Annotated in this window: 51 protein-coding genes (1 of these 51 running past the window's edge); 33 read left to right on the top strand and 18 right to left on the bottom strand. The window is 60.2% G+C overall.

Features of this window, described 5'->3' with window-relative positions:
- Positions 1-750: 750 nt before the first annotated feature.
- Positions 751-1,791, bottom strand: coding sequence for an oxidoreductase (locus EXY20_RS30525; protein WP_328592608.1), 1,041 nt, complete (start codon positions 1,789-1,791; stop codon positions 751-753).
- A gap of 155 nt (positions 1,792-1,946) precedes the next feature.
- On the opposite strand from EXY20_RS30525, the gene EXY20_RS30520 reads away from it, so the two are divergent.
- The 3 genes from EXY20_RS30520 (at position 1,947) to EXY20_RS30510 (ending at position 5,030) form a co-directional block, all read left to right on the top strand.
- A complete protein-coding gene (locus EXY20_RS30520) occupies positions 1,947-2,867 on the top strand; it encodes a helix-turn-helix transcriptional regulator (RefSeq protein ID WP_135556212.1) in 921 nt (306 codons plus the stop codon).
- Between the two features lie 156 nt (positions 2,868-3,023).
- Positions 3,024-4,310: a DUF455 family protein gene (locus tag EXY20_RS30515; RefSeq protein ID WP_135556211.1), complete on the top strand. Its 1,287-nt coding sequence runs from the start codon at positions 3,024-3,026 to the stop codon at positions 4,308-4,310.
- A gap of 96 nt (positions 4,311-4,406) precedes the next feature.
- Positions 4,407-5,030, top strand: a complete 624-nt coding sequence (locus EXY20_RS30510; RefSeq protein WP_167859646.1) for an SGNH/GDSL hydrolase family protein — start codon at positions 4,407-4,409, stop codon at positions 5,028-5,030.
- Here EXY20_RS30510 and EXY20_RS30505 read toward each other — a convergent pair whose 3' ends face one another.
- Positions 5,031-5,912 carry an NAD-dependent epimerase/dehydratase family protein gene (locus EXY20_RS30505; protein WP_135556209.1) on the bottom strand — a complete coding sequence of 294 codons (882 nt, stop codon included), beginning with the start codon at positions 5,910-5,912 and terminating at the stop codon, positions 5,031-5,033.
- A gap of 54 nt (positions 5,913-5,966) precedes the next feature.
- Complete coding sequence (locus tag EXY20_RS30500) at positions 5,967-6,929, bottom strand: zinc-dependent alcohol dehydrogenase (protein WP_167859645.1); 963 nt, start codon at positions 6,927-6,929, stop codon at positions 5,967-5,969.
- Positions 6,930-7,163: 234 nt separating this feature from the next.
- Between EXY20_RS30500 and EXY20_RS30495 the strand changes: the two genes are divergently transcribed.
- A complete protein-coding gene (locus EXY20_RS30495; RefSeq protein ID WP_135556207.1) occupies positions 7,164-8,045 on the top strand; it encodes an AraC family transcriptional regulator in 882 nt (293 codons plus the stop codon).
- A 26-nt stretch (positions 8,046-8,071) separates the two neighbouring features.
- On the opposite strand, the gene EXY20_RS30490 is transcribed toward EXY20_RS30495, so the two are convergent.
- Entirely contained in the window at positions 8,072-8,905 is an 834-nt protein-coding gene (locus tag EXY20_RS30490; protein ID WP_135556206.1) for an amidohydrolase family protein, read from the bottom strand.
- 23 nt (positions 8,906-8,928) lie between these two features.
- On the bottom strand, positions 8,929-9,837 hold the full coding sequence (locus EXY20_RS30485; protein ID WP_135556205.1) for an AraC family transcriptional regulator: 909 nt from the start codon (positions 9,835-9,837) through the stop codon (positions 8,929-8,931).
- 261 nt (positions 9,838-10,098) lie between these two features.
- On the opposite strand from EXY20_RS30485, the gene EXY20_RS30480 reads away from it, so the two are divergent.
- From EXY20_RS30480 to EXY20_RS30465, 4 genes are all read left to right on the top strand, one after another.
- Positions 10,099-11,841 carry an exo-alpha-sialidase gene (locus EXY20_RS30480; protein WP_135556204.1) on the top strand — a complete coding sequence of 581 codons (1,743 nt, stop codon included), beginning with the start codon at positions 10,099-10,101 and terminating at the stop codon, positions 11,839-11,841.
- A 4-nt stretch (positions 11,842-11,845) separates the two neighbouring features.
- Positions 11,846-12,778 carry a sugar phosphate isomerase/epimerase family protein gene (locus tag EXY20_RS30475; RefSeq protein WP_135556203.1) on the top strand — a complete coding sequence of 311 codons (933 nt, stop codon included), beginning with the start codon at positions 11,846-11,848 and terminating at the stop codon, positions 12,776-12,778.
- Positions 12,779-12,830: 52 nt separating this feature from the next.
- Positions 12,831-13,634, top strand: a complete 804-nt coding sequence (locus EXY20_RS30470) for a M55 family metallopeptidase (protein WP_135556202.1) — start codon at positions 12,831-12,833, stop codon at positions 13,632-13,634.
- A gap of 160 nt (positions 13,635-13,794) precedes the next feature.
- A complete protein-coding gene (locus EXY20_RS30465; protein ID WP_135556201.1) occupies positions 13,795-13,983 on the top strand; it encodes a hypothetical protein in 189 nt (62 codons plus the stop codon).
- On the opposite strand, the gene EXY20_RS30460 is transcribed toward EXY20_RS30465, so the two are convergent.
- Positions 13,967-14,485, bottom strand: a complete 519-nt coding sequence (locus EXY20_RS30460) for a YncE family protein (RefSeq protein ID WP_135556200.1) — start codon at positions 14,483-14,485, stop codon at positions 13,967-13,969. The genes EXY20_RS30465 and EXY20_RS30460 overlap by 17 nt on opposite strands.
- Complete coding sequence (locus EXY20_RS40735) at positions 14,482-14,598, bottom strand: hypothetical protein (protein ID WP_407944943.1); 117 nt, start codon at positions 14,596-14,598, stop codon at positions 14,482-14,484. Before EXY20_RS40735 ends, EXY20_RS30460 begins: the two co-directional genes overlap by 4 nt.
- On the opposite strand from EXY20_RS40735, the gene EXY20_RS40140 reads away from it, so the two are divergent.
- The 9 genes from EXY20_RS40140 to EXY20_RS30415 all read left to right on the top strand — a co-directional run bounded on the left by EXY20_RS40140 (position 14,558) and on the right by EXY20_RS30415 (position 29,852).
- The gene (locus EXY20_RS40140) at positions 14,558-14,788 is read left to right on the top strand and encodes a hypothetical protein (protein WP_235886275.1); all 231 of its coding nucleotides are present in this window, start codon (positions 14,558-14,560) and stop codon (positions 14,786-14,788) included. The two genes, EXY20_RS40735 and EXY20_RS40140, sit on opposite strands and share 41 nt — an antisense overlap.
- Positions 14,789-15,084: 296 nt before the next feature.
- Positions 15,085-18,555, top strand: a complete 3,471-nt coding sequence (locus tag EXY20_RS30450) for a fibronectin type III domain-containing protein (RefSeq protein WP_167859644.1) — start codon at positions 15,085-15,087, stop codon at positions 18,553-18,555.
- Between the two features lie 346 nt (positions 18,556-18,901).
- Positions 18,902-19,582: a hypothetical protein gene (locus tag EXY20_RS30445; protein ID WP_135556197.1), complete on the top strand. Its 681-nt coding sequence runs from the start codon at positions 18,902-18,904 to the stop codon at positions 19,580-19,582.
- Positions 19,583-20,204: 622 nt separating this feature from the next.
- Positions 20,205-21,281, top strand: a complete 1,077-nt coding sequence (locus EXY20_RS30440; RefSeq protein WP_135556196.1) for a lactonase family protein — start codon at positions 20,205-20,207, stop codon at positions 21,279-21,281.
- 54 nt (positions 21,282-21,335) lie between these two features.
- Positions 21,336-22,010 carry a Uma2 family endonuclease gene (locus EXY20_RS30435; RefSeq protein WP_135556195.1) on the top strand — a complete coding sequence of 225 codons (675 nt, stop codon included), beginning with the start codon at positions 21,336-21,338 and terminating at the stop codon, positions 22,008-22,010.
- A 79-nt stretch (positions 22,011-22,089) separates the two neighbouring features.
- Entirely contained in the window at positions 22,090-23,937 is a 1,848-nt protein-coding gene (gene recQ, locus EXY20_RS30430; RefSeq protein WP_135556194.1) for a DNA helicase RecQ, read from the top strand.
- 33 nt (positions 23,938-23,970) lie between these two features.
- Positions 23,971-25,140, top strand: a complete 1,170-nt coding sequence (locus EXY20_RS30425) for a SpoIIE family protein phosphatase (protein WP_135556193.1) — start codon at positions 23,971-23,973, stop codon at positions 25,138-25,140.
- A complete protein-coding gene (locus tag EXY20_RS30420; RefSeq protein ID WP_135556192.1) occupies positions 25,124-28,033 on the top strand; it encodes an ATP-binding protein in 2,910 nt (969 codons plus the stop codon). The genes EXY20_RS30425 and EXY20_RS30420 overlap by 17 nt, the downstream gene beginning before the upstream one ends.
- Before the next feature lie 199 nt (positions 28,034-28,232).
- Positions 28,233-29,852, top strand: a complete 1,620-nt coding sequence (locus tag EXY20_RS30415) for an ATP-binding protein (protein WP_135556191.1) — start codon at positions 28,233-28,235, stop codon at positions 29,850-29,852.
- Positions 29,853-29,857: 5 nt separating this feature from the next.
- On the opposite strand, the gene EXY20_RS30410 is transcribed toward EXY20_RS30415, so the two are convergent.
- From EXY20_RS30410 to EXY20_RS39280, 4 genes are all read right to left on the bottom strand, one after another.
- Positions 29,858-31,087 carry a Ger(x)C family spore germination protein gene (locus EXY20_RS30410; protein ID WP_135556190.1) on the bottom strand — a complete coding sequence of 410 codons (1,230 nt, stop codon included), beginning with the start codon at positions 31,085-31,087 and terminating at the stop codon, positions 29,858-29,860.
- Between the two features lie 19 nt (positions 31,088-31,106).
- On the bottom strand, positions 31,107-32,594 hold the full coding sequence (locus EXY20_RS30405) for a spore germination protein (protein ID WP_135556218.1): 1,488 nt from the start codon (positions 32,592-32,594) through the stop codon (positions 31,107-31,109).
- A gap of 42 nt (positions 32,595-32,636) precedes the next feature.
- Positions 32,637-33,725 carry a GerAB/ArcD/ProY family transporter gene (locus EXY20_RS30400; protein WP_167859643.1) on the bottom strand — a complete coding sequence of 363 codons (1,089 nt, stop codon included), beginning with the start codon at positions 33,723-33,725 and terminating at the stop codon, positions 32,637-32,639.
- A 68-nt stretch (positions 33,726-33,793) separates the two neighbouring features.
- The gene (locus EXY20_RS39280) at positions 33,794-34,027 is read right to left on the bottom strand and encodes a hypothetical protein (RefSeq protein WP_167859642.1); all 234 of its coding nucleotides are present in this window, start codon (positions 34,025-34,027) and stop codon (positions 33,794-33,796) included.
- 233 nt (positions 34,028-34,260) lie between these two features.
- Between EXY20_RS39280 and EXY20_RS30395 the strand changes: the two genes are divergently transcribed.
- The 3 genes from EXY20_RS30395 to rsbW (EXY20_RS30385) all read left to right on the top strand — a co-directional run bounded on the left by EXY20_RS30395 (position 34,261) and on the right by rsbW (EXY20_RS30385) (position 36,412).
- Positions 34,261-35,475, top strand: a complete 1,215-nt coding sequence (locus EXY20_RS30395) for a glucose-1-phosphate adenylyltransferase (protein ID WP_135556188.1) — start codon at positions 34,261-34,263, stop codon at positions 35,473-35,475.
- 106 nt (positions 35,476-35,581) lie between these two features.
- On the top strand, positions 35,582-35,971 hold the full coding sequence (locus EXY20_RS30390) for an STAS domain-containing protein (RefSeq protein ID WP_235886273.1): 390 nt from the start codon (positions 35,582-35,584) through the stop codon (positions 35,969-35,971).
- A 6-nt stretch (positions 35,972-35,977) separates the two neighbouring features.
- Positions 35,978-36,412, top strand: coding sequence for an anti-sigma B factor RsbW (gene rsbW, locus EXY20_RS30385; RefSeq protein WP_135556187.1), 435 nt, complete (start codon positions 35,978-35,980; stop codon positions 36,410-36,412).
- 87 nt (positions 36,413-36,499) lie between these two features.
- Here the strand turns inward: rsbW (EXY20_RS30385) and EXY20_RS30380 are convergent, their stop codons facing one another.
- On the bottom strand, positions 36,500-36,970 hold the full coding sequence (locus EXY20_RS30380) for a Dps family protein (RefSeq protein WP_135556186.1): 471 nt from the start codon (positions 36,968-36,970) through the stop codon (positions 36,500-36,502).
- Between the two features lie 168 nt (positions 36,971-37,138).
- On the opposite strand from EXY20_RS30380, the gene EXY20_RS30375 reads away from it, so the two are divergent.
- The 4 genes from EXY20_RS30375 to EXY20_RS30360 all read left to right on the top strand — a co-directional run bounded on the left by EXY20_RS30375 (position 37,139) and on the right by EXY20_RS30360 (position 39,160).
- Entirely contained in the window at positions 37,139-37,555 is a 417-nt protein-coding gene (locus EXY20_RS30375) for a DUF948 domain-containing protein (RefSeq protein ID WP_167859641.1), read from the top strand.
- Positions 37,556-37,617: 62 nt separating this feature from the next.
- Entirely contained in the window at positions 37,618-37,950 is a 333-nt protein-coding gene (locus EXY20_RS30370) for an STAS domain-containing protein (protein WP_135556184.1), read from the top strand.
- A complete protein-coding gene (gene rsbW / locus EXY20_RS30365) occupies positions 37,947-38,399 on the top strand; it encodes an anti-sigma B factor RsbW (RefSeq protein ID WP_135556183.1) in 453 nt (150 codons plus the stop codon). The genes EXY20_RS30370 and rsbW (EXY20_RS30365) overlap by 4 nt, the downstream gene beginning before the upstream one ends.
- Positions 38,396-39,160: a sigma-70 family RNA polymerase sigma factor gene (locus EXY20_RS30360; protein ID WP_135556182.1), complete on the top strand. Its 765-nt coding sequence runs from the start codon at positions 38,396-38,398 to the stop codon at positions 39,158-39,160. The genes rsbW (EXY20_RS30365) and EXY20_RS30360 overlap by 4 nt, the downstream gene beginning before the upstream one ends.
- 213 nt (positions 39,161-39,373) lie before the next feature.
- Here EXY20_RS30360 and EXY20_RS30355 read toward each other — a convergent pair whose 3' ends face one another.
- On the bottom strand, positions 39,374-39,679 hold the full coding sequence (locus EXY20_RS30355) for a hypothetical protein (protein WP_135556181.1): 306 nt from the start codon (positions 39,677-39,679) through the stop codon (positions 39,374-39,376).
- 217 nt (positions 39,680-39,896) lie between these two features.
- Between EXY20_RS30355 and EXY20_RS30350 the strand changes: the two genes are divergently transcribed.
- The gene (locus EXY20_RS30350; protein ID WP_135556180.1) at positions 39,897-40,214 is read left to right on the top strand and encodes a hypothetical protein; all 318 of its coding nucleotides are present in this window, start codon (positions 39,897-39,899) and stop codon (positions 40,212-40,214) included.
- 1,411 nt (positions 40,215-41,625) lie between these two features.
- Here EXY20_RS30350 and EXY20_RS30345 read toward each other — a convergent pair.
- The 4 genes from EXY20_RS30345 to EXY20_RS30335 all read right to left on the bottom strand — a co-directional run bounded on the left by EXY20_RS30345 (position 41,626) and on the right by EXY20_RS30335 (position 44,110).
- The gene (locus tag EXY20_RS30345; protein WP_135556179.1) at positions 41,626-42,093 is read right to left on the bottom strand and encodes a hypothetical protein; all 468 of its coding nucleotides are present in this window, start codon (positions 42,091-42,093) and stop codon (positions 41,626-41,628) included.
- A gap of 68 nt (positions 42,094-42,161) precedes the next feature.
- A complete protein-coding gene (locus tag EXY20_RS39275; RefSeq protein WP_167859640.1) occupies positions 42,162-42,596 on the bottom strand; it encodes a YtxH domain-containing protein in 435 nt (144 codons plus the stop codon).
- 101 nt (positions 42,597-42,697) lie between these two features.
- Positions 42,698-43,216: a hypothetical protein gene (locus EXY20_RS39270; RefSeq protein WP_167859639.1), complete on the bottom strand. Its 519-nt coding sequence runs from the start codon at positions 43,214-43,216 to the stop codon at positions 42,698-42,700.
- Between the two features lie 27 nt (positions 43,217-43,243).
- Entirely contained in the window at positions 43,244-44,110 is an 867-nt protein-coding gene (locus EXY20_RS30335; protein WP_135556177.1) for a helix-turn-helix domain-containing protein, read from the bottom strand.
- A gap of 229 nt (positions 44,111-44,339) precedes the next feature.
- Here EXY20_RS30335 and mutY point away from each other — a divergent pair, with 229 nt between their 5' ends.
- Together mutY and EXY20_RS30325 are read left to right on the top strand one after the other, a co-directional pair.
- The gene (mutY, locus tag EXY20_RS30330) at positions 44,340-45,533 is read left to right on the top strand and encodes an A/G-specific adenine glycosylase (protein WP_135556176.1); all 1,194 of its coding nucleotides are present in this window, start codon (positions 44,340-44,342) and stop codon (positions 45,531-45,533) included.
- 685 nt (positions 45,534-46,218) lie between these two features.
- Complete coding sequence (locus EXY20_RS30325; RefSeq protein ID WP_135556175.1) at positions 46,219-47,103, top strand: hypothetical protein; 885 nt, start codon at positions 46,219-46,221, stop codon at positions 47,101-47,103.
- Between the two features lie 72 nt (positions 47,104-47,175).
- Here the strand turns inward: EXY20_RS30325 and EXY20_RS30320 are convergent, their stop codons facing one another.
- Positions 47,176-47,784 (bottom strand): superoxide dismutase, encoded by a 609-nt coding sequence (locus tag EXY20_RS30320; RefSeq protein WP_135556174.1) that lies wholly within the window; start codon positions 47,782-47,784, stop codon positions 47,176-47,178.
- Positions 47,785-48,193: 409 nt separating this feature from the next.
- Here EXY20_RS30320 and EXY20_RS30315 point away from each other — a divergent pair, with 409 nt between their 5' ends.
- From EXY20_RS30315 to EXY20_RS30290, 6 genes are all read left to right on the top strand, one after another.
- Positions 48,194-48,619, top strand: coding sequence for a GNAT family N-acetyltransferase (locus tag EXY20_RS30315; protein WP_135556173.1), 426 nt, complete (start codon positions 48,194-48,196; stop codon positions 48,617-48,619).
- 253 nt (positions 48,620-48,872) lie between these two features.
- On the top strand, positions 48,873-49,436 hold the full coding sequence (locus EXY20_RS30310; RefSeq protein WP_135556172.1) for a DUF402 domain-containing protein: 564 nt from the start codon (positions 48,873-48,875) through the stop codon (positions 49,434-49,436).
- A gap of 24 nt (positions 49,437-49,460) precedes the next feature.
- Positions 49,461-50,714, top strand: coding sequence for a tRNA epoxyqueuosine(34) reductase QueG (gene queG, locus EXY20_RS30305; RefSeq protein WP_135556171.1), 1,254 nt, complete (start codon positions 49,461-49,463; stop codon positions 50,712-50,714).
- On the top strand, positions 50,711-51,235 hold the full coding sequence (locus EXY20_RS30300) for a methylated-DNA--[protein]-cysteine S-methyltransferase (RefSeq protein WP_135556170.1): 525 nt from the start codon (positions 50,711-50,713) through the stop codon (positions 51,233-51,235). The genes queG and EXY20_RS30300 overlap by 4 nt, the downstream gene beginning before the upstream one ends.
- A gap of 91 nt (positions 51,236-51,326) precedes the next feature.
- Positions 51,327-52,358 carry an HD-GYP domain-containing protein gene (locus EXY20_RS30295; RefSeq protein ID WP_135556169.1) on the top strand — a complete coding sequence of 344 codons (1,032 nt, stop codon included), beginning with the start codon at positions 51,327-51,329 and terminating at the stop codon, positions 52,356-52,358.
- Positions 52,359-52,640: 282 nt separating this feature from the next.
- Positions 52,641-53,014 carry the 5' portion of a helix-turn-helix domain-containing protein gene (locus EXY20_RS30290; RefSeq protein ID WP_135556168.1) on the top strand. Its footprint extends 1,984 nt past the window's final position, so only the first 374 of its 2,358 coding nucleotides appear in the window; the start codon lies at positions 52,641-52,643; its stop codon lies off the right edge, out of view.

The following is a 53,014-nucleotide window of genomic DNA, read 5'->3' as shown; positions in this document are numbered from 1 at the left end:
TTGATTACAATCGCACTCGCATCCATTCGTCAATTGGTTACCTCACCCCGCATTTATGCGAAAAAAGGTACTACGAGCAACAGCAGATCGCTTAAATTGTGTGTCTACTTTCTTGACAAAGGTACATGATCCGCGAAATTACCTGCATTTTTACGCTTAAATTGTTCAAACCCGCTTGTTTGGCAGTCTTTAAGCGCATTTTTGCGCATAAACTACTCAACCCGCCAGTTGATCCTCAAACCGGTATGTCGAGCAGCAGTCGCTTAATCTGAAACCATTGACTCGCCCCCGTTCCCCTATGCCTGCTTTCTTAAGCGTCTGCTTCTCCTGCCCGCTATCCCCTTCGCTCAGACGGAACGGGGTTTGTTCGCTCCGCACTTCCTTTCTGCCCGTTATCCCCTTGACTCAATCGCAAACATCCACAACTTTTATCCCCGTTCAAGAAAAGTCTCCCTACGATGCAGGGACACCATTCGGGTACACGTCAAACTCAATACATCCAAACGCCAACTTGAGCCAATGGGATAACCAGCAGAAGCGAACTACTGCCGACTATAGGCACACTCGCCGCCGCGCCAGCCAGCTTGAGCCAATGGGATAACCGGCAAACACGTCCTTCAATTGACCACTTGAGCACGACCTGGCATGGCATATCAGCGAACGAAGGCCGGTTCAGCCTTGTAATATCGATCGGGGCAGCTGCCGTCGCTTAACCTGACCACAGTGCCGCCGCCCCCTCGTCCGCCTCGATTACTCCGCGTCTCCACCGACGCGCACGACTGTGCGGCCGGTCGCTTCGCCTTGCAGCAGCCGCGCGGAAGCGTCGGCCGCTTCCGCCAGCGGCACTTCGCCGCTGACGATCGCGCCGAGCCGCTGCGGCTTCCATTCGCCGCCAAGCTTGCCCCAGAGCCGCTCGCGCACCGCCTTCGGGCAATAGACCGAGTCAATGCCCAGCAGATTGACGCCGCGCAGGATAAACGGCAGCACCGTCGTCTGAAGCTCCGCGCCGCCGGCCAGGCCGCAAGCGGCGACGCTTCCGCCGTACTTCGTCGCGGCAAGGATGCCGGCGAGCGTCCCGCCGCCGACCGAGTCGACCGCGCCGGCCCACAGCTGCCGCTCCAGCGGCTTGCGCTTCGCGCCGCCGTCTGCGGCCGGCTCGGCGCGGCCGACAATCCGCGCGGCGCCAAGCTGGCGCAAGTACGGGTGCGCCGCCGGTTTGCCGGACATGGCGACGACCGTGTAGCCGCGCTCCGCCAGCAGCGCCACCGCGAAGCTGCCGACGCCGCCGGTCGCGCCGGTGACGAGCACGTCGCCGCTGTCCGGGCGCAGGCCGGCCTGCTCGAGCCGCTCGATGGCGAGCGCCGCCGTGAAGCCGGCGGTGCCGATGCCCATCGCTTCGCGCAGCGACAACCCGTCCGGCAGCGGCACGAGCCAGTCGGCCGGCAAGCGGCAGTACGCGGCGAAGCCGCCGTAGTGGGCGGTGCCGAGGTCGTAGCCGGTGGCGAGCACGCGGTCGCCTTCGCGGAAGCGCGGATCGCCGGAGCGGGCGACGACGCCGGACAAGTCGATGCCCGGCACCATCGGCAGCTTGCGCAGCACGCCGCCGCCGCCCGGCGTCAACGCAAGCGCGTCTTTGTAGTTGATGCTGGAATAGGCGACGCGGACGAGCACGTCGCCGGCCGGCAAAGCGTCCTCGGCCAGCGTCGTCAAGCCGGCATCGCTGCCGTCGTTCGTTTCGCGGTGCACCCAGGCCGGAAAAACCATGCCCCGGGCCGATTCATTTTGGTCCATTTCGCTGTCTGCCTCCTTGTGAACGCGGATTTCTTCTATTGTGGCGATTCGGTTATCGCCATTATACCGCACATTGCCGCCCCCCGTTGAACCTCCGCCGCACATCGACTATCATCGAAGTAACAGGCCAGTTGGCGCCAAAGGGGACGAGCGGGATGGAACGCGAACCGTACGAGCGGGAACGCACGGTCAAAATCGGAGCCAAAACGACACGTACGGTCAGCCGTTTGCCGGAGGAGATCCGCTACGATTTGCCGTACCCGCACCGCTTCGAGCAACTGCTGTATCTCAGCAAATTTTGGAACGAGCGTTGGACGACGCCAACGCAGTACCACGATTTTTTTGAAATTTGTTATGTCTGCTCGGGCAGCGGCTGGTTCATTCTCGAAGGAAACCTGTTTCCGGTCGGGCCGGGCGACATCTTTTTCACCAAGCCGGGGGAGGTGCACAGCGGAGGGGCCGGTACGGACGGCACGTTCACCGTGTTTGCGGCCGGGTTCCGCCCGAACCGGATGAGCGAATTGGAGAACGGGCTGTACCGGATCGGCGGCAGCCGCGTCCGCCGCGACGCGGACGGCGCCGTGCGGGAGCAGTTCGAGCGACTGCTGGCGGAGCTCGAGGCGGACGAGCCGTATGGGTACGCGATCGCCGAGTCGTGCCTGCTGGCCATCGTTGCGCACATGCTGCGCTGCTACGAGAAAGGAGACGGCGTCGCCCGGGAAACGAGCCGCCTGTCGGCCGTCATCATCCAGGCGCTGACGCTGCTTCATGCCGAAGCCGGTTATGCGGGGCGCATCGACGAGCTTGCGCGGGCGGTCAATGTCAGCCGGGTGCACCTCGACCGCCAGTTTCGGCGGCAGATGGGCGTGTCGACCGGCGAATACGCACGCGGCGTCCTGCTGGAGCGGGCCAAAATGCGGCTGCGCCAAACCGACGAGCCGATCGCGGCGATCGCGAACCGGCTGTTGTTCGATTCGCCGCAGGCGTTCTGCCTGTTCGTTCGCCGGCATACCGGGCTGACGCCTTCGGCATTCCGCAGAAAGTTCGGTACGGAAGCAGGCCGGGCCGCAGACTGACGGACTGACTGACGGACGAACGAACGGGCCCCAACGATCGATGAGGATCAAAAATGTAACCTTTCGCATCAATTCGGCTACTGAATCGCCGGCTGCGCTTCCCTATAATGAGGGCAAACACGTTTTGCCACTTTACCGGAAGCGAGGTCGTTCGTCATGCCGCACTATTTCAGCTCCGAAGAAGCGCTGCGCAAGCTGAAGCTGTTTTATTCGCTCGAATTCGATTTGCTCCGCCATACGATCGGCTATTGTCCGCTGCTGCCGCGATATGCCGACAAGTGCCAGTTCGTTCGCCACGTCTACGAAGATTTGAAACGCACGCGCGCGCTGCGCGAGCGCATCCAGGATTTCGGCATCGCCCAGCCTGAGAAGCAGCTGCATGCCGGGTGGACCAATTTTGTACGACGACTGATGGGGGCGCAAGGCGCCGACCGCTTCATTCCGGCGCTGTACCGCGTCGTCAAAGCGGAGCAGGCCGCCGCGTACCGGCTGTATGCGCAGAGCACGCTGCGCCTGAACGACGCGCCTTCCGTCGAAGTGTTCGAGGATCATTTGTCGGCATTGGAGCGGCAGATCGCCTGGGGCAAACAATTTATCGAATGCGGTTCGATATCGGCCGAACGGGAGCGCGAAACGGAAGCGTTCGAGGAGGAATTGCGGGCGCATATGGCGCTGCTTGGCGGATTGTACGACGGAGCGGCGACGGAGGAGGCGCAGGAAACGATCGCCGAATATCCGGCTTATGCCGTGCCGGCCGAAATGCTGCTCGAGCCTGCCTTCGTCTGGCGCAGCGCGGAGCGTATCTACGATGTGGTCGCCGCAGCCGAAGAGGAGCACCCGGCGCATCACTCGTATGCCCATTTTACGGAACTGCCGATTATCGATCTGGTGGCGACGATCGTTTACGACGGCCGGCATATGCCGTTCGACTATATCGCCGATTTTGTCCGCCAGGCGTGGGACGAGGTGCGGCATTCGCAGATGGGCTTTTCGCGGCTGCGCTCGATGGGGATCGACCCGTACGCCGTGCCGATTCCGCTCGGCCACTACTCGTCCTACCTGGCGCAGCCGCTGCTGGAGCGGATTGCGGCGCTGACGCAGGTGGGCGAGGCGTGCTCCTTCGTGCCGAAGAAGAAATGGCAGCAGATGGCCCGCGACCACAACGACTTGCTGACCGCGCTCGAGCACGACTTCGACGTCGTCGACGAAAAAAATCACGTCAAATTCGGCACGAAATGGATGAAAGAACTGATGGCGAAACAAGCGGAAACGCGGCCGTTCGCCCAGGTCGTGCAGGATGCGGAGTGGGCGGTGCGGGACGCCGTCAACGAGCTGAAGAAGGAGAAAGGCGAGAAGTGGCAAGCCGACCTCGGCCCCAAATTTACCGGCTGCCAGGGCAGCGATACGCCGCTCAACCTGGCGCCGCCGATTATGTTCGCCTGACCGGCGGCAAATCGAAGCTTGTCCGGTTCGCGCGGGATATGCGACAATAGAGCGTGGAACGCGATAACCGGAATGGGGAACGGGAGCGGCAAAACGATGAAACGAGCGGTTTTTGTAATCGGGGACAGCATTTCCATTCAATACGGCCCGCATTTGCAGCGCATGCTGGAGGGCTTCTGCGACTACGACCGGAAGAGCGGCGAGGAAGAGGCGCTGCGCAATCTCGACAATCCGCTCGGCGCGAACGGCGGCGACAGCTCGATGGTGCTGGCGTATTTGCAGGCGCTGGAGGCGGGCGGCCGCAAGTTTGACGTGCTGATGGTCAATTGCGGTCTGCACGATATCAAAAAGCTGAGCGAATCCGACTCGGCGGAGCAACAAGTCCCGCCGGATCGTTACGCGGCGAATCTGCGCGAAATTGCGGCCATTGCCGGCCGCATCGCAAAGCGGCTTGTCTGGGTCAACACGACGCCGGTGGATTTTGAGCAGCATCGCAAACGGACGCAGCAGTTTTACCGCCGCAACGAGGATGTGCTGCGCTGCAACGAGACGGCCGAGGCGATTATGGCCGAACACGGCGCGCGCGTGTTCGATTTGTACCGCTTCACCGCCAATGTCGGCGGCGAACTGTATTGCGACCACGTGCACTTCCATGAGCGCGTGCGCGAGCTGCAGGCCGCTTTCCTGGCGGGCGCGTTGATCGCGGACCTGCAGCGGTAGCTACTGCTGCGGCCGCGTCGAGCGCAGCGGGACGAAGCCGAACTCCTCGCGCATGCGCCCACCCGCGTAAACCGGCTTCGTTTCGTTGCCGGGCTTCGCATAGTACGACAAGTCGTATTCGCCTGCCCGGTCGCCGAGCACGGCGGCGAGCATGTCCGCCGTCGGCGCGGCGCAGCAGGCATCCGGCCCGACGACGTTGCATATGCGCACGCCCGGCTTGTGCGGAGCCGCCAGTACGGCGGCAATCGCGCGCACGATGTCGGACACGTACACGCGGGCCAGCAGCACGAACGGGATCGACAGCGCCGTCCCCGGCACGATGACGGGCGGCGTCCAATCGTCGGCGACCACGGCGCCGAAGCGCAGGTTGACGAAGCTGGCGTCCGCGTGGACGCGGTGCAAATAACGCGTCAGCTCTTCCGCCTGCGCTTTGCTGAAGCCGTAGGCGTCGCGCGCGAGGCACGGATGGTCGTCCGCTATCGGCAGCGACAGCGGCGCAAACTCGCGCGACAAGCTGCCGACGGCGGCGATCGAGCTGGCGGCGACGAAGGTGCGGCAGCCGCGGTCGAGCAAGTAGCGGTATAGCCGCCGTGTGCCGATCACGTTCGTCGCGAGGCCGTCCTCTTCGCTGCAGCCGCCGGTGACGGCGGCCAGATGGACGACGGCGTCGATGTCATAGGCGTCGAGCTGCCGCAAATCCTCGAACCGGTCGAACGCGCCGCGCACCCATATGACTCCTTCGCTTCCGCTCTCCATAGCCGTCGACATCGCCCGCTCGGGCGCGGCGCTGCGCGCCAGGGCAACGACCCGATGACGCGTTTGCAGTTCCTCCGTCAGCTTCCTGCCGATAAAGCCGCTTGCTCCGGTAATCAAAATCGTCATGCCGGTTGCTCTCCTTTTTTTCTCGACAAGTCAATCAGTCGCTTTATCTGCATCTCACGACCAGCGGATCGCGATCCCGTTGTATTCGTTCCGCGCCGGCGTAAACAGCCGGCTGTACAGCGCCGCCGACTCCTGCCAGCCGACTTCGTGCGAGATGAGCGCAGCCATGTTCAGATCGCCGCGTTCAATCAGGCGGATGACGCCTTCGCGCACCGGCCTGTCGCCGATGAAGCACGGGAACACCGCGCGCAGCTGCTTGCCGTGCGGCGTCTGGTAGTGGAAGCTGGCGCGGTCCGGGTACCAGCCGAGGAACACGAACGTGCCTTTGCTCCGCGCCGCCGACATGGCGTCGTCCAGCAGCGCGCCGAAGCCGGTCGACTCGGCGACGATGTCGGCGCCGTCCGGGAACCGCCGCTTCAGCGCTTCCAGCGCCGATTCCGCCGCGCCGTCGATCGCCCAGTCGGCGCAGTAGGCGCTCGAACGCGCCAGCCGGTCGGCGGCGATATCCGAGGCAACCACGTAGGCGCCGCGCAGCCGGGCAAGCATCGCCGCGCATTGGCCGATCAGCCCTTGCCCGACGACGTACACGACGTCGCCGGCATTGACGCCGGCCAGGTTCCAGGCGTTGGCCGCCACGCTCGGCTGCACGAAGAACGAGCAGTCGCGCAGCGCGGTTTCGCCTGACAGCTTGTGAACGAGGTGGGCTTTGGTTTTGACGTACTCCGCATGCGCCCCGTTGCAGAAGACGGCGACAAAGTCGCCGGCCGCGAACCGATCGGCGGCGTTGCGGCCGACTTCCACAACCGTGCCCGTCGCCTGATAGCCGTTGACGAACGGCACGGGGCCGTAATCGTTGCGTTTGCCTTCCGCGATCCACATTTCGGTGCCGATGCTGACCCCCGAAAAGGCCGTGCGAATCACAATCGAGTCGTCGTCAGCGGTCGGCTTCGGCAATTCAATCAGCTCCGCCCGTTCCCCCAATTTCGTTACGGCGAGCGCATTCATTTTGTCGGACATATCGTTCCCGTTCCTTTCCTTCCCAAAGTAGCGGCCGGAACGCCTCATGCAGGCCGGTCGCGAGTTGCCTTCATCATAGCCTGCGGCAGCGGCGGCGGCGATGGCGATTGTTCCGGCCTTGATGGCAAAAGCAACGGAAGCGGGTGGTTTTCAGACACGCCCAAGCCTCGCGGATGTATGGTAAAATGATGGCGAACGCGCACACGGACAACACAAAGAAAGGATTCGCAAGCCATGACCGTATACCGGGGCGCAACGTTTTTTGGCGGGGCGGAGCCGTTCGCCATCATCCGCTTCGCCGAACCGGCCGAGCCGGACTGCGTGTACCATACGCACGATTTTGTGGAAATTTGTTACGTCGTCGAAGGAAGCGGCTACCACCTGGTGGAGGGCAATCGGTATCGCGTCGGCAAGGGAGATTTGTTCCTGATCAATTACGACATGCGCCATGCGTTTTATCGCGGGGAAGAGGACGGGGAGCTCGTGACAGTCAATGTGCTGTTCGAGCCGGGTTTTCTGGACGCGAGCCTGCTGGCGTTTCACGATTTCTCCAGCCTGGCGATGTCTTATTTGTTCCGCGGCGTATGGGACGACGAGCCGTTTCGCGCCGATCTGCATTTGAGCGGGAGCGAACGGCGCGATTTCGAAACGCTGCTGGATCGCATAATGCGGGAACACACGCTCCGTCCCCCGGGCTACCAGGCGGTTCTCCGGGCGCATCTGATCGAGCTGATCGTCAGCATCATGCGCGGTTTTCACGGCAGGAGCGCGGCGGAGCCCGAGCAGCGGCGCAAGGCGTCGGTCATCGATGCGGCGCTGCGGTATCTGGACGAGCATTACGGCGAGCCGATCCGGCTCGGCGAACTGGCGCAGAAGGCGTTTCTGAGCAAAAATTATTTTGCCGGCCTGTTCAAGGAAACGACGGGCATTTCCGTCTATCAATACGGCCAGCAGGTGCGGATCGAGCAGTCGTGCCGGCTGATGCGCGAAACGGACATGCCGCTGGCCGGCATCGCGCTTGAAGTCGGTTTCGCCGATTACAAGTCGTTCTACACGGCGTTCCGCAAGCAGAAAGGCGTGTCGCCGCAGGCGTACCGGGACGGCGAACGTCCCTGATGCAGGCCGCTCGACCATGGGAACCGCTATCCCTCCAACTTGTAAAAAGCTGCCGCATTGCCGCCGTACAAGGCGGCTTTTTCTTCGTCGCTCCAGCCGTCCAAGGTGCAGCTTTCGAGCAGCGCGACCACGTCGTCGTACGTGGCGGAGAACAGGCACACCGGCCAGTCGCTGCCGAACATGACGCGTCCCCGGCCGAACGTTTCGATAACCGCCCGCGCGTAAGGCGCGATGACGTCCGCCGACCACGGCGCGTCCAGTTGCTCCGGCACCATGCCCGACAGTTTGGCCATGACGTTCGGATACGCGGCGATCTCCTCCATGTGCGACCGCCACGGCTCCAGTTCGCCGGTCATTGCCGGCTTCGCCAAGTGGTTGACGACGGCGCGCAGGTTCGGCACTTGCCGCAGCAGCTCGACGATGTACGGCAGATGGCGCGGATTCGCCTGCAGATCGACCGGAAAGCCGGCATCGGCGAGCGCGGCGAGATGGCGCACGACTGCAGGAGCCAGCAGCCAGTCGGACGGCAAATCCTGGATCATCGGCCGCAGGCCGACGAGCTTCGGGTAGCGGCGCCGGCGCTCGCCCCACTTCGCGAGAAAATCGTCCGCCGTCAAATCGAGCCAGCCGACGACGCCGGCAACCGTTTCGTCCGCTGCGGCAATGCCGAGCATAAACTCGCTTTCCTCCCACGTCGGTGCCGCCTGAACGAGAACCGTGCGGTTAATACCGTGCCGGGCCAGATGGGGCTTCAGTTGCGCCGGCATGTAATCGGCGTAGATGCGGCCCAGCTCCGGCCGCAGCCAGCCGTAGTCGGTGCGCGAGGTGAGCCAGTAATGCTGGTGCGAATCGATTCGCATGGTGGGAAACCCTCCTCACAGGATTAAAGACTTGCGGGCTGTTGTTTGGCCGCTGCGGCGGCGCGAAACGCCTGCGGCGTGCAGCCGTACGCGCTGCGGAACACGCGGATGAAATGCGACGCGTCGTTGTAGCCGCATTCCGCGGCGACGATGTGCACCGGCAGCGCGGTGTCGCGCAGCAGGTTGCGGCCATGGTGCATGCGTTTCATCGCCACGAACTGGCGCAGCGTGTAGCCGGTATGGCGGTGGAACAACTGGCTGACGTAGTTCGGGTTCATGTGCACCTTGTGCGCCAGATCGGACAGCGACAGCGGCGATTGAAAGCCGGAGCCGACGTGCTGCAGCAGGTACACCACTTCCGGCGGCAAATGCGGCGACGCCGCAGGCTCGGCATGCCCGTCCGCGTTGGCGGCGGCGAAGCGGCGAAACAACGCCAGCAGCGCTTTCACATAACCGGAAACGGCGTGCTCGAAGCCGAGCGGCTTGCGCTCCAGCTCCTCATGGATGCTGCGATATAGGAAATCGGCGGTATCCCGTTCCGCCTTGGGCGCGATCATCGGCGCGCCGAAGCGGAAGCCGCCCTCCTCCTCCGGCAGCACGGCGGCTAGTCCCTCGCGGCGGAACCAGTCTTCGCGCAACAGCAGCACGTGGCGGCAAACCGGGTGCGCCGCGTCCGTCTGCAGCACCTTGTGCAGCATGCGCGGGCGGATCGGCATCAGCGTGCCGGCTTCGAGCGCGCACGCGTCGTTGCCGGCGATGTAGGTGCCGCAACCTTGCCACACGTAGTAAAATTCGTAGCCGTCGTGGGACTGAAAGTCGGGAAACGGCGCGACCGTATCCAGGCCGTAGTACAAGGCGACCGGAAATTCGGCGAACAGGCCGTCGATGGCTGCGCTCAGTTCGGCCGCAGTTTGAAAGGCGGTGCGTTGCATACGGCGTTACCTCCGTTTGCGGATGGGTGAATGATTGGATGGATGCGCGGGTGCGCCATGACAAACGAGGGCGGCTGCGCCCGTTCCCATTTTACCACATAAGGATGGATAAGTTCCCTTGCGAAGCTCCGACAAGAAATAAGCCATATTTGATGGCCAACAGCTGAAAATAATTCGATCAACTACCGAATAAACGACCATTTTGCGCCGATGTTCGCGATTACAATAGAATCATTCTCATGATCTGGTGGAGGGATTACCGTGGCGCAACGCAGGAGCGACTGGAGAAACATCGCAAACGGCTGGGACATTCCGAAGGAGCATTATTGCGACCAGCCCTATGTCGTCATTTCGCAGGAAAATACGTGGGTGTGCGTCATGACGACCGGGCGCGACGTCGAAGGCGAACCCGGGCAGCATATCGTCTCGACGATCAGCCGCGATCAGGGGCGCACCTGGTCGCCACTGACCGACATCGAACCGGCAAACGGGCCGGAGGCGTCCTGGGTCATGCCGCTGATCGTGCCGGGCGGCCGCATTTACGCGTTCTACACGTACAACGGCGACAACGTCCGCCAGATCACCGGCGGCCTGTTCGACGGCAAACCCGGCGAGCAGGTTATTACCCGCGTCGATACGATCGGCTGCATGGCGTTCAAATATTCCGACGATCACGGGCGCACCTGGTCGCAGGACCGCCACTATATTCCGGTTCGCAATTTTGCGATCGACGACCGGAACCGCCATGGCGGCAAGCTGCAATATTTCTGGGGCGTCGGCAAGCCGATCGTGCACGAAGGAGCCGCTTATATCGGCTTCGCCAAAGTCGGCGAATTCGGCGTCGGGTTCATGGCCGAATCGGAAGGCGCGTTCCTGAAGAGCGACAACATTCTCACCGAACGCGATCCTTCGCGCATCCGCTGGGAGACGCTGCCGGAAGGCAATGTCGGGCTGCGCGCGCCGCTCGGCAGCGTGGCGGACGAGCACAACCCGGTCGGCCTGAGCGACGGCAGCCTGTACTGCACGTACCGCACGGTGGCAGGCTCCAACTGCCACGCCTACAGCCGCGACGGCGGCCGGACGTGGACGCCGCCGGCTTTTGCGGTTTACGAGCCGGGCGGCCGGCGGATCAAACATCCGCGCGCCGCCAACTTCGTCAAGAAGTTCAGCAACGGCAACTATTTGCTGTGGTTCCACAATCACGGAACGGATTACACCGCGCAGCCGTACAAGGCGTACAACGACCGCAACCCGGCCTGGGTCAGCGGCGGCGTGGAGCGGGACGGCCACATCTACTGGTCGCAGCCGGAAATATTGCTGTACGACGACAATCCGGTCACGCGCATCAGCTACCCCGACTTCATCGAGCAGGACGGACGGTACTTCGTTACGGAAACGCAGAAGGAAATCGCACGCGTGCACGAAATCGACGCCACCTTGCTGGAAGGCATGTGGCGGCAGCGCGAATCGGCGCACGTTGCGGGCGAAGGGCTGCTGCTCGAGCTGAACGGCGGCGGCAGGGGCAAGCTGGCGGCGGCGCTTGGCGATTTGCGCGATGGCGGCGGCTTCACACTTGAAGCGTGGCTGCGCCCGTCATCGCTTGCGCCCGGCCGGGTGCTGCTGGAAACGACCGACGCGGCATCCGGGGCCGGCTTCCGGCTCGTGACGGCGGAGCGGGGCGCGCTGCGCGTCGAACTGAACGACGGCCGCACCGGCGCGTTCTGGGAAAGCGACGGCGGCCATCTGCGCGAAGGCGGCTTGCACCACGTCGCGGTAATGGTTGACGGCGGCCCGAAAACGATCGTGTTCGTCATCGACGGCGTGCTGTGCGACGGCGGCGAGCAGCGGGCGTTCGGCTGGGGCCGGTTCAACCCGCATCTGCGCGATGTGACGGGTTGCGGGGAAGTGACGGCCGGCGAAGAGGCGGCGGTCGTTCGCGTGTATGGGCGCGCGCTGCGCACGTCGGAAGCGGTAAGCCATTATCGGGCCGGACAGGAGGGATGAGCGCATGACAACGGACAACAAGCTTGTGCGGCGCTGGCGCGACAATAGTAAGCTCGGCATCAATCACCATCTGCTGTTTCCGGTTTCTTTCGATTCGGCGGACGTTCATCTGGCGACGCTGCCGGTGCCGCTCGGAATGGAGGTATTTTCCATCGTCGACTGCATGATCCCGGATGCGCGGCACGAAGAGAAGGCGGTTGCGCTCATTCGCGCCTCGGGCAAGGAAGCGATTTACAACTGCCCGCTGATGACGGGGCCGGGCCTGAACCCGCACGGGGCGGACGAAACGGCGCGCGCCCGCGCGGAAGCGGAAGTGCGCGGGCATATCGACCGCGCCAAACGGCTCGGCTCGCGTCGGATGGTCGTGGCGAGCGGCGTCGATCCGGGGCCGTCGCAACGAGCGGAGGAGACGGAACGATTCGTCTCCTACATGCAGCGGCTGTGCGCTTATGCCGGGCCGGAGCTGACGCTGATGATCGAACCGTTCGACCGCTCCATCGGCAAAAATCTGCTCATCGGCCCGACACGCGAAGCGGTATCGGTCGTGGAGGCGGTGAAGGCGGCCGGCTTCGCCAATGTCGGCATTCTGATGGACATGGGGCATGTGCCGCTGATGGAGGAAACGTTCCGCCACGCCGTCGCGACGGCCGGCAGCCATATCCGTCACGTGCACCTCGGCAGCTGCGTCAAACGCGATCCGGCGGACCCGCTCTACGGCGACATGCATCCGCCGTGGGGCTATCCGGGCGGGGAGAACGACGTGGCGGAAACGGTGGAGTTTTTGCGTTGCCTTGGCGAAAGCGGCTATTTCGACGGCGCGGAGCCGGCATCGTTGACGCTGGAAATGCGGCCGTATCCGGGCGTAAGCGAGCCGGACAGCGTGGCGGCAATGCTGCGCAAGCTGGACGAAGCATGGGAGGCGCTGGCGCGCGGGTGAGCCGGAGCGCAACTTGCGTTATTGCGTTCGAAAAAATGGAGGGGTGACGGCGATGAAATGGATGATTCGCGTCGATATGGAAGGGTTGACCGGCGTTGTCGACATGGCGCAAGTCGTGCCGGGAGCAAGCGAATTCGCGTTCGGCAAACAGATGCTGAAGCACGACTTGCTGGCCGTGATCGACGGTTTGCTGCAGCGGGAGGACGACCGGGTGGTGCTGTACGATATTCACTTCTACGGCCGCAACGTCGATTTCGACTGGCTCGATCCGCGCGTGAGCGCGATTTGCGGCAAGCCGAACTATACGCCGGCGAACGGCTCGTTCCTCGATGCGAGCTTCGACGGCGTCGTTCTGCTCGGCCTGCACGCCAAGGCGGAAACGCCTGGCGCGGTGCTGAACCACAATTACGAACACGATATTCGTTCGATTCACGTGAACGGGCTGTGCGTCGGCGAAATCGGCCTCGAAGCGCTGATGGCAGGCGAAGCGGGCGTGCCGCTTGTCCTCGTCACCGCCGACGACGAAGGCTGCCGCGAAACGGAAGCGCTGCTGCCCGGCACGCTGACCGCCTGCGTCAAGGAGTCGCGCGGCATTGCTGCGGCGCTGTGTTATTCGCCGGCCGTCACCGGCCCGCTGCTGACGAAGGCGGCTGCGGCTTGCGCCGATGCGGCGCGCCGGCTGCAGCCGTTCACCGTGGCCGGGCCGATCGAGCTGGCGCTGCGGTTCAAGCCCGGCGCGCTGCTCGACAAACTGCGCGGCACGATGGCGGCGCACATGGTAGGCGCGGACCGTTTCGTCATTCGCGGCGACAGCGTTATCGCAGCGTGGGAGCAGTATTTGATCGCAAAAGCGTAACCGCCTCGTCGAGCTGCCAATCTAGCGCGAGCGGATCGTAGGGCACCCATTTGTCGCCGATTCGCGCGACGCGCCCTTCCGCCGCCGGCAGCCCGCGCCAGACCGGCGATCCGCCAGCGCACCCGCTCGGGCGGCGCTAGCCGAGCGCGCGATAAATCGTATGCCCGATGTTACGGGCGCCATACACAAGCAGGCGGCTGCCGGTCAACTGAAAGATCGCAGCCGACTGTTCCTGACGCACGCGCGGCGCAAGACGGCCGCGCGTTTGCTCCGTTCTGGCGGCGAAGCGGGCAATCCACGCTTCCGCTTCTTCGCGGCGGTCGAATTGCGCCTTATTTTCCCGAAATGACCGAAACGGTACTACCGTCCTGATTCGTCACATAAACGCGATTGTTTCGTTCGTTGACGACGCCGGAAGAAGTGTCCCGTCCGACCCGCACGGTGGCGATGATCCGATTGTTCACGCCATCGATGACGACTACATGCCCAGCCGGCGCATCTTCTTCGGATGTGACGACGAATATCCGGTTCAACTTGCGGCTTACAATAGCAAGACGAGGCGATTCGCCGTCGACGACCGTCGCGATGACTTTGTTGGCGGCTCCGTTGATGACGGATACATTCCGGCTGCCGGTCGTGTCGTCCGGCGCGTAGATTCGGTTCGTGACGGGGTTGACGCCCATCGCGCCGACGGCGCCGACGCCCGAAATGACTTTGTGCAGCCGGTTTCGGCGTCCGTCGATGACGGCAACGGTGCCGCCGGCTGTCGAGGTTACGGCGTAGATCCGGTTCGTACGCAAGTTAATGGCCAGCGAGTCGGGCATTTTCCCGACGGTGATTGTTTTGATCACTTTATTCGTTCCCCCGCCAATGACGGACACCGTGATTTTACTGTCGCCACGACGCGATTGGAGGCGCTGTCGATGATCGATACGCTGCCGCTCCCGTTATTCGCCGCGTACAGTTTGTTCGTGCGCCGGTTTATCGCGATAAAGGACGGGTTCTTCCCTACCCGAATCGTTTTGATGACGCGAACGGTGCCGATAGCCGATCCCTTCCCGACGGTTGATGCTTTACCATATGCGGCGCGGCGGCAACGGTTATTTGTCCGATATATTTGGATGCTTCGTCTGCAAGTTGTTATCAAAAGATAATCGATGGCCACACATCGCTATATCGGCCTCACGATCCGATTGATACAATATGGCTGCATTCATTGTGTACAACGTATCCATGGCAAGGAGGGATAGCGGATCCGGCCGTTAGCGGGAACCCGACCATGTAGCAAGAAGCCGGCAAGACGTTTCCGCTCACTCTAGCCCGGACAACTAGAAGTCGCGCGCGCAAGTTGCATTTTGCGGGGGATTCCGGCAACCCGAACTTATTTGGAAAAGCGGCTGCCCCGCCGGTACGAATGTCCGAAAGGACTCATACGAACAGGAGGAGTTTTATGAGAAAGTATGTATCGTTGGTGCTGGCCAGCTGTGTCGCTTTTGCCGCTTGCTTCGGTACGATGCTTGTAACGGGAAGCCGGACGGCAAGCGCCACTCCGGTCAAAATCGCGCTGTCGCCGTCGATGGTGACGAATTTGTCCGTTGGCCACGGGGACCCGACTTTGCTGGTCGACGAGCAGTTGACCAAGGCCGGCGATCCCGCGGCAGGGAGCGGCGGCTTGCCGACTACCGGCTGGCATGCCGGATGGACCGGCAGCTACTATCCGCTTGAAGCCTACATCGACCTCGGCCAAACCTACGATTTGACCGACATTTATTTGTTCGATTCCAGCAGCAGCGGCAGCTTTACCGTTTCGGCGGGCACTCCGGGAAACTTCACGCCGCTGTTCGTCGATACGCTTGGCTTGTACAACAAGTGGAAGGCGCATCCCGTAACGGTTTCGACGCGTTATATCGGAGTCACGATGGGAACGATGAATTCGTGGATGAATGAAATCGTCGTTTACGGCACGCCGAGCGCCGGTCCGGACACGACGGCTCCGGCGGCGGTGGCGTTGTCCGCTCCGTCGTCGACGAGCAACTCGGTGACGCTGACGTGGACGGCGCCCGGCGATGACGGCAATACGGGAACGGCCGCCTCGTACGATGTGCGCTACAGCACGTCGCCGATCAACGACGGCAACTGGGCGAGCGCCGCGCTGGCAAGCGGCGAACCTACGCCTTCCGTCGCCGGCAGCGCGGAAACGATGACGGTCGCGGGACTGTCGGCAAGCACGACGTACTATTTTGCGCTGAAAACGGCGGATGAGGCGTCGAACGTATCGCCGCTGTCGACACCGTCGCTCAGCAAGGCGACGGCGGCAAGCGGTCCGGACACGACGGCTCCGGCGGCGGTAGCGTTGTCCGCTCCGTCGTCGACGAGCAACTCGGTGACGCTGACGTGGACGGCGCCCGGCGACGACGGCAATACGGGAACGGCAACCTCGTACGATGTGCGCTACAGCACGTCGCCGATCAACGACGGCAACTGGGCGAGCGCCGCGCTGGCAAGCGGCGAACCGACGCCTTCCGTCGCCGGCAGCGCCGAAACGATGACGGTTGCGGGGCTGTCGGCAAGCACGACGTACTATTTTGCGCTGAAAACGGCGGATGAGGCGTTGAATGTATCGCCGCTGTCGACACCGTCGCTCAGCAAGGCGACGGCGGCAAGCGGGACGGACACCGTTGCGCCGGCCGCCGTCGCGAATCTGCAGGTTGTTGCCGGCAGCACGTCGACGACCGCCAATTTGCAATGGACGGCGCCCGGCGACGACAACAACACGGGAACGGCAGCCTCATACGATGTGAGGTACAGGACGACGCCGTTTACGACAAGCAATTGGTCGTCCGCGAAGAAAGCGACGTTCCTTCCATCGCCGCAACCTGCCGGATCGGTCGAAACGATGACCGTTTACGGGCTGACGCCAAGCACGCTATACTATTTTGCGCTGACCGCAACTGACGAAGCCGGCAACGAATCGCCGCTGTCGACGGGCACGGTCAGTTATTCGACGCTTGCGCCGACATCGGGCACCGCGATCACGCTGTATCCCGGCATGGTGTTCAACGAACAGGGAAGAGGCGAAGCCGACATGCTGGTCGACGAACCGTCCGATCCGCGCGGCGGCACGCCGACGACGCCGATCTCGATCTGGAATTACGGCTCGAACAATTTTTATTATCCGATCTCGGTCATCATCGATCTTGGCATCCCGTATCAGCTGACGGACATTTACTACTACGACGGCGTCGGCAGCGGCGCGGACGGCGTCACCTTCTCGACCGGCTCGCCGGCCGGCTGGACCGATCAATTTACGGATAAGCTCGGGCAAACGAACAAATGGGTCGGGCATCCGTTCCAGGCGACAACCCGTTATGTGCGGCTCTACATGAACGAATGCTGCCAGAAAATCGGCGAAATCGCGCTTTACGGCACGCCGATCGGCACGCCTCCCGCCGCGCCGACGCCGACGCCGCATACGCTTCCGACGATGAACGAGCTGATGAGCGTCAACGCGCTGGTCGACGATCCGGCGGACAAAATGGCGGTCGTTCAGCATATTCGCGAGTACCACAACTGGGATTGGGACGAGGGCGATTACAATTTCGGCGGAAACGGCAATCCTGCCTCATATGCGGGGGCGTATCCGAACAATTTGAACAAATTCGCTCCAACGTATGCCAATTCCGGCGGCTGGAATTTCGACAGCTTCTATAATACGCTGCATAGCGGCGGATTTACCATTACGCCCGCCGTGCAGGCAAGCGTCAGCTGGCTGACGCCGAACCGCTGGGACAAACCGCTGTCGTCCGGCGACAGCGCAACCGACCCCGCTTCGTATGTCGAGCATGCGGACCACATGTTCCAATATGCCGCCAGATACGGCGATGCCTCCGTGGCGGACGGCAAGCTGAAGCTGGCAGCCGGCCAGCCGCGCAGCTCGGGGCTCGGCACGATCGATTATCTCGAAAACGCCAACGAGCCGGACAAATGGTGGCAGGGGCGTTCGGCCTATTTTACGCCGTACGAGTTCGCCGCGATGTCGAGTGCCGACTACGACGGGCATTTGGGCGCGATGGGCAACACGGTAGGGGTGAAAAACGCCGATGCCAGCTTGCAAATGGTAATGGGCGGACTTACGGAAGTTAGGCTGGATTATATCAAAGCGCTTAAATTTTGGGCCGATTATTACCGCGGCGGCAGCATTCCGTTCGACGTTATCAACGTGCACCATTACAGCAATGCCAATCCGGACAACAATACGGTCGGCATCAGTCCCGAGCAGGACAATTTCAAGGATAAAATGGAGAAGCTGGTCCAATATCGCGACATGTACATGCCGAATCAACCGGTGTGGCTGACCGAGTTCGGCTATGACACGCATCCGAGCTCCGTGCAGCGGGCGCCGGCAATCGGGACCAAATCGCAGGAGGATGTGCAGGCGGACTGGCTGGTACGATCGTATTTGGCGGCGGCGGCTTCCGGTCTGGATCGCGCTTATGCTTACTTCCTCCGGGACGCCAACCCCGGGAGCACCACAAAATACGACACGTCCGGGCTTGTCAAAGGGAAAGGCGACTGGACGCCGAAAGTATCGTGGTATTACATCTACACGCTTCGCAACACGCTCGGCAACATGCGTTATCTGGCGGAGCAAAGCTCGGGCACCGACAACTTGCTCATCTATAAATTCAAGAACGCAACCGGCAACGGCGGCGCTTACGCCGTCTGGCTTGGAACGAGCAACGGCGGCACGGTCGCCAATTACTCCTTGTCGCTATCCGGCAGTCCGACGAGCGCCACGAAAGTGACGATGGCCGCAGGCGATACCGACGGCGTTTCGACGCCGCTTGCGATCAGCGGCGGCACCGTTGCGGTGAGTGTCAGCGAAACGCCGATCTTCATCGTCGTCGACGATATGCCTTAAGGAGCGGGCTCGCTGGAAGCGCTCTCCTGGTTGTAATCAAAGTGTAATATTTTATTCATCTTCTCTTCATGTAGACGGGGTATTATGAAGTCAACCCCCCTTTTTGAATATATAATTTCTTGAACCCGCGGCGGAAGCCGGCGGGTTATTTTTTTGCCGCGCCACGCCTCCTAGCCGATTGGGACAGCGCTGCGGCCCGGTTGGCCACAGTTGCGATTGTTGCGATAGATCCCAGTTTCTGGTACACTGAATTGGAATAGCGAAGAACGCTCTCTTGTCACCGGTTTGCGGTGATGGAGGGCGTTTTTGTTTGTGTATGAGAAGATGTGATTGGAGGAGGAGCGGCATGAATTTCGAAGAGGCGCATGGCAACTGGCTGCAGGGACATCTTCTGCGACGAACGGGAGAGCGGCGGGGAAGACTGGAGCGAGGACACATCCACGGAGAACGGTTGTTTCTGCGCAACGTGTGGTGGCCGCTGGTCGGCCATTTCGATTGCTTGCATCCGGAGTACGAGGTGTTGGACTGGCGGGGGAAACCGTACTTCGTCGATTTGGCCTGGCTGCCCGGCCATATTAGGTTAGTGATCGAAATCAAAGGGTTCGGCCCGCATGTGCGCGATATGGATCGCAAGCGGTATTGCGAGGAAACGTGCCGCGAGGCGTTCATGCAAGGCATTGGCTACATTGTCGTGTCGTTTGCCTATGACGATGTGGCCGAGCGGCCGGAGCTGTGCATGACGCTGCTGCGGATGATTATGGGGCGGTTCGGGCATGGTGCTCCGGGGACTGCCGAGCAGCACCTGAATCGGCACGAGAAGGAGGCCATCCGTTTCGCCATTCGTCGTGCTGGCCCGATTCGTCCGCTCGATCTTGCGCAAGCGCTGGGGATAAACCATCGAACCGCAGTGAAGCTATTGCGTTCGCTGTCGAGCGAAGGCTGGTTCAAGCCGATGCGCAGCGGCGACAGTGAGCGCGTGTGTCGCTACGAGCTTGTCTTTGACAAAGCGAGCAAGTGTATGTGGTGACCATCGGTGCAGCAGCTGCGTAAATAAGTGCAACTTGGGCGGCAAATGCGGCGAGAGATGAAAAGTCGGCTGCTGAGTAGCCCAGGCAGCGGCAAATGTAAAAATGCACGTCATTTTTCGCTAAAACGGGGAGACGCCCTATTGAAATGCAAATATGCAGCTGAATTTCGCGTTTGGGGAAGAAGTGGAGGTGATGCAGGCAAATAAGATGCATTTGTGCATGCGAATCGATCCATATGATCGGAAACGCGAGAATCAAATGCATTTATGCATGTGAGCAGCGCTGCATTACGGCAAGGGCGGGGCTACGGCGCAATTTCGCCTCACCGCAAGCTGTCAGCTCCCGATTTTGCACGAATTCCGAAAAGGAGGCCTTTCCCATTCCACAAGAACCGTCGTATGGCATCCGCTGGCGTTCGCCGACGCGGAACGGCATTGGGCCAAGGAACTTTGTAACACAAACTTAATAGTGGCTTTATGTTCGTTTAATGTTGGGCGGGCATACTATAAGCAACCCCCCTTTTTGAATATAGCATGGCATCGACCCGCGGCGATCGGCTTGCGGGTCATTTTTTTGTGGTCTATCATAGGCAGTAGAACATATGACGATGGGGGAACGGACATGGGAAAAACGTTAGTTTTTGTCGGCTCTTACGCAGAGCAAACGACCAATGGGCTGTACGTATACGAGTTAAATGAAACGACGGGCGAGCTGAAGCTGCAAGACGAACTTGGCGGTTTGCAAAATCCGACGTTCCTGAACGTAGACGAATCGCGCGGGCTGCTGTACGTCGCGGCGGAGCAACTGTCGCCGCAAGGAGAGCGGATCGGTTCGGCGGCAACCTACGAAATCGACCCGGCGGCGGGCAAGCTGAAGCAGCTGGATCACGTGCCGACGATCGATACGACGACATGCCACATTCAACGCGACCGTACGGATCGCTTCCTTGTTGTGGTCAGCTACGGCGGCGGGCAAGTCGGGCTGCTGGCCATCGAAGCGGACGGCCGCGTCGGCAAACTGCTGGACAAGCATCGCCACGAAGGCTCGAGCGTGAACCCCGAGCGGCAGGAGAAGCCGCATCCGCATTCGGCTTTTTTCAGCCCGGACAATCGCTTCGTCTTCATCCCGGACCTTGGCCTGGACCGCATTGTCGCGTACGAGCTGGACACAGCCGGCGGAACGCTCGTCAGTAGCGGAGAAACGGTCGTTCATGCCGGCGCGGGACCGCGCCATATGGCGTTTCACCCGAATGGCGGCTACGCGTTCGTTATCAATGAGCTCGATTCCACGATCGAATCGTACCGGTACGATGCGCATACAGGCGCGATGCAGTCGCTGCAAGTCATTTCCACGCTGCCGGAAGCTTACGACGGCGAAAGCTGGTGCGCGGAAATCGCGCTATCTTCGGACGGCCGCTTCGTCTACGGCTCGAACCGCGGGCACGACAGCATCGCTGTCTTCTCGTTCGACGCGGGCAGCGCAACGTTGTCACCGGTCGAGTATGTGTCGACGGAAGGCGGGCATCCGCGGCATTTTGCCTTGACAGCGGACGGCCGGTTCCTGATCGCGGCCAACCGCGACGGGAACAACCTCGTCACATACCGCGTGGACGCGGCCAGCGGAAGGCTGACGCCGACCGGCCACCAGGCGAGCGCGTCCAAGCCGGTATGCGTCAAACCGGTGCGGTACGAGCTGTAGGCCGGACTTGCCAGCAAGCAGCAACGGCGATCATTCGAAAAAGGGGGCGGGAACATGAACAACAGCGGAAACAAGCCGGACGACGAAAAGAAACAAACGCCATCGGCGCGAACGGAGCGTAAAGCCGAGCACGCAGCCGATGCAGCCGGGCACACAACCGGGCAAGTAAAAGAGGCGCCGGTAACGTACGAGGCTTATTACAACATGCCGGATGACGGCAACCGGTACGAAGTGGCGGACGGCAAGCTGGAGCTGATGAGTCCCGGCCCTACGACGACACACCAACTGCTGGCCACGGAGTTATATAGCAGATTGCGTGACGATTGTCGGAATGAATACCTCATCATCGTATCGCCGATCGACGTCAAGCTGGCCGAAACGGAAGTGCGCCAGCCCGACATCGTGCTGATCCACCGCGATCGGATGGCGATCGTCGAAAAAAGGTGCATCAACGGTTCTCCGGATCTCGTGATCGAAATTACCGGCAAGTATTCCTACCGCCGCGACAAGCTCAAGAAAACAAAAGTATACGCCAATTACGGCGTGCCCGAATATTGGATCGTCGATCCCGACAACGCGACGCTGGAGCAATACGTGCTGCAAGCGGACGGCACCTATGTATTGGCCGACGTCTACAGCGAAGACGAAATCGTTCGTTCCGAGCGGCTTACCTGCGCCGCATTCAGCATGAACGAATTGATGCGCGGCATCCCCCAATTGCCGCAATAATTTCGAGTCGCCAGCAGGCGTTAATTAGAAATATGCTAGAATTAACCCATTTTCCCACGAAACAGGAGGTGAGCGGTCCATGCTGGCAGAAGCGCAGCAACTGCTGCAAACCTATTACGGTTATCCGGCTTTTCGCGAAGGGCAGCGCGGCATTATCGAGCGCATCCTGGAAGGCCAGGACGTGCTGGGCATTATGCCGACCGGCGGCGGCAAGTCGATTTGCTACCAAATTCCGGCACTGCTGATGCCAGGCGTAACCCTGGTCATATCGCCGCTGATTTCGCTGATGAAGGACCAGATCGATACGCTCGAGAGCATGGGCATCGCCGCCGCGGCCGTCAACAGCTCGCTGACGTACGCTCAGACGGAACAGCGGCTGCAGGACGCGGCGCGCGGCCGGATCAAGCTGCTGTACATCGCGCCGGAGCGGCTCGAATCGGAGCGGTTCCAGGCGCTGCTGCGCCGGTTGAACCTGTCCATGGTGGCCATCGACGAGGCGCACTGCATTTCGCAGTGGGGCCACGATTTTCGTCCGAGCTACCGGCTGATCGCCGAGCTGATCGAACAGCTTCCGAATCGGCCGCAGGTGACGGCCTTTACCGCAACGGCGACGCCGGAAGTAACCGACGATATCGTCGATTTTCTCGGCATCGAACGGCGCAATGTGTTTTTGAGCGGTTTCGACCGCGCCAATCTGTTTTTTAACGTCGTCAAGAATACGGACAAAACCGGCTACCTGCTCGACTATATTCGCACCCATGGCGACCAGTCGGGCATCGTTTATGCGGCCACCCGCAAGGAAGTCGACGGAATTTGCCAAACGCTGCTTCAAAACGGCATCGCCGCGGGTAAGTATCATGCAGGATTGACCGACGAAGAGCGCAACGGCGCGCAGGAACGGTTCCTTTACGACGACGTGCAGGTGATGGTGGCGAGCAACGCGTTCGGGATGGGCATCGACAAATCGAACGTCCGCTACGTCATCCATTACAATATGCCGAAAAATATGGAAGCCTATTACCAGGAAGCAGGACGCGCGGGGCGCGATGGGGAAGCGAGCGAATGCATCCTTCTGTACAGTGCGCAGGATATCGTCATCCAGAAGTTTCTGATCGAACAAGGCACAAGCGCGCCGGAACGCAAAAGCGCCGAATTCAAGAAGCTGCAGGGCATGATCGATTATTGCCACACGCCGCGCTGCCAGCGGGCGTATATTCTGCGCTACTTCGGCGAGACCGACCCGCCGGCATCCTGCGGCAACTGCGGCTATTGCTGCGACGACAGCGAACTGGTCGACGTCAGCACCGAGGCGCAGAAGGTGCTTTCTTGCGTCATGCGCATGCGCGAGCGGTTCGGCGTCACCCTGGTGACGCAGGTGCTGCGCGGCGCCAAGTCGCAGCGCGTGCAGGAGCTCGGCTTCGACGGGCTGCCGACGTACGGCTTGCTGCGCGACTATTCCGACAAGCGGGTGGCCGACCTCATCAACGCGCTGATCGCCGACGGCTATTTGACGCTTACCGAGGGGCAATATCCCGTCGTCAAGCTGCTTCCGGCGGCGGGGGCGGTGCTCAAAGGCACGGAGCGGGTGTGGCAGAAGGCGAGCCGCGAGGAAGAAGCGAATCGCGCCGGCGCCCGCGGCAAACGCGGCAAGTCGCGGTTCGGCGGCGCCTACGGCGCGAATCCGGTCGGCGCGGGCACCGGCGACGAGGCGCTGTTCGAGCGATTGCGCGAGCTGCGCAAGGCGATATCCGGCAAGGAGCGCGTACCGCCGTACGTCGTGTTCCCTGACAGCGCGCTGCGCGAAATGAGCGAATACAAGCCGCAATCCCGCGGCGACATGCTGCGCATCAAGGGCGTGGGCGAAACCAAATGCGACAAATACGGGGAAGCGTTCATCGACGCTATCGTGGCCTACGTCCGGAAGTAAAGCTTCCACGCCCGTACAGGGGGTATTTCATCAATGCGGATTATGATCGTGGACGACAACCCGGTCAACCTGATCGTCATCGAAAAAATATTGCACAACGCCGGTTACCGCAACTGTGTCAAAATGGCGTCGGCCAAAGAGATGTTCGAGCACATGCTGGCGGATAAGCCGCTTCCCGGCTACGAGCCGGTGGACTTGATCCTGCTCGACATGATGATGCCGGAGATCGACGGCATCGAAGCGACGCGGCGCATCATGCGGACGGAAAAGCTGAAGGACATTCCGGTCATCATCGTCACCGCGCTGGGCGATTCGGCCAAGCTGGCCGAGGCGCTCGACGCCGGCGCGACGGACTACGTCATCAAGCCGATCAACAAAACCGAGCTGCTCGCCCGCATCCGCTCCGCGCTGCGGCTGAAGTTGGAGCTCGACTGGCACAAGGACCGCGAGAAGAAAGTGCAGGAGGAGCTGGAATTGGCCCGGCAAGTGCAGCGCAGCGTGCTGAGCGATCCGGTCGATACCGCCAAACTCCGGATTCGGGCGTCGTACGCCCCGTCCTCCGAGCTCGCCGGCGACATGTACGCCTGGTTCGCGATCGACGAGCATCGGTACGGCGTGATCGTGCTCGATATGATGGGGCACGGCATTTCGTCTTCGCTCGTGTGCATGTTCATCGCTTCGGTCATGCAGGATGCGATCACGCGCCGCGTCGATCCCGAAAATGTGATGCGCGAGCTGAACCGTTATATGCACCGGCTGTATAACCGCGAGCAGTTTCTCCATTATTATTTCACGGCTATCTATATGGTCATCGACACCGAGCAGCGCACGATCGATTATGTGAACGCGGGGCATCCGCCCGGCCTGCTGGTGTACGATTCGGGCAAGGTCGAGCGGCTTGCTTCGTCGACTTGCGCCATCGGTTTTTTTGAAACGATCGAAGTGACCAAACATACTGTCGCTTACGACGAGCCGCTGCGCATCGTGATGTATACCGACGGCCTGCAGGAAATGATCGCCGGCGACGAGGAGGAAGCGCTTGCGATCCTGACCGATATCGTCGTCCGGGAGCGGGAAGCCGACCCGACCGCGCTGCTGGACATGCTCGTGCCGGAGAACAGCCGCGAGCGGCAGCACGACGATATGTGCCTGGTCGTGATTGGCACTAAGGAGGGGGCGAACGGGGATGAGAATCCGCACTAAGCTGTTTATCGGCTTCGGCGCGCTTATATTCCTCATGTTCGCCTTGGCCGGCGTCGGCCTCAACCGGATGACCGGAGCCGACAAAAGCTTGAACGACAACTACAAGGAACGGTTCAACCAGGTCAAAAACGCCTATACGATCCGCAACGAAATCAGCACCGGCTCCCGTTCCATCAACAGCTTGCTGACCGGTTTGCCCGATCTTGACCGCAACCGGGAATACACTGCGCTGAACGACAAAGTGAACCGTGCGAACGCGCTGCTGAAGCAGCTCGGCGAAGGGGCCAACAGCGAACTGGAGGAGCAGCTTGTCGACCGGATTGGCAGCAAGCTGGACAGCTTCATTCGCTACAAGGACGAACTGCTGACTCTGCTTAGTCAAGGCAAGGACAAGGAGGCGCTGACTCTCCGGCAGCAAACGGGGCTAGGCGCGCTCGACGATTTGTACGGAGCCATCGACGAACTCAGCCGCTACAACGAGCGGGCGATGGACCAGACGCTGGAGGACTCCCAGGACCGCAACCGGGATACGCTGGCGGTAACGGGGCTGCTGACGATGGTCGGTTTGCTGCTTGGCATCGGCATCATGTTCTGGATCATTTTCAGCATTACCGGCGGGTTGAACTATTTTGCCCGGATGATTACGGACTTCGCCCAAGGCACGGCCGACTTGTCGGCGCGCATCCCGCTCAACCCGAAGGACGAGATCGGCGAGCTGGCCATCGTCTTCAACCGGATCGCCCGCGAGCTGGAGGAGAAAACGGCGCGCGAGCGCGAGCTGGCCAAAGTGAATGAAGAGATGGCGTGGCTCAAGTCGAACGTCGCCCAAATGACGATCGAGCTGCAGGAACTGGATGACGTCCAGGCTGTTGCCTCGACGTTTCTGCGCAAGCTCGCGCCGCTGGTCGGTGCGAGCTGCGGCGCGTTATACGTGCTTGAAGACGCGGACGGCGACGACGGCGAAACGAGCGCCGAAGCGCGGCAGCTCGTGCTGAGCGCCGCCTACGCGCGCCGTGGGGGAACGGAGCCGGCGCCCCGCTTCGCGCTCGGCGAAGGATTGATCGGCCAGTGTGCGCTTGAGCAAGCGCCGATCGAGCTGAAGGACGTGCCGCAAGGCTACGTCGGCATCGTGGCCGGGCTCGGCGCCATTGCGCCGGCGACGCTGCTCGTTTACCCGGCTTGCGCGCAGAACGAAACGATTGCCGTGTTCGAACTTGCCGCCGCCGGCGCGCTGCATCCGCTTCACCGTCCGCTGCTGGAGCAGCTGGCCGGCAATCTCGCCGTCGTGCTCGGCAATATCCGCAGCCGCAACCGGATGAGCCGGCTGCTGCGCGTGTCGCAGGCGCTGACCGAAGAGCTGCAGACGCAGTCGGAGGAGCTGCGGATGACGAACGAGAAGCTGGAGGAGCATACTCACGCGCTGCTTCATTCCGAGGATATGCTGCAGCGGCAGCAGGAAGCGCTTGAAATCAGCAACGCCGATCTGAAGCTGAAGACGATGCAGCTCGAGGAGCGCATCGAGGAAGTGCAGCAAAAAAACCGCCAGATCGAACAGTCGAAGCGCGACCTGGAGCGTCAGGCGGCGAAGCTGGGCCTGATCTCCAAGTACAAGACCGAGTTTCTCGCCAACATGTCGCACGAGTTGCGGACGCCGCTGAACAGCCTGCTCATTTTATCCCAGCTGCTGGCGGAGAACAAGGAAGGCAACCTGCAGCCGAAGCAGCGCGAATACGCGTCGACGATTTACTCCTCCGGCCGCGACTTGCTCAAGCTGATCGACGAAGTGCTGGATTTGTCCAAAATCGAAGCGGGCAAAATGGACGTCTCCCTCGATTTGCTGCCTATTCGCGATGCGGTCGAGTTTATCGAGTCGAGCTTCCATCCGGTGGCCCGCAAGAAGTCGCTTGACCTGAGCGTGCTCGTGCGCGAAGGCGTGCCGGCCGGCATATGGACGGATAGCCATAGGGTCAAGCAGATTGTGCGCAATTTGTTGTCGAATGCGTTCAAATTTACTCGCGAGGGCGGCGTTACCGTCGAAATCCGTCAAGCGGACCGGGAAGAGAAGGCGACCGCCGGAATGGCGGACGAAAGCGCGGTTCTCGCCATTTCCGTGACGGATACGGGCATCGGCGTGCCGCGCGAGAAGCAGGCGCTGATCTTCGAGGCGTTCCAGCAAGCCGACGGCACGACAAGCCGGCATTACGGCGGCACCGGGCTCGGCTTGTCGATCAGCCGCGAGCTGGCGCGGCTGCTTGGCGGCGTCATTACGCTGTGCAGCGAAGAAGGGCGCGGCAGCTCGTTTACGCTGTATTTGCCGGAACGGACCGCGCCGCCGGCGGCGGAAGACACCGGCGTACGCGAGGATAAGCAGGCGCCGCCCGCCGGGCTGCCGGCCGGCGCTGCCGCGGCGGCCGCCGCCGATGCAATCGTCGGCTTGCCCGGCCGGCGCGCGGACGAGATCAAAGCGCTGCCGGCGCCGCTGCCGCGGCCTGACGCAGGCGAAGCGCTGCAAGGCAAACGCGTGCTGCTCGTCGACGACGACATGCGCAACGTATTTGCCATCGGCAGCGCGCTGGAGAGCGCGGGGTTGCTCGTGTCGTTCGCCGACAACGGCGGCGACGCGCTGCGGCGCATCGAACGCGACCCCGCCGCGTTCGATCTGGTGCTGATGGATATTATGATGCCGGGCATGGACGGCAACGAAACGATTCGCGCCGTCCGCGCCTTGCCGGATGGCGGCGCGCTGCCGATCATCGCGATTACGGCCAATTCGCAGGAGGCCGACCGGCAAGCGAGCCTGGCGGCAGGCGCTTCCGGCTTCCTGCAGAAGCCGGTGCAGGCGAGCCGCATGTTGGCGCTGATGGCGGAGTTGATCGGCAGGACGGACGACTGATACGCAAGTTGGGCTCACTTGTATGGTCTATTCAACCAAATCAGGGAAAAATTATTGCACACTGCGACACAATTTTCCTTTTTGCTGCGAATATTATGGTTAACCGATAGGCCCGCGTACGGACAACGCTGTTAGCTCGCGTTCACAAAGCCGGCTTTTTGAACTGCCGCTATATTTTGCGCAGAAGTGAGGTGAAAGGATGACCGGACATTCGGCCGTATCCATCCTGCTCGTGGACGACCATCCGGAAAACTTGTTGGCGCTGGAAGCCGCGCTGGCGGAAGAGCAATACCGCCTGGTGAAAGCTTATTCCGGCGAAGAAGCGCTCAAATGGCTGCTGAAGGAGGAGTTTGCCGTCATCGTGCTGGACGTGCAGATGCCGGGCATGGACGGCTTCGAAACGGCGCGATACATCAAATCGCTGGAGAAAACCAAATGGATTCCGATCATCTTCATCTCGGCGGCCAGCAAAGACGAACAACATGTCTTTACCGGCTATTCGGTCGGCGCGATCGATTATATGGTCAAGCCGTTTTCGCCCCATTTTCTGAAAGCGAAGCTCGCCGGCTTCGTCAGCCTGTACCAGGCCAACCAGCAACTGCTGCAGCAAACGGAACTGCTTCACCAGAAGACGGAAGAGCTCGAACGCACGAACAAGGCGTTGGTGCGCACGGCCGGCGAATTGTCCCGCGCGGAAGCGATCGCCCGCATTATCGGCGAAACGTCGATCGACGCGATGATTATTTTCGATGCGAGAGGGCGCATCGTGACGGCGAATCCGGCGGCGGAGCGCATGTTCGGCTATCGCGGCGACGAGTTGATCGGCCGGCCGATCACGCTGCTGCTGCCGACGATTGCCGAACGGGAGAACACGCCCTTTTCGCTGGACTGGATGCACGGCAAGTACGCCAACGGCAAAACGACGGAAGTGACGCCCGTGCGCAAGAACGGCACCACCTTCCCCGCCGAGCTGCAGATCGGCGAAACGACGATTGAAGAAAGTCCGATGTATGCCTGCACCATCGGGGACATTACCGAACGCAAGATGGCCGAGCAGGAGATGGTGGCCGCGAAGGAAGCCGCGGAAAGCGCGGCGAAAATCAAGTCCGACTTCCTTGCGACGATCAGCCACGAAATCCGCACGCCGCTGAACGGCGTCATGGGCATGACCGATCTGCTGCTGGAGAGCGCGCTGGACAGCGAGCAGCGCGAATATGCGCACATGATTCGCACCAGCGGCGAAACGCTGCTTGCCGTCATCCGCGACATCCTCGACTATTCCAAAATCGAATCGGGCAAGCTCGAGCTCGACGAGCAGCCGTTCGACGTGCACGCCTGCATCGAAGAGACGTTTCAGCTGTTTACGGCGCAAGTGCGCGAACGCAATCTGGAAATGTCGCTGCAGCTAAACGAGCGCATTCCCCCGTGCATCGTCGGCGACGAAGTGCGGCTTAGACAAGTGCTCATCAACCTGATCGGCAATGCGGTCAAGTTTACCGAAGCGGGAGGGGTCTACGTTACCGTCGGCTGGCCGGAAGGAACGGCGCAAGATGCGGTTCAAGGCGACGACGGACAACCGTTTCTGCTGGAATTTGCCGTGCGCGACACCGGAATCGGGATCGATCCGGAGAAAGTCGACCGGCTGTTTCTGCCGTTCTCGCAGCTTGATGCCTCCATGACGCGCAAATACGGCGGCACCGGGCTGGGTCTGGCCATTTGCAAAAATCTGGTGCAATTGATGGGCGGCGACATTCGCGTCGAACCGGCCGAAACGCGCGGGGCCTTGTTCCGTTTTACGATTCGCACGCGTTGTTGCTGAACGGCTCAGCTTCCGGCATTTTTGCGGACGTTCGGCTTGTTCATCGATTCGTTTGCGGCTCGCTGCACGATTGTTCCGGTTCGGCGAATGATATTGTTGGCATGCACGGTGATCGGCACGGTGCGGAACGTTTCGTCCCAATCGTCGATCTGGCGCCACAAGCCGGGATAACGACGGTGAAACACGCTGCCGAAGCCGAAGATGTCGGTGCCGAACTCTCGCTGCAGTCGTTTGATCGCACTGTCGACGATGTCGTGCAGCTTTTCATCGCCCATTTGTTTGATGGACGCCAGCGTGGCGGTTTTGGACAGGTCGAGATCGCATTCCATGGCGGCAACGTCCACTTCCAGCCGCAAGTATACGTCGAACGTTGGTTTGCCGTCCCGTACATGCGCCTGAATTTTGGAAGTGGCATTCACTACTTCCAGCGATAAATTGCCCCCGTTCGGGCACGGCAAAAAAGCCGACGATCGGCTGACAGAGCCTTGAACGTAGTTGAGCGCTTTCGTCTCCCCTTCGCTGATCCAGCCGACCATGTGCTGATGCTTAAAGACGGCCATCCCCGAAAATTTCAGCGCCGCCCGCGGTTTGATATGCTGACCGTTCTGGACGTTGTCGATCTCGGCATCCTTTCCGATGATCGATACGCCGGTCAGCGCGGCGTTTTTTCCTTCGGTGTTCAAATCGTCAAGCAACTGGTCAAAACGGATTTTTCCGGTCGCCGCCCACAGCCTGTCGGACGTTTCCAGCATCGTATACAAGTTGTTCGCCTGGATCGGGTCCACCATCATATACGTCTGCAAAATCTTGGCCGCGCTCGTCCCATGCGCCACCTCCAGAAAAAAATCGGTGCGCAGCGCCGAATTGCGGGCAATAAAGTCAAGCGGATTGCCAATCCCTTCCCGGGCGATATCTTCGCCGAGCACAATGACCCGCACATGGGAGTACAGCAGCTGCCGCGGCGCCTTCATCGTCATGCGGCCGAGCGCTTCCGGGATCGTGGCGCCGGATTCCTCGTATACGAGCACAGGGGAGTTGTTGCCGGACGGCATTTCTTTGGATGCGGCCTGGCTCGGATTGACGATTTGCACCGTGACCCGGTAAGCGCCGCGATCCGACTTGTCGATGCCGATGCCGGTAACGATGCTGAGGTTGTTCAATTCATGCCGGTCCCAGCAGCCGGGCAACACCAGCAGCGCAATAACCGCGCCTAATGCCGTTATGGCATGCCGCATGAGAGGCACTCCTTTCGGCCTACGTTTTTCGCTTCTTCTGCCGAACGATATTTCGCGGATACAAGCTGTACGGACGCTTCAACATGCGCGAAAACGGCAGGCGGAGCAGCGCATCCTTCTGATCGGAACGGCGAAACGGAGCGAGCGGCGCCATATAAGGGATGCCGATCGATTTCAGCCCGCACAGGTGGACGATGACGACGATCAAGCCGATGAAAATGCCGATCAGGCCGAAGGCGGCGCCAAGAATCATCATGCCGAAGCGCAAAATGCGGGCGGCGATGCCGAGGTTGAACGCAGGCAGCACGAAGTTGGAGATGGCGGTGATCGACACGACGATCACCATCGCTGCGCTGACAAGGCCGGCTTGCACCGCCGCCTGCCCGATGACCAGCGTGCCGACGATCGAGATCGACTGCCCGATCGTGCTGGGCATACGCACGCTCGCTTCGCGCAAAATTTCAAACGTTATTTCCATCATCGCCGCTTCGACGAACGCCGGGAACGGAACGCCTTCGCGCTGGCTGGCCAAGTTGTACAGCAGTGTGGTCGGCAGCATTTCCTGATGAAAGGTGGAGATGGCGATATACAGCGAAGGCGTCAGCGTCGCCAGCAGGAACGACAGGAACCGCAGCAGCCGGACCAGCGAGGAGAAGTCGGAGCGTTGGTAGTAGTCTTCGCTGGATTGGAAAAACTGGACGAACAGCGCCGGCACAAGCAGCACGAACGGGGTGCCGTCGACCAGCAGGGCGACCCGTCCTTCCAGCAGGCCGGCCGCGATGACGTCCGGCCGTTCCGAGTTGAAGACGGTCGGAAACAACGTGATCTGTTTGTCCTGTACGAATTCCTCCAGATAGTGGCTTTCCAATACGCCGTCGATGTCGATCGTATCGATCCGCCTGCGCACTTCTTCGACGATGTGCGGGTCGGCGATGCCATGCAGGTAGGCGATGGCGATTTCGGTTTTGGTGACGCGGCCGACGCGCCGGCCTTCGATCCACAGCGACGGATCGTTGATCTTGCGCCGCAGCAGCGACGTATTCCACTCGAGCACTTCCGTGAAGCCTTCCCGCGGCCCGCGCACGACGGATTGCACGTTCGGCTCTTCCACCGGCCGGGCTTTCGGTGCTTTCGTGTCCGCGGACAGCGCGGCGTCGCAGCCGTCGACGAACACGATCGTATTGCCCGACAGCAGCCGCACGAACAACTCGTCGAAGGTGCGAACCTCCTGCACTTCGCCGTGAGCGGTCGCTCTGGCCCGGTAGTGCTCGAACAGCTGCGCGGCGTCCGTCGGGGGAGGCTCGGCGCTGCCTGCAATCGTCAGCGATTTGATCGTGCCTTCCGTAGCCGTCATGCCTGCGATATAAACCGCGACCGCGCGTATGCTTGCGCCTTCCGCGTCGTCTTGGCCGATTTCCCGGCATTTGACGTCGCTGCTGCGGCCGATTTTTTGCAGGAGCAGCTCCAGATTGGTGGCGAGGAGAGGGCTTACCGTATCTCCAGGCATCGAACGTTCCGGCACAGGTTCATCCCTCCTGTTTGTTTGCGGTCAAACGCGCGCCCGCCTGCCGCGAATGAAGGAGCCGGCCAGCAGCAGCAGCGGCAGCACCACCATGAACAGGATCGCCAGCGGCGCCCAGGTGCGGGCGATCATTTCGCGCGCATAGACGATATTCGGGTAGCAGGCGAGCGAAAGGGCGATCATGACGGCGGCAAGCGGCCACAGGAAAGGCCGTTCGTCGCGCAAGCGCAGCAGCTGCGCCATTCCTTTTACCGAAGCGTGAAACGTAAGCGTCAGCTTCATAAAAATCGACAGCACCCACAACAGCATCATGCCGACCTCCAAACGCTGGAAAAATTCGCCGATGCTGATATGTTTGGCGATGTAATAGGCGGGAAACAGCTGATTGCCCGTCACCGGCGCGCCGATGACGAGGATGATCGCGGTTGTCGTCAATTGCAGGATGGCGCTGCCGATCAGCGTTCCAACCAGGAAGCCGCGCTTGCGCCCGGTACCTTTGACCACATTCGGGTAAAACATCAGCATGATGACAAGCTCTTGCAGCGTCATGAACGTAAAGCCGCTTTTGACGCTGGGCATAATGCCGCGTTCGAGCGCGGGAAGCACGTGGGCAGCCTGAAATTCCGGCACGGACGGCAGAAATATCATCAGGAACAGCACAATCATGACGGCGTAAAATAGCTCCGCAGCCATCGAATATATCGCAAGCCCCGCACGAACGGTAAAGATGACGGCTGCGGCGAACAGCAGCTCCGAAGCTTCGATCGGCGTGTCGGTCATAATTTGCGAGGTCAGGAAAAATCCCATATCGCCGATCAGCAGCGATGCCAGCAGAAAGCAGAAGCAGATGAAGGCCAATGCCAGCGCTTTGCCGACCCACTTGCCAAGCGCAAGCTCGCAATATTCCACGATCGAGCGGTCGGGATAACGTTCCGCGAGCGCGATATAAAGCCAGACGAGCAGCACGTCCATGGCGATGCCGATCAAACTGGCGAGCCAGGCATCCTGCTTCGCACCGTGAGCCAGTCCGCTTGGCGCGATCAGGATGGACGTTCCCACGGTGAAGAAGGCGACCAGAATCATAAACGAACGCGCCTCGATGACGGTGTTGTTCACCGCGCTTCTCCCCCTCTGTGACTGTGATTGCGCGCATGGCACGATAGCCGGGCGGCAGTTGAACGGGATTATTCCGCGGCGCCATATATGGCTTCGCTCACCGGCTTCAGAGCGGCTTCGATCCAATCTAACGGGTTCGGCAGTTTGACATGAAGCGCAAGCGGGATGCCCGCTGCCAGCGATGCGGCGACAAGCAGGCTGAACACCGCGATTTCCTTGTATTGTTTGTTCCTCCGCATGGCGGGAAGCTCCAGCCACACGTAGCCGATCGTAAGCAGTACAATCCCCGAAACGGCCCACATGCCGGCGCCTCTCTTCTGCCAGCCGCAACCGGGGGCGGCCGGCGATAGTTTCCATTCCATACAGTCATGTTTTGCCAATGAGCGCCATATTATTCGTTGTTGTGCACTTCCAGCCGCTGCAGAGGCAGTCTCCGGCACCAACTGGTTCAAATTGGCGAAATGGGGTGAAGAAATTAGGGTCTGGCAGAACCGGGCATTCGCCGGTTCCAAGAAATGAACGGGAGGAACGCGAGATGAGGAGAACAAAAGAATGTGTAGCCATGCTGCTTGCGGGCGGGGAGGGACGCAGGCTCGACGCGCTGACGGAACGGTTGGCCAAGCCCGCGGTCCACTTCGGCGGCAAATATCGGATGATCGATTTTGCGCTGAGCAATTGCGCCAATTCGCAGATCGATACCGTCGGCGTGCTGACGCAATATCAACCGCTCGCGTTGTCGAGTCACATCGGTTCGGGGGCGCCCTGGGAGCTGGATCGTCGGGACGGCGGCATCACGATGCTGCCTCCGTTTGCCGGCAGAGACGGGTTGTGCTGGTACAAAGGCACCGCAAGCGCGGTTTACGAAAATTTCGCTTACCTCGAACAATATGCTCCGAAGTACGTGCTGATCCTGTCCGCCGATCACATTTACCAGATGGACTATCGCCCGCTGCTCGATTTCCATAAAGAGAGCGGGGCGGACTTGACGATCTCTTCCATTCGCGTCGGCCGCGAGGAAGCGAGCCGATTCGGCATTATGTCCGTAGCGGAAGACGGGCGCGTGACCGAATTTGCCGAGAAACCGGCCAAACCCGCCAGCGACATTGCCTCGATGGGCATTTACGTCTTTACATGGGATAAGCTGCGCGACGCGCTGGAGGAAGATGCGCAGCTGCTTTCCTCCAGCAACGATTTCGGCAAGGACGTCATTCCGCTGATGATCGCCGGCCGCAAGCGGGTGTATGCCTACCGCTTCTCCGGGTATTGGAAAGATGTCGGCACGATCGACAGCTTGTGGGAAGCGCATATGGATCTGATCTCCGCCAATTCGCCGCTGCGGCTTGGCAGACGCGACTGGCCGATTCGCACGCCGCTGCCGTCGCTGCCGCCGCACTATATCGGCGATAGCGGAGCGACGCGGCAATCGCTGATCGGCGAAGGCTGCATTGTCGAAGGTACGGTCGACCGTTCGGTCGTTTCGTACGATGTCGAAATCAAACCGGGCAGCCTTGTCGTCGATTCCGTCGTGATGCCGGGAGCCGTAATCGGCCGCAACGCCACGCTGTACAAAACGATCGTCGGCGAAGGGGCGATCGTCGCGGACGGCGCCGTCATCGGCGACTCTACCTGCGGCACGGTCACCGTGATCGGCCACCACGAGCACACGCCGCGCAAGCCGGAACTGCGGCCGGTGGCGATTGCATCGGCGCCGCAAACGGGAGCGGGAGCAAGGTTGTCGCGAATCGGATAAAGGTCATCGGCTTCCGTGAACGCAAGTTTCACGGGAGCCGATTGTGGTTATAGAGGATGTAGACGTATGGGGCTTCAGGAGAAGCGGAAAGGCGGGGGGGATGAAAATGATCGCAGCTTCTGCTATGCTAGGGAAAGAACGAACGCCGGGGGTGAACGGGATCGTGTCAGGCAAACAATTCGGCGTCGGTTATGAAGAAACACCGGCAAGTCGGGTAATGCTGCTGCGCGGCGAGCTGGATTTGTCGGCAGCCGCGTACTTTCGTTCCATTATCGAACCTGTGCTGGCGCAATTCGACAAGACGCTCGTTTTTGATATGCGGGATTTGACTTATATGGACAGTACCGGTATTGGCATCGTCATTTTTGCATTGAAAGCGCGCGCCGACCATCCGGGCTCGTTCCGCATCGAACAAATCCCGGGCAAAATCAAACGGCTGTTCGATTTGACCGGCATCAGCCGTTTTTTGGACGGCGCAGGCGACGGCGGGAGGTAGCGCGGAGTGGAGCCAGCAACTGTAAATTTGACGATCCCGGCCAAAGCGGACTGCATCGATGTGGCCAGACTGGCGTTGTACGGCGTTGCGACGCGAATGGGTTATTCGTTCGAAGAGATCGAGGATATGAAAGTAGCCGTTTCCGAGGCGTGCAACAATGCGGTGCTGCACGGCTACGGCGAAGAGATCGGCCGGATCGAGCTGACCTTCGAAATGCTGGAGGATCGGCTGCGCATTTCCGTCGCTGACGACGGCGGCGGCGTGCCGAGCGACTTGCGCGTGCCGCGGCAATCGCCGCTCCTGTCCGGCAGCTTGTCCGAAGTCGAGGAAGGCGGGCTTGGCATCTTCCTCATGCAGGCGCTGATGGACGAGATGGAAGTGAACCTGCGGCAGTCCGGTACGGAAATCGTCATGACCAAATATTTGCCGCAGCCGAATTGAGGCGCGGCGGTGTCCGTCATACCAAAACCCCAACTGCACGAGGCAGTCGGGGTTTCGTTTTGTGCTATGGCAGCGGTCGATATTCATTCAACCGAGGAATGCTTTGAGCATCCAAACATGCTTCTGCAGCGACGCCTTGACGCCGGTCAGCATGTCCGCCGTCGGCGAATCGTCGTGTTCTTCGCTGATGCTGACGCCTTTGCCCAGTTCGTCGATAATCGTTTCGAAATCGGCGACCACTTGACCGACCATGTCCGTCTCCGTCTTTTCGCCGCCGGCTTCCTTCAGCGACGATTCGGCCAGCGATTCCTTCAACGTGGCGATCGGTTTGCCTCCCAGCGACAGTACGCGTTCCGCGATCGTATCCAGATGCTCCGCCGCTTCGTTGTACAATTCCTCCAACTTGACATGGAGCTCGAAGAAATGTTTGCCTTTGACGTTCCAATGGTAGTTGTGCAGCTTCATGTAAAGCACCGACCAGTTGGCGACCTGTTTGTTCAGCAGGTCCAAGACCGCGTTGCTCTGCGCGCGGGGCGCTTCCTTCAGATGTTGTGCCATGGGTTTGTCCTCCTTCGGCTATTGAGATGCTAAGCTATTCTTATTATACCATCGGAACCGGGCGTTGAAACGGCGGAGATATGAAAAATGCCGCCCCTTTTTGTTTCATTTGCACAAAGCCGGGGTAAGGATAGGAAAGACAAGGCGATGCGCAAGGGAGGAATCGGCATGGTCATCCAGATTAGCGCGGCGCTTGCGGCCGTATGCTTCGCGGCGCTGGTGGTTTATCTTATTCGTACGTTGCGCACGGTGGACGACACGCTGCAGAAGGCCAATCGGCTCATCGACGATACGAAAGTCCAACTGGGCGAATGGAACGAGGAAGTGCAGCGGATCGTTCGCGCCGGCGAAGACGTGATCGGCGACGCCCAGACCAAGCTGCGCACGCTCAACCCGCTGTTCGAAACGGTGCAGGAAATCGGGCTTGCCCTGCACGACGTGACGGCTTCTCTGCGGCATGTGTCCGCCGCGGCGGCGCAGGCGATCGCCCGCGGCAGCCGCCATGCGGAGAAGCTGGAGAACAGCGAAAGCGCCTTTCTGCGCGGCATCCGGCTGCTGGCCGCCGCCGTGCGTATGGTAAGATGATAGCTAGAGGAACAAGCCTATAACGGAAGATGGAAATCGGGATAAAGGAGCGGTTATCGCGCATGAAGGAAGAAACGACATTCGAGATTCGGCAGGAGAAACGCGGCAGCGAGTGTATCGTACATTTGAGCGGGAAGCTTGATTTGTCCAAAGCCGCCGAGCTGCGGTCGGCGGTCGATCCGCTGCTGGCGCGCACGAACGACACGCTGCGGCTTAATTTGCGTCACCTCGATTACATCGACAGCACCGGGATCGGGCTGATCGTCACCATGCTCAAAGCCAGGGACGAGCGCCAGGCTCCTTTTTTCGTGGACGAAATTCCGGCCAAAATCAAGCGGTTGTTCGACATCACGGGATTGACCGGCCATTTGCAAAGGAGCGAAACATCCTCATGAACGATAACAAAACGCAAGTGCGGGTAATCATTCCCGCTTCGGCTGAACATATCGATTTGATCCGTTTGACCTTGTACGGCATTGCGACCAAGCTTGGTTTCTCTTACGAAACGATCGAAGACATGAAGGTGGCGGCGGCGGAGGCTTGCAACAATGCCGTGCTGCACGCTTATGGCGACCACGAGGAAGGCGAAATCGAAGTCCGGTTCGAGTGGGACGACGACTCGTTCCACATCGTGGTGAAGGATGAGGGGCGGAGCTTCAATTTTCGCGAGCATGCGGATGGCCGGGAAGCGTCGCTGGAGGGCAGGCCGCTGCAGGAGCTGCAGGCCGGCGGACTCGGCATCTACCTGATGCAGGCGCTCATGGACGATGTGCAAGTGAGCACGGCATCGGGAACCGAGGTGACGTTGACCAAACGGCTGGAACGAAATGAGGTTTTGACATGAATGTGCCGTTGCACGAGCAGATTGCGGCTTATCAGGAAACGGAGAGCGAGGAGCTGCTGATCCCGCTGCTGCGCCAATTCGAGTCGATGGTCAAGATGGCCGCCGGCAAAATGTCGCGCAACCGTCCCGACCTTTACGACGATTTGACGCAAGTCGGCAGTATGTCGCTGCTGCGGCTGTTCAAGCAATTCGACGCTTCCTACGGCATCCCGTTCGAGGCTTATGCGATGAAAAGTTTGATCGGGCACATGAAAAATTATTTGCGCGACAAAGCGTGGTACGTGCAAGTGCCGCGACGGATCAAGGAGAAGGGGTTGCTCGTCCAACAGGCGATCGACACGTTAACGATGGAACTGGAGCGTTCGCCGCGCGTTGGCGAAATTGCCGAACGCCTCGAACTGTCGGAGGAAGAAACGATCCAGGTGCTGGCCGGCCGCGAGTGTTACCAGTATGTGTCGCTCGATACGCCGCTGTCCGGCGACGAATCGGGTTCGACGATCGGCGATTTGATCGGCTCGCGTGACGATGAATATGCGACGGTGGACAACCGACTTGACATTCAGGCGGCGCTTGGCGAACTGAAGGAAGAGGAGCAGCAGGTGATTCAGCTGGTATTTGCGGAAGGGCGGTCGCAGCGGAGCATCGCCGATGCGCTGGGCATCTCGCAGATGAGCGTGTCGCGCATCCAGAAGCGGGCGCTCGACAAGCTGCGCGGCAGGCTGCTCCAGGATCGGGAAGAACGAATGGCGGCGGACCGGTAAGCTCCCCGGCGGGGAGTTGCCGATCCGCCGCTGTTTTGTTGGTGACGGGTACTATCTCTCAGATATCAGATTGCGCGGACGACTGCGTGTGCAACATATGGAGCCGAACTGCTTGGTGAGCAGGTTGTGCAGACTATGCGTAAGCGTTGAAACAAAGTGATGTGATGTGCGGGAGTGTGAGTTTGTTCCGTCCGTGGTAGGCTGTCGATTGCGTTATCGGGTTAATAATTTTTTCAGCAGTCTGATATCCAGTGCGTTATCTTCTACGGTTGCAGGTTTGTGATGAAGCGAAGGGGTGAATGCACTGTTGCGCACGACTTGCTCGAAGGTAACGTCCAGTTTCTTCTCGACGCGGGCAAGCCCTGCCGACAGTATATCGAATTTGGTATCGAACTTGGCATCCAGTTTGGCGATATCGTCCTTGGTGGCCATGCCGTCCATACGAACTGTCATTTCATCCATGCAGGTTTCCAGTGTCGAAAGCTTGTCCACGATAAGATGCAGCAATTGTTCGCTCATGGGTTCCTCCTTCAAGTGGGAAAATATAGAACATGTGTTTGTATGAAATATATCATAGATGGGGGAAGTTGGAAAGAGGAAATGAGTAATTGGTGCCAGGGCTCGACACCATTCGCTATAAAGCGGTTGCAGCGCCGATCGGCCAACTGTTTCAAACTGGGCGGTGCCGGTTAAATACTAGTACGACAGCAATTTCAGCGAAAAGGCGGTGTGAGTCATGACGGTGAAGTACGCGGTGAACTGCTTTGACAGCGAGGTATACGTCTATCAGGAAGATCCGTCGACGTTTCATGTCAACATTCAATCGTTTTCCCGTCCGCTCGGCCAAGGCAACAAGCTGGAAACATTCGGCACGGAGTGGCAGGCGATCGAAGCGGCCAAACGGTTTTGCCAAATGTACGCGGCTGCCAAGGAGAAGGGCTACTACTTGAAGGAACGCCACTTCATCAAGCCGGAAAGGGAAACGATCCCGATTCGTCCGATGCTGGCCTCCGGCGTAACCGTCGACGATTTTGTCGTATTGATCAGCAACTGATCAAGTTTCATCGCACAGAATGACAAACCAGCGGCTCCGGCGCTCAAGCTCCTAATGGGACTTGAGCGGCGGGGGCCGTTTTTAATGCGTCAGAAGAGTGAGAGACTTGCCGCCATATGCCATGTAAAAGTCGCAGGGAACGCGGGAGACGCAAGGGCAAGGGGACGCAGGAAACTTGGGGAAGGCGAGAAACGCAGGAAGCCCGGGAGACGCAAGGAACCACCACTACCCACCACTCCCAACTAGTCAGATTACGTTTTATTTGATAGTAAAGAATTTATAAGTTTCGGGGTGGGGACAGGATTTTGCAGGCGTGCTGGCGCCATGAAGCGCAACCAAACTCCACGCATCAGCCGTTGCGCGGAAGGGCTGCTCCCCCGATCGCTTGTTGTTTTCGGATGCCGGGAAACAATTGGACCAAGGCAACCATTCGAAAACAAAGATACTTGCACGCTACTGCAGGAAGCAGAACCTGGCGAGCCGCCCCCTTAGTGGCCCGATTGATTGCTTGGCAACCCAAATAGCCCATGAATAATTGCCTATTTGCCCCCTATCGCCCGGCTCGACGGAAATAGCCAGTGAAAACACTGGTTATTTGCCCGTGATCGCCTTCAAATCGGCACTTTCAAGCGAAATAGTCAGTGATTTCGCTGGTTATTTTGAAGAGGTTGCCCGTTTTTGGCGAAATAGGCAAGAAAACATGGCCTATTTTACAAGGTGATAGTTGGCGGACGGGGAATGGCGCGATTGAAGAAAAGTGTCTGCTCCATGAGCGGCGCTCCTGCCCACAAGGCCAGCCTTCTTTTGCATCAGCCCGGCTCCACTGGAGGCTTGGCAGTTGCCGGCCAAGCCAGATTGAAGGCGCGGCATTGCGTTTGCGCCGATGGCCGCGGGGCAAATTTCTTGCCCCGGCTCAGGTGCCGGCGGCGGTTTAAGCGGGAATTATCGGCTTAAATATATGGAGAGATGATCAGCATACCGGCGAAATGACTTGGGACGGTTTGTATAGTGCTTAATCGGCCGAAATCGACCTGTTTGCCGCGCTAACGGTTCCAGGAGTGGCTATTTCGCAAAAAACAGTCGCATTCGGAGTAAAATCGGCTAATAAGCGCAACTGAAACCGTTAGCGGCGAAAAGTGGGCGAAATGCACAAATAAGCTCGCTCCAAACCGTTAGCGCGACCAACTGAAGCGAAGCACGCCATTTCGCGAAAGCGATTTCGCGCCTGCTTCCGGCGTAGCACCGCCAGCCGCCGCCAGCGGCGCGCCCGCTCAACCGCCGCCAACTCGCCGCACGGCACTGCCGCCGCCTGCAGCGCCGCAGCGCGCCCGCTCAACCGCGTCGCCCCGCCGCACGGAACAAAAAAAACATGCGCCCGGGGAGCTTGCCCCGCGCGCATGCGTTGTGCCGGCTATTGCATCGGATCGGGCACCATGCCGTCCGCTTTGACTTCGGCGTTCGTCTTCATATTGCCCATCTCTTTGCCGAGCTGCCTCATCTCCTGCTCGTCCTGGGCCATCGAACCGTTGAGGTTCGCCTCCAGCTTGGCCGACGTGCTGGCCGGCCGCGGCTCGGAGTGAAGCAAATATTCCGCCGCTTCCAATAGCTTGCATTCGGCTGCGGTCATAATGTGCAGCGGAATGCCTAAATCGCCGCACTGAAACGCGGCTTCCGAGAGCTTCACCAGTGTCCGCCCTTCGCGGCTGGTGAAGGTGGTCAACTGCAGCGGATACTCCAGCTGCGTCGTGCTGTCCCGCAGCGAAATCCGGTACAGCGTGCGGTCGCGCGCGCCGATCGCAACGAATCCGAGGCCCGTGAGCGTATTATGGACGAAGGCGAACGGCCGCATGATCGTGATGTGCTGATATTTTTTTCTCATGATCGCACCTTCCTTTCCCATAAGAAAAAAAGCCGGCTCTTCCGCAACAGCGAAACAGCCGGCACCGATCAGGTCAAGCTGGCGCGGTGCTCGTGATCCGCGTCCATGTCCCGGTCGGCGGCTCGGCCGAAAGCCGAACGGGCTTTGTCGGCCGTGCCGTTTATCTTGTCCCTGGCCTTGTCGCCAAGATCCTCCGCTTCCTCGGAAGCGCGCTTCACCATCGTCTGCGCCTTGTCGCCGGCCGCCTTGGCCGTATCCGAAATCGCTCCGGCCACTTGCTGCGCCTTGTCTCCCGCCAGATTCACAAGCGAGGAAGCCTTGTCGCCGGCGTTCTGCAGCATGTCCTTCGCGCTATCCTTGATTTGCCGGGACTTGTCGGCTATATCGCGCCTGAGCTCGCTGCCCTTCTTCGGCGCCAGCATAAGCGCCGCCGCCGCACCGACGACGCCTCCGATAATCGCTCCGGTCAGCATACCTCCGCCGCTTTTCGATTCTTGTGCCATACTATCATCTCCTTCATCGTAATCGTCGTGCCGTGTACGTATACTTACCCGGGCAAGAACGAATTGAATCCGGAAAAAAGGACGAGCCGCCGACACGCATGTCAAAACCGCAGCCGCGGTCCCCGTTCGGCCGCGGCCGAACGCTGCAGCAGCCAGCCGCAGGCGGCCAACCCGGCGCCGCCCAGCCCCTGCAGCACAAGCGGCGCAAAGCCCAGATAGCGCAGCGCAACGACCGCGCACAGCGCAAACAGCCAAACGCCGAGCCACACAAACGCGCCGCCGCGGTACATGCCGATCAGCGCGAACATAACGGCAAGTAGCAGCCAGCGCAGCAGTTCCAGCGCGAACAGATCGGCGCGGCCCGCATACAGCAGCAGCACGGCCGAGCCGGCGCCAAGCAGCGCGGCAATCAAACCGGCGACGCGGCTGGCCGAGCCGTAGCGTCTTGTCCCGTCGATTCCGCCGATCAGCGGAAGCGCAAGCAAGCTGAGCGCAAGCGCCGCAAGCGTAAGGACGAACGTCGTGCGCCCAACCGGCCAATAAATGCTCGCCACGTCGACGAGGCCGGCGGCGATGCCGTGCAGTCCCCAAATATAACAAAGCGCAGTCCAGCGTTGCATGGCAAGTCATCTTCCTTTCGTCTGCCGCTAATCCATCGTCATATCGGTCATGGACACCCGATGCCTCTTGGCGTATTCGCGCGGCGACACGCCGGCGATTTTCTTGAAGATGCGGCTGAAATAAAACTCGTCGCTGTAGCCGACGCTGCTGGCGATCGACTTCAGCCGGTAATCGGAAAGCACCAGCAGCTCCTTGGCGCGGTCGACGCGCAGGTGGGTCAAATAATCGATCGGGCTGTAGCCGATCAGCTTCTTGAACAGCCGCGAATAATGGCTTGCGCTGAGCCCGGCCATTTGCGCCAGGCCGTCCAGCGTCAGCGGCTCCTGATAATGCGTGCTCATGTGATCCTGCGTCGTTTCGATCGCCGATGTCGTGTCGCCGGTGTTTTTCTGCGCGCGGAAGTCCTGCACCAGATGCAGGAAAAACTCCTGCAGCAGAATGCGCCGCCGCATCGCCGTCATATGGCCGCGCCGCCGCCAGAGCACGTCGATCTGCTCGACGGTGTAGATGAGTTGGGGCATATTTTGCACCGTGTACATTCCTTCCAGCGGAAACGGGCTTTCCGCAGCGCTGCGGGTAATCCATTGTTCTTTCTCTTCGTACGTTTCCGTATAGTGGAAGCGGACAAAATAATACTCGATCGGCGCATCGGAATCGGCCTGACGTTCGACGATCATGCCGGGGTTGAAAAAAAATACTTTGCCCGGTTCCGCGGGATAACGGATGCCGTTGATCGTAAACGTGCCTCTGCCTTTGACGATCAGCCAGAACGAATGATGGCGGATTTGCCGCGGCGGCTGGCGCCAATCGGATTCGCCCTTCTGGTGGCCGACGAGCAGTATCGAAAACACGAGCCGGTTCAAACGGGCGGCGAGCTCGCCGGGTGTCAGCATGCCGGTCCCTTCCTTTCGAAGACGGGAATACCCTCATTCTAACATAACGCCCGGCAAGTGCGCGAAGCGGGACAAGAGGAAGCCGCAAGCCGGAGGCCATTGGGAATGGCATACCGAACTGCGGCGATTGTAATCTTTTCTATGCGATTTCAGCGATCTGCGGACGCGGCTGCCGGTAGTGTGGTACGATAGGAGACGGACTATCGACCGTTTGGAGGATCGGGCTCGCATGGAAACGAACATCGACGATGACAAAGCTTACTACTCGGCGGAGCTGCTTGCCTGGTACCGTCGCGGCAATCGCGACCTGCCGTGGCGGCGCAGCAAAAACCCGTATTACATTTGGATATCCGAAATTATGCTGCAGCAAACGCGTGTGGAGACGGTCATTCCGTATTTCAACCGGTTCGTGGCGCAGTTTCCGACTGTGGACGCGCTGGCCGATGCGCCGGAGGAGGAAGTGCTGAAAGCGTGGGAAGGGCTCGGCTACTATTCGCGCGCCCGCAACCTGCAGGCGGCGGTGCGCGAGGTGCAGGAGTCGTACGGCGGCGTCGTGCCGGATGAGCCGGAAGCGATCGCGCAGTTGAAAGGAGTCGGCCCTTATACGGCCGGGGCGATCTTGAGCATCGCGTACGACAAGCCGGAGCCGGCCGTCGACGGCAACGTCATGCGCGTGCTGTCGCGTTTCTTCGAGCTTGAGGACGACATCGCCAAGCCGGCGACGCGCGTGCGCATCGAGAAGCTGGCGCGCGAGTTGATTCCGACCGAACCGGGCGCGGCGGGCGACTTCAATCAAGGGCTGATGGAGCTCGGCGCAACGGTATGTACGCCGCGTTCGCCGCACTGCCTCGTCTGCCCGGTCATGGCGCGCTGCAAGGCGCGGCTGGCCGGGCGCGTAGACGAGCTGCCGGTCAAGACGAAGGCGAAGCCGCCGCGTCCCGAGGCGCGGGCGGTCGCCCTCGTCGCCGGCAGCGGCGCGCGCGAAGGCCGGCTGCTCATCCGGCAACGGCCGCAGGACGGGCTGCTCGCGCGCATGTGGGAGCTGCCGCACGTTGCGCTGCCGGCCGGCGCCGAGCCGGAGACGACGGCTGCCGCCGCCGCCCCCGGCCGCGGCCGGCCGAAGCGGGCGCAAGCGGCTCCTGCGGCAGGGCGCGCGGCGGCGGAACACGACGCGGCGATGGCTGCGCTCGCCGCGGGGCTCGCGGAAGCGGACGGCGCGCGCGTGCTGCCGGAGCGGTGGCTGACCGATGCGGAGCATACGTTCAGCCACATCCGCTGGGACTTGCGCGTGTACCGCTGCAGCCTGCTCGGCGAAGAAGAAGCGCTGCCGCCGGACTACCGCTGGCTGCATCCGGACGAGAGAGCGCGCTATGCGTTCCCGAACGTGTTCCTCAAGCTGATTGCGGACTATTTTGACCGGTGAGGGTTCGGAACGTTGCTGTGTGTTGGGCAGATCGAGTCATTAAATGTAATTTCAACTAGTGAAATACATTTGTGTAGCTCATCCGGATGAATGGCTTCAGCGCCTAACGGTTCGTACAGGTCTTATTCAGTCGAAATCGGCCCGTTTGCAAATCTAAACGGATCTCACAGTCGCTATTTGACGAAAAACCGGTCAAATTAGGAGTAAAATCAGCTAATAAGCTCACTACGTTCCGTTAGCGCCGGAAAATCGCCCGAAATGGCCGAATAAGCTCAATATAATCCGTTAGAAAGCCGAAGCAGGAAGAAGAAGTTTCTCGATCCCTCCTGCATGGCGCCCGGGCGCCATGCAGGAGAATCATCGCAGCGGATTCGCAGCTAGCCGGCTGGCTCCAGAGTACAACAACTGCACAGTTAATCGAGCCTCATATTCCGGCTTATTGACCCGTTGCGGGGGGCGGTGGTGTATTCAGCCGACTTCATTACCGTTGTTTCGGGGCTCACTTGGTTGTAATTTCTTTGGCAAGACTGCAAGAAAAAAATGTCTCCCCCAAGCTTTTCGTTGGAGTGCAGTAGCCATCCTCCGATTTTTCTCATCCAATTGTAATGTCGGATTAAGCTGGAATTCAGTTCGGTTGTCTACGATAGCCGTGTAAGCTAAATTTTCCAGCGGAGGAGTGGAACGCATGAAATGGAACAAAAAATTGGCGGCTGGCAGCATCGCGGCGGCGATTATTTTAAGCGGCGGAGCGGCATACGGGCTGCAATCGACGTATGCGGCGGATGACGGGACGTCGGCGCAGACGTCGCCCGCGCCGTCGGCAACGCCGGGCAAGCAGGCAGACGGCAAACAAGGCCGGATGCAGCATCCGGGCAATTTCGGCGGCAAGGAGGGAGCGCGCGGAGGCGGCGGAATCGGCTACATAGGCGACGCGCGGAGCTGGCTGGCGACTGCGGCGACGACGCTTGGCCTGGAGCAGGACGCGCTGCGGCAGGAGCTCGCCGGCGGCAAAAGCCTGGCGGACATCGCCGCGGAGAAAGGCGTTGCAAGCGATACGCTGACGGCGGCATTGACCGCGGACGCCACGAAGCGCATCGACGAGCAGGCGACCGCCGGCAAGCTGACCGCGGAGCAAGCGGCACAAGCGAAGGAGAAAGTCGCCGCCGAAGTGGGCAAGCTGATCGAGCAGAAAGGGCTGCATGGGCCGAACGGCGGCAAAGGCGGCAAGGGCGGACCGGGCGACCGCGGCGGCTTCGGTTTCGGCGGCGGGAAAGGCGGGCATGGCGCGGGCGGCTTGCCGGTAGCCAATGACAAGCTGGCGACCATCCTCGGCATCAGCCAGGACGATTTGGCCGCCGAGCTGAAGGAAGGCAAATCGTTGTCCGACATCGCCAGCGAACACGGCATCAGCAAAGACCAGCTCGTCGGCAGCATAAAGGACAACCTGACTGACTGGATCGGCCAGATGGTCGACCGCAAGCATGAGCCGCGCACGGACAAACAGGACGCCGGCAAACAAGGCGCCGCGCGGCAAGCGCCGGCTGCTTCCGGCACGCAAACGCAGAGCTGAGCGAACTCGCTCGCCGCAACGCAAAAACTCCCTTTCGATCCGAAAGGGAGTTTTCGTATGTTGCCGAGGCGATTATTTCGCTGCGTCGTAACGTTTGCCAACGGCATCCCAGTTGACAACGTTCCAGAAAGCGGCGATGTAGTCGGGGCGTTTGTTTTGATATTTCAGGTAGTACGCATGCTCCCACACGTCAAGGCCGAGAAGCGGCGTATCGCCTTCCATGATCGGGCTGTCCTGGTTCGGCAAGCTGTATACTTTCAGTTTGCCGCCCGACAGCGCGAGCCATGCCCAGCCGGAGCCGAAACGCGTCGTTGCTGCAGCAGCAAACGCTTCTTTGAATTTGTCGAATCCGCCCAGTTCGCTATCGATGGCTGCCGCCAGCGCGCCGGTCGGTGCGCCGCCCGCGTTCGGGCCGATAACTTCCCAGAACAGGCTGTGGTTGGCATGCCCGCCGCCGTTGTTGCGAACCGCAGTGCGGATTGCTTCCGGAACGGCGTTCAGATCGGCGATCAGATCGTTCAGGCTCTTCTCGTGCAGCTCCGGTTGTTTGTCCAGCGCGGCGTTCAGGTTCGTTACATAAGCGTTGTGATGGCGATCGTGATGGATCATCATCGTCGTTTCGTCGATGTGCGGCTCAAGCGCGTTGTTCGGGTAAGGCAGCGGTGGCAATTGATGTGCCATAGTGGATAACCTCCTGTGAGATGGAATAGACAACCTCTATTATCCTCCAATAAGGATAATAAATCAACATGTATGTATCGAAAGTGCAGCGCGAAACCTGTCTGCGACAACCGTAGTATCGTTTGCCGGCAGAGCGGTTTGTATGCGCGATAACTGTTTACCCGTGCCGCCCCGGCTTGAAACAAGATGTACAAAACCGGAGAGAACCGAAGATAATCGACGAAAAAAAACGGAAATGACATATAGAGGAACGCCTGTATGTGTATACGCTTTAAATAAAGCGCTTTCAACGAAATTTCAATTTATTTTGTTAAAAGTGTGGCGAATTTTCGAAACTGTTGCAGGAAAACCGAAAATTTTGTCGAAATTGTAAAGCTACCAGAAAGCAAGGCGCAAGGGGAGACCATACATGAATGTTCGTTCGTTCCGATTGTCCGATTATGTGGCGGTAAATGGTTTGCTCGAGAACATTTTGTCCGAAGCTTGTTATGAAGAAACGGTCGAGGCATTTGTCAGGCAACTGTCCCTGGACAGCGGGCTCGTAATGGTTGCCGAGCAGGACGATTTAATCGTTGGCGTCCTTATTGGAACGGTCGACAACAACAAGGGCATCTTTTACCGGATTGCGGTACATGCCGAGCATCAGCGCCGCGGCATCGGCAGAACGATGATCAAGGCGATGAAGGATCGATTCGAACAGCGCCGCGTGAGCGGCATTTACGTTTCGGTCGACGTGCACAACGAACCGATTCTGGCCGTATACGAATCGGCGGGCTATCCGGTCGCCGAGTCGGCCAAGTACGTCGGAAAGTTGGCAATCGTGAGCGGCTCGTAGTCCTGCATATATCCGTCTGCAGCGTTTCTTTTACCGCGTCGAATCGGTAAAGGGAACGCTTTTTTCTTTGTACAAGACGGTCCGGCGGCTTGCCGGCAGTCGAAGCTGCGCTTTTGCCCGCGATTCGCCTTTTCCGGTCGCTTCGGACGCACAAGGGCCAATTTCCCGCCATTCTGCGGCGCTCTCTCGCTATTGCCCATCTTTTGCGTTAAAATAAAACGTAAAGCAATTACACGGAAGGACCGGACGGCCCATGAATCCCAATCGCGCAACGATTATCAAAAGCTTCAAGCACGACGGGCATCTGCACCGCATGTGGCTGGAAAACTGGCTTGTGCCGGGCGAGTTGCTGCACGCAAGCCATGCCGCGGAGTCGATGCTTGTGTTGGTCAACAGCCAGACGAGAATCAAGGAAGCGGACGGCCGGGAGTGGATCAGCAAAATTCCCGGCGTTTCCTTTTTTATCCCGCAAGCGTGGTACAACATCGTCGCACTGATCGAATCGGGAGGCATTCGGTACTATTGCAACGTCGCGTCTCCCGCCTATCGCAACGGCAACGTCATTACTTATATCGATTACGATCTGGATGTTATCGTCACGCCGTCGAAGGACGTGCATGTTGTCGATCAGGACGAATACGAACGGCACAAATCCAATTATCACTACTCTCCGGTTGTCGAGGAGAAGGTCAAGAACGGCCTCGATTCGCTTATGGCGCGAATCCGGCGCGGCGACGCTCCGTTCGACGACCGGCACGTAAACGACTATTACGCGTTGTGGCAGAAGCAAACGCGGCAGCGGCCGGGCGACGCGTAATCGCGCGGAAACGGGGTGACGGGCATGAAGGCGGCGGCAGACGCAGCGGCGGAGACGGAAACGGCATCGTGGCAGAAGCTGAAGGAAGAGCTGATTGCCGCCGCTCCGTCGCTTGGCATTGACAAGATCGGATTCGCTTCGGCGGAGCCGTTTCTCGAATTGAAGCAAATTTTGCTCGACCATCGGGCCAAAGGATTCGAGTCGGGCTTCGAGGAGCCGGACATCGACAAAAGGACGCATCCCGAGCTTATTTTCGACGGACCGCGATCGATCGTTTCGTTCGCCGTCGCTTATCCGTCCAAGCTGGCGAACCCGCCGCGCTCCGAGCCGGGGGCGTATCGCGGCATGATTTCCCGGTCCTCCTGGGGCGAGGACTATCATCATGTGCTGCGCAGCCGGATGTCCCGGCTGGAGGACTATATTCGCGAACGGGTGCCGGACGCGCGGATGGAAAGCATGGTCGATACCGGCGCGCTTGCCGACCGGGCGGTTGCCGAGCGCGCCGGCATCGGCTGGTCCGGCAAAAACTGCGCCATCATTACCCCGGAGTGGGGCTCCTGGGTCTATCTCGGCGAGATGATTACGAACATTCCGTTTCCGCCCGATGTGCCGGTAACGGAGCAATGCGGCGACTGCACGTTGTGCATCGACGCTTGCCCGACCGGGGCGCTGGTCGGCCCTGGACAGCTGAACGCCAGCCGCTGCGTGTCGTTCGTGACGCAGACGAAAGGCTTCGTCAGCGACGAATTGAAGCGCAAAATCGGCAACCGGCTGTACGGCTGCGACACGTGTCAGGTGGTCTGTCCGAAGAACAAAGGAAAAAACTGGACCCATCAGCCCGAGCTGCAGCCCGATCCGGAAACGGTCAAACCGCTGTTGCTGCCGCTGGTCGGCATCGGCAACAGGGCGTTCAAGGAGCGTTACGGCCGCAGCGCCGCGGCGTGGCGCGGGAAGAAGCCGATCGAGCGCAATGCGATCATCGCGCTCGGCAATTTCAGGGACGCGAGCGCGCTGCCGGCGTTGATCGAGCGGCTGCAACGCGACGAACGGCCGGCGATCCGCGGCACGGCCGCCTGGGCGATCGGCCGCATCGGCGGCGAACAGGCGGCCGCCGCGCTGCGTGAGGCCCAGCGCGAGGAGCGCGACGCGGAGGCGCTGGCCGAGGTGGAGCGGGCGCTGGCCGCGCTGAGCGGCGGCGCGGGAGCGGACGCCCAAGCGGGAGCAGAACCGGTTGCGGGGGAACGTTACAGCGAAGCGGGGACGGGGGAAACACGATGACACGGATAGGCTATGCCGAAATCGAATCGCCGATCGGGCCGTTGACGTTATGCGCAACGGCAGCGGGATTGTGCCACATCGAGTTCGGATCCTGGCGCGATATGGCGGACAAGCTTGCCGGGTGGGCAGGCAAAATGTACGACGCTCCTGCTTTCGAACAGGATCCCGCCCTGCTTGCCGAAACGGCGGAGCAATTGCGCGCCTATTTTGTCGGTCGCTTGCAGCGGTTCGAGCTGGCGCTCGACTTGCGCGGCACGCCGTTTCAGGTGCGTGTGTGGCAGGCGCTGTATGCGATCCCGTTCGGCGAAACAAGGTCTTATCTGCAAATCGGAGAAGCGATCGGGTCGCCGAAAGCGGTTCGCGCCGTCGGCGGCGCAAACAATCGCAACCCGGTGCCGATCGTCGTTCCCTGCCATCGCGTGATCGGCAAGGACGGCACCATGGTCGGTTACGGCGGCGGTGTCGGGATCAAGCGGCATTTGCTGCAATTGGAAGGCGTTCAAGCCCGGTTCGGCGAGTAATAAATAATCAATAGGTCAGGCTCTCACCCGCAATTTCCGGCGAGTCAGTCAGCAGGAGAATACAATTTACGAGCAGCGAGGGGCGATTGGGTTGCGTTACGTATCGATCGAAACCGTGGAGCCGGGCCAGTATTTGGGGAAAACGATATTTGCGAGCAACGGGGCGATTCTGCTTTCCGAGAATGTGCAGCTGACCGTTTATATGATTACGACGCTGCGGCGGATCGGCGTGGCGATGGTGTATATCAAGGACCCGAATTTTGCCGACGTGGAAATCGAGGAAGTCGTTTCGGAAGAGAACAAGCGGGCCGTCATGCAGCGGATCGGCGATACGTTCGACTCGATCAAATCGGGCAAAGATTTCAGCACCAAGGCGATCAGCATCAGCGTGGACCGGCTGTTGGAAGACATTACGCAGAACAAGGAAGTGCTGCTCCAGCTGTCGGACATTCGCACGAAGGACAACGAAATGTACGTGCATGCGTTGAACGTCGCCACCATGTCGACGCTTGTCGGCATCAATATGGGGTTGTCGCAGGCGCAGCTGAAGGAACTGGCGATCGGCGCGCTGCTGCACGACATCGGCAAGCTGGAGCGGATCACCGACGACGAATCGGACGACTTGAAGCTGCACCATACGTGGCGCGGCTTCGAGGTGCTGAAGAACAAGCGCGAGTTCAGCCTGCTGATAGCGCATGTCGCGTTTCAGCATCACGAGCGGCCCGACGGCCAGGGCATCCCGCGCCGGGTGGCGAGCGAGCAGATTCATCTGTACGCCAAAATCGTGGCAGCCGCCAACATTTACGACAATTTGCTGTTCGATCTGTCGGCGGGCAAACGAATGCTGCCGCATGAAGCGTGCGAGCGGATGATGGCGATGTCGGGCTCGGAGATCGACCGCGAGGTGCTGATCCAATTTCTGAAAATCATTTCCGTCTACCCGACCGGCACGTCGGTCCGGCTGACGACCCGCGAAACCGGCGTCGTCGTCGGCCAGCACCGCGGCTTGCCCGGCCGTCCGGTCATACGCGTCGTCAAGCAGGAATACGACAACGATCTGACGATCAAGGAAGTCGACCTCGCCAAACAGACGACGGTGTTTATTGAGAATGTGTTGACTTAAATCTAGGGGTGTTTGCAAACAAGCCGTACCAGCAAATAGGCCATATAAAAAATGGCCTATTTATATTTTCGCGCGAGCCAACCCGCGTCCCGCAACGCGGAAGTCATCAAATAGGTCATTCAGGTCATCCTTCGGCATATTACGGCACGGCCCCGAAATCGGGTATAATCGTTAATATGTCTTGGCTCCGATAAATAGTAAACGCTTTCAATCAAGGGGGAAACGCATCGCGGACGAATCGCCTGGCGCACGACTATTCAATCGGGGAGGGATTTTGGCCATATGCTGCATAAAATGAGATCGTACGCGCGGCACAAACGCTTTTTGATGAGATTGGTCATCTTTATGCTGCTGTTGTGTCTTGTGCCGATCGCCATCCTCGGCGTTTTTTTCTACCATAATGTGCAGAAGTCGATGCGCAAGGACATCGAGCAGGCGAACGAACGCTACTTGCTGCAAACGGTCAACGCGATGGAACTGGTCGTCAAGCAGCTTGGCAACGGCTACCGGCAGTTCGTCACCAACAGCACCTTCGTCGAGTTCGACCGCTTCCCGCTCGGCAACTATTTCGAGGAAATCGATACATGGTACATCGCGAGCAATCGCGAAGAGCTGACCAACTACATTACCAGCAAAGCCAAGGTGCAGAAAAATAT

Origin of the sequence: Paenibacillus cymbidii, assembly GCF_004764705.1 — a bacterium.
GTDB lineage: Bacteria > Bacillota > Bacilli > Paenibacillales > NBRC-103111 > Paenibacillus_AN > Paenibacillus_AN cymbidii.
The sequence above is the reverse complement of the archived record's forward strand: the minus strand, read 5'-3'. Positions and strand labels throughout refer to the sequence as shown.

Excerpts from the sequence above, each read along its gene's own strand:
- EXY20_RS30525 (WP_328592608.1), bottom strand. The coding sequence starts at position 1,791 with ATGGACCAAAATGAATCGGCCCGGGGCATGGTTTTTCCGGCCTGGGTG.
- EXY20_RS30520 (WP_135556212.1), top strand. The coding sequence starts at position 1,947 with ATGGAACGCGAACCGTACGAGCGGGAACGCACGGTCAAAATCGGAGCC.
- EXY20_RS30515 (WP_135556211.1), top strand. The coding sequence starts at position 3,024 with ATGCCGCACTATTTCAGCTCCGAAGAAGCGCTGCGCAAGCTGAAGCTG.
- EXY20_RS30510 (WP_167859646.1), top strand. The coding sequence starts at position 4,407 with ATGAAACGAGCGGTTTTTGTAATCGGGGACAGCATTTCCATTCAATAC.
- EXY20_RS30505 (WP_135556209.1), bottom strand. The coding sequence starts at position 5,912 with ATGACGATTTTGATTACCGGAGCAAGCGGCTTTATCGGCAGGAAGCTG.
- EXY20_RS30500 (WP_167859645.1), bottom strand. The coding sequence starts at position 6,929 with ATGTCCGACAAAATGAATGCGCTCGCCGTAACGAAATTGGGGGAACGG.
- EXY20_RS30495 (WP_135556207.1), top strand. The coding sequence starts at position 7,164 with ATGACCGTATACCGGGGCGCAACGTTTTTTGGCGGGGCGGAGCCGTTC.
- EXY20_RS30490 (WP_135556206.1), bottom strand. The coding sequence starts at position 8,905 with ATGCGAATCGATTCGCACCAGCATTACTGGCTCACCTCGCGCACCGAC.
- EXY20_RS30485 (WP_135556205.1), bottom strand. The coding sequence starts at position 9,837 with ATGCAACGCACCGCCTTTCAAACTGCGGCCGAACTGAGCGCAGCCATC.
- EXY20_RS30475 (WP_135556203.1), top strand. The coding sequence starts at position 11,846 with ATGACAACGGACAACAAGCTTGTGCGGCGCTGGCGCGACAATAGTAAG.
- EXY20_RS30470 (WP_135556202.1), top strand. The coding sequence starts at position 12,831 with ATGAAATGGATGATTCGCGTCGATATGGAAGGGTTGACCGGCGTTGTC.
- EXY20_RS30465 (WP_135556201.1), top strand. The coding sequence starts at position 13,795 with ATGCCCGATGTTACGGGCGCCATACACAAGCAGGCGGCTGCCGGTCAA.
- EXY20_RS40140 (WP_235886275.1), top strand. The coding sequence starts at position 14,558 with ATGATCGATACGCTGCCGCTCCCGTTATTCGCCGCGTACAGTTTGTTC.
- EXY20_RS30450 (WP_167859644.1), top strand. The coding sequence starts at position 15,085 with ATGAGAAAGTATGTATCGTTGGTGCTGGCCAGCTGTGTCGCTTTTGCC.
- EXY20_RS30445 (WP_135556197.1), top strand. The coding sequence starts at position 18,902 with ATGAATTTCGAAGAGGCGCATGGCAACTGGCTGCAGGGACATCTTCTG.
- EXY20_RS30440 (WP_135556196.1), top strand. The coding sequence starts at position 20,205 with ATGGGAAAAACGTTAGTTTTTGTCGGCTCTTACGCAGAGCAAACGACC.
- EXY20_RS30435 (WP_135556195.1), top strand. The coding sequence starts at position 21,336 with ATGAACAACAGCGGAAACAAGCCGGACGACGAAAAGAAACAAACGCCA.
- recQ (WP_135556194.1), top strand. The coding sequence starts at position 22,090 with ATGCTGGCAGAAGCGCAGCAACTGCTGCAAACCTATTACGGTTATCCG.
- EXY20_RS30425 (WP_135556193.1), top strand. The coding sequence starts at position 23,971 with ATGCGGATTATGATCGTGGACGACAACCCGGTCAACCTGATCGTCATC.
- EXY20_RS30420 (WP_135556192.1), top strand. The coding sequence starts at position 25,124 with ATGAGAATCCGCACTAAGCTGTTTATCGGCTTCGGCGCGCTTATATTC.
- EXY20_RS30415 (WP_135556191.1), top strand. The coding sequence starts at position 28,233 with ATGACCGGACATTCGGCCGTATCCATCCTGCTCGTGGACGACCATCCG.
- EXY20_RS30410 (WP_135556190.1), bottom strand. The coding sequence starts at position 31,087 with ATGCGGCATGCCATAACGGCATTAGGCGCGGTTATTGCGCTGCTGGTG.
- EXY20_RS30405 (WP_135556218.1), bottom strand. The coding sequence starts at position 32,594 with ATGCCTGGAGATACGGTAAGCCCTCTCCTCGCCACCAATCTGGAGCTG.
- EXY20_RS39280 (WP_167859642.1), bottom strand. The coding sequence starts at position 34,027 with ATGTGGGCCGTTTCGGGGATTGTACTGCTTACGATCGGCTACGTGTGG.
- EXY20_RS30395 (WP_135556188.1), top strand. The coding sequence starts at position 34,261 with ATGAGGAGAACAAAAGAATGTGTAGCCATGCTGCTTGCGGGCGGGGAG.
- EXY20_RS30390 (WP_235886273.1), top strand. The coding sequence starts at position 35,582 with ATGATCGCAGCTTCTGCTATGCTAGGGAAAGAACGAACGCCGGGGGTG.
- EXY20_RS30380 (WP_135556186.1), bottom strand. The coding sequence starts at position 36,970 with ATGGCACAACATCTGAAGGAAGCGCCCCGCGCGCAGAGCAACGCGGTC.
- EXY20_RS30375 (WP_167859641.1), top strand. The coding sequence starts at position 37,139 with ATGGTCATCCAGATTAGCGCGGCGCTTGCGGCCGTATGCTTCGCGGCG.
- EXY20_RS30370 (WP_135556184.1), top strand. The coding sequence starts at position 37,618 with ATGAAGGAAGAAACGACATTCGAGATTCGGCAGGAGAAACGCGGCAGC.
- rsbW (WP_135556183.1), top strand. The coding sequence starts at position 37,947 with ATGAACGATAACAAAACGCAAGTGCGGGTAATCATTCCCGCTTCGGCT.
- EXY20_RS30360 (WP_135556182.1), top strand. The coding sequence starts at position 38,396 with ATGAATGTGCCGTTGCACGAGCAGATTGCGGCTTATCAGGAAACGGAG.
- EXY20_RS30355 (WP_135556181.1), bottom strand. The coding sequence starts at position 39,679 with ATGAGCGAACAATTGCTGCATCTTATCGTGGACAAGCTTTCGACACTG.
- EXY20_RS30350 (WP_135556180.1), top strand. The coding sequence starts at position 39,897 with ATGACGGTGAAGTACGCGGTGAACTGCTTTGACAGCGAGGTATACGTC.
- EXY20_RS30345 (WP_135556179.1), bottom strand. The coding sequence starts at position 42,093 with ATGAGAAAAAAATATCAGCACATCACGATCATGCGGCCGTTCGCCTTC.
- EXY20_RS39275 (WP_167859640.1), bottom strand. The coding sequence starts at position 42,596 with ATGGCACAAGAATCGAAAAGCGGCGGAGGTATGCTGACCGGAGCGATT.
- EXY20_RS39270 (WP_167859639.1), bottom strand. The coding sequence starts at position 43,216 with ATGCAACGCTGGACTGCGCTTTGTTATATTTGGGGACTGCACGGCATC.
- EXY20_RS30335 (WP_135556177.1), bottom strand. The coding sequence starts at position 44,110 with ATGCTGACACCCGGCGAGCTCGCCGCCCGTTTGAACCGGCTCGTGTTT.
- mutY (WP_135556176.1), top strand. The coding sequence starts at position 44,340 with ATGGAAACGAACATCGACGATGACAAAGCTTACTACTCGGCGGAGCTG.
- EXY20_RS30325 (WP_135556175.1), top strand. The coding sequence starts at position 46,219 with ATGAAATGGAACAAAAAATTGGCGGCTGGCAGCATCGCGGCGGCGATT.
- EXY20_RS30320 (WP_135556174.1), bottom strand. The coding sequence starts at position 47,784 with ATGGCACATCAATTGCCACCGCTGCCTTACCCGAACAACGCGCTTGAG.
- EXY20_RS30315 (WP_135556173.1), top strand. The coding sequence starts at position 48,194 with ATGAATGTTCGTTCGTTCCGATTGTCCGATTATGTGGCGGTAAATGGT.
- EXY20_RS30310 (WP_135556172.1), top strand. The coding sequence starts at position 48,873 with ATGAATCCCAATCGCGCAACGATTATCAAAAGCTTCAAGCACGACGGG.
- queG (WP_135556171.1), top strand. The coding sequence starts at position 49,461 with ATGAAGGCGGCGGCAGACGCAGCGGCGGAGACGGAAACGGCATCGTGG.
- EXY20_RS30300 (WP_135556170.1), top strand. The coding sequence starts at position 50,711 with ATGACACGGATAGGCTATGCCGAAATCGAATCGCCGATCGGGCCGTTG.